The organism is Kitasatospora sp. NPDC028055 (genome assembly GCF_040637885.1).
Lineage (GTDB): Bacteria > Actinomycetota > Actinomycetes > Streptomycetales > Streptomycetaceae > Kitasatospora.
On sequence record NZ_JBEZXE010000050.1, the window covers coordinates 8,484 to 56,613 of the forward strand.

General features: G+C 73.4%; 39 protein-coding genes and 1 tRNA gene. 24 read left to right on the top strand and 16 right to left on the bottom strand.

From position 1 onward, the window contains the following. Positions 1-98: 98 nt before the first annotated feature. Both AB0F71_RS33285 and AB0F71_RS33290 read right to left on the bottom strand, forming a co-directional pair. Complete coding sequence (locus AB0F71_RS33285) at positions 99-614, bottom strand: DinB family protein (protein WP_360242583.1); 516 nt, start codon at positions 612-614, stop codon at positions 99-101. A 57-nt stretch (positions 615-671) separates the two neighbouring features. Further along, positions 672-1,247, bottom strand: a complete 576-nt coding sequence (locus AB0F71_RS33290) for a nucleosidase (RefSeq protein WP_360242586.1) — start codon at positions 1,245-1,247, stop codon at positions 672-674. A gap of 314 nt (positions 1,248-1,561) precedes the next feature. Between AB0F71_RS33290 and AB0F71_RS33295 the strand changes: the two genes are divergently transcribed. The 10 genes from AB0F71_RS33295 to AB0F71_RS33340 all read left to right on the top strand — a co-directional run bounded on the left by AB0F71_RS33295 (position 1,562) and on the right by AB0F71_RS33340 (position 14,980). Continuing rightward, entirely contained in the window at positions 1,562-3,091 is a 1,530-nt protein-coding gene (locus AB0F71_RS33295) for a hypothetical protein (RefSeq protein ID WP_360242589.1), read from the top strand. Between the two features lie 17 nt (positions 3,092-3,108). Further along, complete coding sequence (locus AB0F71_RS33300; protein ID WP_360242592.1) at positions 3,109-4,083, top strand: glutamate ABC transporter substrate-binding protein; 975 nt, start codon at positions 3,109-3,111, stop codon at positions 4,081-4,083. A 233-nt stretch (positions 4,084-4,316) separates the two neighbouring features. Then, the gene (locus tag AB0F71_RS33305; RefSeq protein ID WP_360242595.1) at positions 4,317-5,687 is read left to right on the top strand and encodes a hypothetical protein; all 1,371 of its coding nucleotides are present in this window, start codon (positions 4,317-4,319) and stop codon (positions 5,685-5,687) included. A gap of 5 nt (positions 5,688-5,692) precedes the next feature. Beyond that, entirely contained in the window at positions 5,693-8,251 is a 2,559-nt protein-coding gene (locus AB0F71_RS33310) for a tetratricopeptide repeat protein (protein WP_360242598.1), read from the top strand. A 3-nt stretch (positions 8,252-8,254) separates the two neighbouring features. Beyond that, positions 8,255-9,565, top strand: coding sequence for a PP2C family serine/threonine-protein phosphatase (locus tag AB0F71_RS33315; protein ID WP_360242601.1), 1,311 nt, complete (start codon positions 8,255-8,257; stop codon positions 9,563-9,565). A 94-nt stretch (positions 9,566-9,659) separates the two neighbouring features. Continuing rightward, the gene (locus AB0F71_RS33320; protein WP_360242604.1) at positions 9,660-11,012 is read left to right on the top strand and encodes a VWA domain-containing protein; all 1,353 of its coding nucleotides are present in this window, start codon (positions 9,660-9,662) and stop codon (positions 11,010-11,012) included. An 84-nt stretch (positions 11,013-11,096) separates the two neighbouring features. Then, positions 11,097-12,236: an FHA domain-containing protein gene (locus AB0F71_RS33325; RefSeq protein WP_360242607.1), complete on the top strand. Its 1,140-nt coding sequence runs from the start codon at positions 11,097-11,099 to the stop codon at positions 12,234-12,236. Between the two features lie 157 nt (positions 12,237-12,393). Then, on the top strand, positions 12,394-13,311 hold the full coding sequence (locus AB0F71_RS33330) for an ABC transporter ATP-binding protein (RefSeq protein WP_360242610.1): 918 nt from the start codon (positions 12,394-12,396) through the stop codon (positions 13,309-13,311). Beyond that, a complete protein-coding gene (locus tag AB0F71_RS33335; RefSeq protein ID WP_360242613.1) occupies positions 13,308-14,450 on the top strand; it encodes an ABC transporter permease in 1,143 nt (380 codons plus the stop codon). Before AB0F71_RS33330 ends, AB0F71_RS33335 begins: the two co-directional genes overlap by 4 nt. Before the next feature lie 125 nt (positions 14,451-14,575). Next, complete coding sequence (locus AB0F71_RS33340; RefSeq protein WP_360242616.1) at positions 14,576-14,980, top strand: globin; 405 nt, start codon at positions 14,576-14,578, stop codon at positions 14,978-14,980. 7 nt (positions 14,981-14,987) lie between these two features. On the opposite strand, the gene AB0F71_RS33345 is transcribed toward AB0F71_RS33340, so the two are convergent. From AB0F71_RS33345 to AB0F71_RS33365, 5 genes are all read right to left on the bottom strand, one after another. Next, positions 14,988-15,698 carry a hypothetical protein gene (locus AB0F71_RS33345; protein WP_360242619.1) on the bottom strand — a complete coding sequence of 237 codons (711 nt, stop codon included), beginning with the start codon at positions 15,696-15,698 and terminating at the stop codon, positions 14,988-14,990. A gap of 39 nt (positions 15,699-15,737) precedes the next feature. Then, positions 15,738-16,181 carry a thioesterase family protein gene (locus tag AB0F71_RS33350; protein WP_360242622.1) on the bottom strand — a complete coding sequence of 148 codons (444 nt, stop codon included), beginning with the start codon at positions 16,179-16,181 and terminating at the stop codon, positions 15,738-15,740. A gap of 109 nt (positions 16,182-16,290) precedes the next feature. Continuing rightward, entirely contained in the window at positions 16,291-17,955 is a 1,665-nt protein-coding gene (ettA, locus tag AB0F71_RS33355; protein ID WP_360242625.1) for an energy-dependent translational throttle protein EttA, read from the bottom strand. A 315-nt stretch (positions 17,956-18,270) separates the two neighbouring features. After that, positions 18,271-19,698, bottom strand: a complete 1,428-nt coding sequence (locus AB0F71_RS33360; RefSeq protein WP_360242628.1) for a Cys-Gln thioester bond-forming surface protein — start codon at positions 19,696-19,698, stop codon at positions 18,271-18,273. Between the two features lie 355 nt (positions 19,699-20,053). Beyond that, entirely contained in the window at positions 20,054-20,638 is a 585-nt protein-coding gene (locus tag AB0F71_RS33365; RefSeq protein ID WP_360242631.1) for a single-stranded DNA-binding protein, read from the bottom strand. 644 nt (positions 20,639-21,282) lie between these two features. Between AB0F71_RS33365 and AB0F71_RS33370 the strand changes: the two genes are divergently transcribed. Further along, positions 21,283-21,358 (top strand) — tRNA-Arg (locus AB0F71_RS33370). Between the two features lie 338 nt (positions 21,359-21,696). On the opposite strand, the gene AB0F71_RS33375 is transcribed toward AB0F71_RS33370, so the two are convergent. Next, positions 21,697-22,308: a TetR/AcrR family transcriptional regulator gene (locus tag AB0F71_RS33375; RefSeq protein ID WP_360242634.1), complete on the bottom strand. Its 612-nt coding sequence runs from the start codon at positions 22,306-22,308 to the stop codon at positions 21,697-21,699. Positions 22,309-22,440: 132 nt separating this feature from the next. Here AB0F71_RS33375 and AB0F71_RS33380 point away from each other — a divergent pair, with 132 nt between their 5' ends. Further along, on the top strand, positions 22,441-22,992 hold the full coding sequence (locus tag AB0F71_RS33380) for a GNAT family protein (protein WP_360242637.1): 552 nt from the start codon (positions 22,441-22,443) through the stop codon (positions 22,990-22,992). Positions 22,993-23,141: 149 nt separating this feature from the next. On the opposite strand, the gene AB0F71_RS33385 is transcribed toward AB0F71_RS33380, so the two are convergent. Beyond that, on the bottom strand, positions 23,142-24,707 hold the full coding sequence (locus AB0F71_RS33385; protein ID WP_360242640.1) for an MFS transporter: 1,566 nt from the start codon (positions 24,705-24,707) through the stop codon (positions 23,142-23,144). Between the two features lie 169 nt (positions 24,708-24,876). On the opposite strand from AB0F71_RS33385, the gene AB0F71_RS33390 reads away from it, so the two are divergent. From AB0F71_RS33390 to AB0F71_RS33400, 3 genes are all read left to right on the top strand, one after another. Next, positions 24,877-25,587, top strand: coding sequence for a TetR family transcriptional regulator (locus AB0F71_RS33390; protein ID WP_360242643.1), 711 nt, complete (start codon positions 24,877-24,879; stop codon positions 25,585-25,587). Between the two features lie 84 nt (positions 25,588-25,671). After that, entirely contained in the window at positions 25,672-26,481 is an 810-nt protein-coding gene (locus AB0F71_RS33395; RefSeq protein ID WP_360242646.1) for an enoyl-CoA hydratase/isomerase family protein, read from the top strand. A gap of 112 nt (positions 26,482-26,593) precedes the next feature. Then, positions 26,594-27,196: a hypothetical protein gene (locus AB0F71_RS33400; RefSeq protein ID WP_360242649.1), complete on the top strand. Its 603-nt coding sequence runs from the start codon at positions 26,594-26,596 to the stop codon at positions 27,194-27,196. A 57-nt stretch (positions 27,197-27,253) separates the two neighbouring features. On the opposite strand, the gene AB0F71_RS33405 is transcribed toward AB0F71_RS33400, so the two are convergent. After that, positions 27,254-28,480 carry an acyl-CoA dehydrogenase family protein gene (locus tag AB0F71_RS33405; RefSeq protein ID WP_360242652.1) on the bottom strand — a complete coding sequence of 409 codons (1,227 nt, stop codon included), beginning with the start codon at positions 28,478-28,480 and terminating at the stop codon, positions 27,254-27,256. A gap of 153 nt (positions 28,481-28,633) precedes the next feature. Here AB0F71_RS33405 and AB0F71_RS33410 point away from each other — a divergent pair, with 153 nt between their 5' ends. Both AB0F71_RS33410 and AB0F71_RS33415 read left to right on the top strand, forming a co-directional pair. Continuing rightward, positions 28,634-29,260, top strand: coding sequence for a TetR family transcriptional regulator (locus AB0F71_RS33410; RefSeq protein ID WP_360242655.1), 627 nt, complete (start codon positions 28,634-28,636; stop codon positions 29,258-29,260). A gap of 113 nt (positions 29,261-29,373) precedes the next feature. Beyond that, on the top strand, positions 29,374-30,834 hold the full coding sequence (locus AB0F71_RS33415; protein WP_360242658.1) for a cellulase family glycosylhydrolase: 1,461 nt from the start codon (positions 29,374-29,376) through the stop codon (positions 30,832-30,834). 54 nt (positions 30,835-30,888) lie between these two features. Here the strand turns inward: AB0F71_RS33415 and AB0F71_RS33420 are convergent, their stop codons facing one another. Next, complete coding sequence (locus AB0F71_RS33420) at positions 30,889-32,913, bottom strand: M3 family metallopeptidase (RefSeq protein WP_360242661.1); 2,025 nt, start codon at positions 32,911-32,913, stop codon at positions 30,889-30,891. 190 nt (positions 32,914-33,103) lie between these two features. Here AB0F71_RS33420 and AB0F71_RS33425 point away from each other — a divergent pair, with 190 nt between their 5' ends. Further along, positions 33,104-34,816, top strand: a complete 1,713-nt coding sequence (locus tag AB0F71_RS33425; protein WP_360242664.1) for a bifunctional 3'-5' exonuclease/DNA polymerase — start codon at positions 33,104-33,106, stop codon at positions 34,814-34,816. 6 nt (positions 34,817-34,822) lie between these two features. On the opposite strand, the gene dhaM is transcribed toward AB0F71_RS33425, so the two are convergent. Then, on the bottom strand, positions 34,823-35,215 hold the full coding sequence (gene dhaM / locus AB0F71_RS33430) for a dihydroxyacetone kinase phosphoryl donor subunit DhaM (protein ID WP_360242667.1): 393 nt from the start codon (positions 35,213-35,215) through the stop codon (positions 34,823-34,825). 141 nt (positions 35,216-35,356) lie between these two features. Between dhaM and dhaK the strand changes: the two genes are divergently transcribed. Both dhaK and dhaL read left to right on the top strand, forming a co-directional pair. Then, positions 35,357-36,352: a dihydroxyacetone kinase subunit DhaK gene (gene dhaK, locus AB0F71_RS33435; protein WP_360242670.1), complete on the top strand. Its 996-nt coding sequence runs from the start codon at positions 35,357-35,359 to the stop codon at positions 36,350-36,352. Positions 36,353-36,363: 11 nt separating this feature from the next. Continuing rightward, positions 36,364-36,993 (top strand): dihydroxyacetone kinase subunit DhaL, encoded by a 630-nt coding sequence (gene dhaL / locus AB0F71_RS33440; RefSeq protein ID WP_360242673.1) that lies wholly within the window; start codon positions 36,364-36,366, stop codon positions 36,991-36,993. A gap of 304 nt (positions 36,994-37,297) precedes the next feature. Here dhaL and AB0F71_RS33445 read toward each other — a convergent pair whose 3' ends face one another. Further along, positions 37,298-38,386 carry a PP2C family protein-serine/threonine phosphatase gene (locus AB0F71_RS33445; RefSeq protein ID WP_360242676.1) on the bottom strand — a complete coding sequence of 363 codons (1,089 nt, stop codon included), beginning with the start codon at positions 38,384-38,386 and terminating at the stop codon, positions 37,298-37,300. Positions 38,387-38,689: 303 nt separating this feature from the next. Here AB0F71_RS33445 and AB0F71_RS33450 point away from each other — a divergent pair, with 303 nt between their 5' ends. Together AB0F71_RS33450 and AB0F71_RS33455 are read left to right on the top strand one after the other, a co-directional pair. Next, entirely contained in the window at positions 38,690-38,908 is a 219-nt protein-coding gene (locus tag AB0F71_RS33450; protein WP_360242694.1) for a cation transporter, read from the top strand. 62 nt (positions 38,909-38,970) lie between these two features. Continuing rightward, positions 38,971-41,295: a heavy metal translocating P-type ATPase gene (locus tag AB0F71_RS33455; RefSeq protein ID WP_360242679.1), complete on the top strand. Its 2,325-nt coding sequence runs from the start codon at positions 38,971-38,973 to the stop codon at positions 41,293-41,295. Between the two features lie 129 nt (positions 41,296-41,424). Here the strand turns inward: AB0F71_RS33455 and AB0F71_RS33460 are convergent, their stop codons facing one another. The 3 genes from AB0F71_RS33460 to AB0F71_RS33470 all read right to left on the bottom strand — a co-directional run bounded on the left by AB0F71_RS33460 (position 41,425) and on the right by AB0F71_RS33470 (position 46,436). Then, entirely contained in the window at positions 41,425-42,144 is a 720-nt protein-coding gene (locus tag AB0F71_RS33460) for an SDR family oxidoreductase (protein ID WP_360242682.1), read from the bottom strand. 542 nt (positions 42,145-42,686) lie between these two features. Continuing rightward, the gene (locus tag AB0F71_RS33465; RefSeq protein WP_030289141.1) at positions 42,687-43,976 is read right to left on the bottom strand and encodes a citrate synthase; all 1,290 of its coding nucleotides are present in this window, start codon (positions 43,974-43,976) and stop codon (positions 42,687-42,689) included. A 225-nt stretch (positions 43,977-44,201) separates the two neighbouring features. Further along, positions 44,202-46,436 carry an ATP-dependent RecD-like DNA helicase gene (locus tag AB0F71_RS33470; RefSeq protein ID WP_360242685.1) on the bottom strand — a complete coding sequence of 745 codons (2,235 nt, stop codon included), beginning with the start codon at positions 46,434-46,436 and terminating at the stop codon, positions 44,202-44,204. A 211-nt stretch (positions 46,437-46,647) separates the two neighbouring features. Here AB0F71_RS33470 and AB0F71_RS33475 point away from each other — a divergent pair, with 211 nt between their 5' ends. Then, complete coding sequence (locus AB0F71_RS33475) at positions 46,648-47,439, top strand: VOC family protein (RefSeq protein WP_360242688.1); 792 nt, start codon at positions 46,648-46,650, stop codon at positions 47,437-47,439. A gap of 98 nt (positions 47,440-47,537) precedes the next feature. Further along, positions 47,538-47,999: a GNAT family N-acetyltransferase gene (locus tag AB0F71_RS33480; RefSeq protein WP_360242691.1), complete on the top strand. Its 462-nt coding sequence runs from the start codon at positions 47,538-47,540 to the stop codon at positions 47,997-47,999. Positions 48,000-48,130: the final 131 nt, after the last annotated feature.

A 48,130-nucleotide genomic window follows, 5' to 3' on the forward strand; every position in this document is an offset into this window, starting at 1 on the left:
GCCCGCCCCCCGCCCCCCCCGCCCCCCCCCCCCCGGGGCCCCGGGGGGGGGGGGGCGGGGGCCCCCCCCCCCCCCCCCCCGCCCTCCCACCCCCGGCCTCACCGCCCGACGGCACCGTCCAGCTGCTCCCGGATGATGTCCGCGTGCCCGGCGTGCCGCCCGGTCTCCTCGATCATGTGCACCAGCACCCAGCGCAGCGACGGCCCTTCGGCCGCGTCGGGCCGCAGCGAGCGCGCGCCCGGCCGGTCGAGGTCCGGGGCGGCCGCGACCACCGCGTTCGCCCGGGCGATCGCGTCCCGGTAGGCGGCGACTGCCGAGGCCGTGGAGACCTCCGCCAACGGGACGTCCGCCGTCTGGGCCGGCTCCCCGAGCCCGCCGTACGCGTACTCGAACCAGTTGTGCTCGACCACGGCCAGGTGCTGCACCAGCCACAGCAGGCTGGTGCCGGAGGCGACCCCTGGGCGCCGGGCGTCCTCGTCGGAGAGGCCCTCCACCTTGCCGATCACGGCCTCGCGCAGGTAGTCGAGGAAGGCCAGCAGGGTGGTCCGCTCATCGGCGTTCAGCGAGGGCGGACGGACGTCGGGGCGCGGGCTGGGCGCGGTGTTCTCGGTCACCGCGCCACCCTAGCCAGCCGGACCGACGCCCCGAGAGCCCCGCGACCCGACAGGCCGTCACCAGCCCTGCGCGCGCACCCAGTCCGCAAGGTGCCGGGCGCAGCCGTCGACCGACTGCTGCCAGCTGCGGGCCGCGCCGTCCCCGGCCTCGTCGCTGACGTACTTGACCAGCCGCACCGGCACCCCGGCCCGGTGGGCGACGGCCGCGACGGCGTAGCCCTCCATGTCGACCAGGTCGGCGTGCCCGGCGAGCCGCTCCTTGGCCTCCGGGGAGTCGACGAACAGGTCTCCGGTGGCCAGCACCGGGCCCTCGCCCTTGCCGACCATCAGCGGGGCGCCGTAGCTGCGGCCGGTGAGGTTCTGGAGGGCCGCGGTGTCCAGGTCGTGCTGGATCACCTGGACGACGTGGTGCATGCCCTCCCAGCCGGGGCGCAGCGCGCCGGCCGTGCCGAGGTTGATCACCTCGGACGGGAGCTCGCCCCGCGCCAGCACGGTGGCCAGGGCCGCGGTGGCGTTGACCTTCCCTATCCCGGTGAGCAGCACGGGCAGCCGGTCGTCGAGGTGGGCGGCCTCCTCGCGGACCGCGACGACGAGCAGCGGGCGGTCGGGCGAGATCGTTCCAAGCAGTCGCATGGGGCCCATGGTACGGAGCACGGGGGTGCCCGGCCCGGCGGCAGCGCGGCGCGGAACCGCGGGGGCCCCGGCGGGCGTCGCAGCGGGCGCCACCTCTCCGTCCGGCCGGTGCGATCGGCGCCAACCGGCGACAACCCGGGACAACCGGTGTCAACCGGCACAAGACGTGCGAAGGCGTACGGAGACGTGCGGAAACCGTGCACGACATGCTCAAGATCGGCGCAAGTCAGGTGTGGTCGGAGGGAGTCACGGCCATACTGCTGCCATCGGTCGGGCCCGGGGAGACGGGTCGGCCCCAGGGGAGGATGAGGCGGGTGGCGACACCAGTAGGCAACGGCGCACCGGGCGCCGCGTTCCCGGCACGACCGGGCACGCCGCCGGCCGCACCGGGGGCGGCGGCGTTCGGCGCACCGACGACGGCCCCGGGCGCACCGGCACCCCGGGGAGCGGCGTTCCCCGGCCCGACGGCGCCGAGACCGGGCGCCGCACCGCCCGCGCGGCGGCCCCGGGCCACCGCGCCGGAGCGCGGCGTGCGCGCCCGGCTGGCCCAGGCCACCCGCACGCCCCCGGGCCGGCTGCGGATCGCCGGGGTGGTGCTCGCGGTGCTGACCGTGGCCTTCGGCGGGCTCACCGCCTGGCAGTTGGAGACCAGGGCGCAGGCCGCCGACCGGGTGGTCTCGTACAGTCAGCCGCTCAGTCGGGACGCCGCCGAGATCCACCGCTCGCTGGCCGACGCCGCCACCACCGCGGCCTCCGGCTTCCTGCTGGCCGGCGCCGAGCCCAAGGACGTCCGGGCCCGCTACGAGCAGGACCTCGCCCAGGCCGCCAAGCTGATCTCCCAGGCCGCCGCCCGGACCACCTCGACCTCCCCGGCCCAGGACTCCCTCTCCCGGCTGAACCAGCAACTCCCGGTGTACGCCGGTCTGGTGGAATCCGCGCGGGCCGACAACCGGCAGGGCATCCCGCTCGGCGGCGCCTACCTGCGGTACGCCTCCGAGCAGATGCAGACCGTCCTGCTGCCGGCCGCCGCCGAGCTGAACACCATCGAGAACCACGAGCTGGTGACGGACTACGCCGCGGCCCGGTCGACCCCCTGGGCCGCGTACGGCCTGGCGGTGCTCACCCTGGCCGCGCTGGGCTGGGTGCAGCTGACCCTGTTCCGCCGCACCAACCGGGTGTTCAACGTCGGCCTGCTGGGCGCCACCGCCGCCGTCCTGGCCGGCACGCTCTGGCTCGCCGTGGCCGGGCTGACCACCGGCTCGGCGTTGAAGCAGAGCGACCACGAGGGGGCCTCCCCGCTGCAGGCCCTCAACTCGGCCCGGGTGGACGTGCTGACGGCGCGCCTGGCGGAGAACCTGAACCTGGTCGCGCGCGGCTCCACCGCCACCTACGCCACCCAGTACGACGACGTCACCAAGCGCCTGGCCGGGACGGCCGGCAAGGGCACCCCGATGCGCGACCGGGCGGGCACGCTCTCCAACGCGCTGATCCTCGCCCCCGCCGCCGCGGGCCCGTCGCTGGCCACCGCCGCCGACCAGTACGACGTCTGGCAGGACCGGTACCGCAAGGCGCGCTCGGCCGAGGTCGACAACGCCGACTACCAGGGCGCCCTGAACGCGACGGTGTCCGCCACCGACACCACCGAGACCGCCGACGCCGCCTTCAACGCCACCGACCGGGCCCTGGCCCAGGCCGCCGACGCCGAGCAGGCCCGCTTCACGGCCTACGCCGACGGCACCGCCGGGGACCTCCGGCTGGCGGCCGGCGCCGCCGCGGTGCTCGGCCTGGTGGGCGCGGCCGCCGCGCTGCGCGGCCTGGGCCGACGACTCGCCGAGTACCGGTAGAGGGGGAACGGACACTCATGCGCACCACGACCGTACCGACCAGGAGCGCCGCCGCACTGGCCGTGCTGGCCGCCTGCGCGGCCGTACTCGGCGGGGGCGGCCCCTCCGGCGCCGCACCGACCGGGGCCACCGCCGCGACCACCGCAAGCGCGCCGCAGGCCGTCCAGCAGAGCCAGGACCAGTCCGACTCCTGCGACATCTACGGCAGCGTGCCGCCGAGTTCGGCGGACGGCCCGGCGGTGAAGGCCATCAAGGCCAGGCGCAGCCTGGTGATCGGCGTCGACCAGAACAGCTACCGCTGGGGCGCCCGCAACCCGAACACCGGACAGATCGAGGGCTTCGACATCGACCTGGCCCGGGCGATCGGCACCGCCATCATGGGCGACCCGGACAAGGTGGTGCTCAAGCCGGTGGCCACCGCCGACCGGGTCGACGCGGTGCAGAAGGGCCGGGTCGACCTGATCGTCCGCACCATGACCGTCAACTGCAAGCGGATGGAGCAGGTCGCCTTCTCCAAGCCGTACTTCAGCATCTCCCAGCGGGTGCTGGTGCCGAAGACCTCCCCGGCGAAGAACCTGGACGAGGCGATCGGCGACAAGAACGTCTGCGTCGCCAAGGGCTCGACGGCCGCCGACGTGATGGACCCGGCCAAGGGCGCCAAGAAGGACGCCAAGGCCCGACTGACGGTGGTGGAGAACCAGTTGGACTGCCTGGTCCTGATGCAGCTCGGCAAGGTCGACGCCACCATGACGGACGACGGCCTGGCAGCCGGTCAGGCCGCGCAGGACCAGACCGTGCGGATCGTGGACGGCGACGTGCAGCCCGAGGTGGTCGGCGTCGCCATGCTCAAGAGCAGCCCGGACCTCACCGCGCGGGTCAACCAGGTGCTGGCCGACTACCACGCGAGCGGCGACTGGGGGCGCAGCTACGACCGCTGGTTGAAGCCGTACATGCTCAACGACGCCGAGCACTACTGGCCCGTCCCGCACTGAGCACCGCACCGGGCGCAGCGCTCGGTGCCGCACCAGGCACCGCAGCGCGCACGGAGCACCGCGGACGCGGGGCGTTGACGCCGTCTTGACGCCCCGCGCCCGCACCGCCCGAACGGCCACCGGCTAGGGTTCGGGACGATCACCACGGGGAGACCGGTGGTGGACACGGGGGTTGTCGTGGGATCGCACGTCGCACACGGCGGGATCGCACGCGAGGAAGGAAGGACACCGCGGTGGCGGCATCGGCTGGCCCGGTACTGAGCCGGGAGGAGGTGGACCGCGCGCTCGCGCGCCTCGGCGCGGAGCGGGACGCGGTCGAGTCGGCGCTGCTCGCCCTCCAGGACCACCCGGGCCTGCGGCTGCTGGACGGCGCCGAGCTGTCCGGCCGCACCCTGGAGCGCTGGTCCGTCGCCGGCAAGGGGCTGCCGCTGCTCTGGGCACTGTTCGACCGCTACTCCGAGGCGCTCGCCTCGGCCCGCGCCGTCCGGGCCCGCAAGGCCAAGCCCGGCGGGCCCGAACTCGCCGAACTGACCGAGCTGCTGACGGGCGACGCGGTGACCGTCCCGGGCGGCGCCGTGCCGGACGGGCCGCAACTGCTGGGCGCGCCCGCCAAACTGGTCGAGCGGATCAGCCTGGACGCGCTGATGGCCCGGATGAACTCCTGGTACGCCACCGTGCTGGAGGTGGTCAGCGCCGCCGACGCGGTCTGGTCGGCCCTGCCGGCCCGGATCGACCTGCTGCTGGCCGAACTGCACCGGGTGCACACCCTGGCCGCCTCGCTCGGCGTGCGCACCGGCGGCCACCCGCTGGGCGACGACCTGGCCGGGCTGGAACGGGATCTCACCGAGCTGCGCACCGAGGTCCGCGAGGACCCGCTGGCCCTGTGGCGCCCGGCCCGGGTGCCCGCCCAGCGCGGCACCGTCCCGGACGGCGAGGCCTTCGCCTCCCCCGCCGGGGTGGTGGACACCGAGCGCTTCGACCGGGCCGGGCGGGCGCTGGACGGCGTCCGGCTGGAGCTGGAGAACCTGCTGCGGCTGCGCGACGACGCCGAGGAGCGCCTCCAGGGCGTCGGCGACCTGCTCCAGCGGGCCGACGCCACCCTGGCCGAGGCTCGCCGGGCCCGCGGCGAGGTGCTGGCGAAGATAGCCTCCAGCGACGTCCCCGCGGTGCCCGGCCCGGCCTCGGCGCTGCGCGAACGGATCGTCACCGCCCTGGACCTGCGCCAGGCCGGGCAGTGGGGCCGGCTGGCGCCGCTGCTGGACGCGCTGGAGGACGCCGCCGCCAAGGAGCTGGCCCGGGCCCGGCAATCGCTGACCGAGGTGACCCAGCCGCTGGCCGTCCGGGCCGAGCTGCGCGGCCGGCTGGACGCCTACAAGGCGATGGCGGCCCGGATGCGGGTCGCCGAGGACCCGGAAGTGATCGAACGGTACGAGAAGGCGCGCTGGCTGCTCTGGAGCGCGCCGTGCGACCTGCGGGCGGCGGCCGCCGCGGTGGCCCGCTTCCAGCAGTCGCTGCGCCCGGCCCAGGCCGAGGCCTCCGAGGGCGCGCAGGCACACGGGACGGCCGGCCAGACGCCGGTCGACGGACAGGTACAGGGGGGCTGAGGTTGATGGGCGAGACGTGCGTGCGTCCGGAGTGCTCCGGCAACGGCACCATCGATGCGGACGGCTACTGCGACGAGTGCGGGCTGACCCCGGTGGGGGCCAGCACGGTCCCCGCGGCCGCGGCCGGCGCCGCCCCACCGACCGCCGCCGGGCCGACCGCCGGGCCGGGCTCGCCGTGCCCGCGGGACTGCTCGGGCACCATCGACCCGGACGGCTACTGCGACGAGTGCGGCCTGACCCCGCCCGGCGGCGACACCGGCGTCACCCAGCCCTACCTGCCGTCCGCCCGGGTCACCCCGGACTCCGCCCCCAGCGCCTCGATCCGCTCGCTGTCGGCCCGCACCGGCTCCGCCCGGTCGATGTCCGGCCGCTCCCGCTCGCACCGCTCGACCCGCACCGGCAGCAGCCGCTCGGTCTCGGTGCGCTCCACCCGCGGCAGCGTCAGCGCGGGCACCCGCAACCGGCTGGGCGCCGGCCTGGTCACCGTGCCGACGGTGGAGACGGCCGACCCGGCGCAGGCGGTGCTGGAGAACCCCGAGGTGCCGGAGCGCAAGCGGTACTGCTCCAAGTGCGAGGCCCCGGTGGGCCGGGAGAAGAACGGCCGGCCGGGCCGCCCGGACGGCTTCTGCACCAAGTGCGGCACGCCGTACTCCTTCACCCCCAAGCTGCGCCGCGGCGACCTGGTCGGCGGCCAGTACGAGGTGGTCGGCTGCCTGGCGCACGGCGGGCTCGGCTGGATCTACCTGGCGGTGGACCGGCGGGTCAACGACAAGTGGGTGGTGCTCAAGGGCCTGCTGGACACCGGGGACGAGGACGCGCTGGCCGCGGCCGTCGCCGAGCGGCGCTTCCTGGCCGAGGTGGACCACCCGAACATCGTCCGGATCATCAACTTCGCCGAGCACCCGGACCTGCGCACCGGCTCCACCGACGGCTACATCGTGATGGAGTTTGTCGGCGGCAAGTCGCTCAAGGACATCGCCAACGACCGCCGCACCCCGGACGGCCGGCGCGAGCCGCTGCCGGTCGAGCAGGCGATCGCGTACGCCCTGGAGGCGCTGCCGGCCCTGGGCTACCTGCACAGCCGGGGCCTGATCTACTGCGACTTCAAGATCGACAACGTGATCCAGAGCGGCGACACGCTCAAGATCATCGACATGGGCGCGGTCCGCCGCTTCGACGACGACGGCGCGATCTACGGCACCATCGGCTACCAGGCCCCCGAGATCGCCACCGACGGCCCCTCCCCCGCCTCCGACCTCTACACCGTGGCCCGCACCCTCGCGGTGCTCACCTTCGACTTCCAGGGCTACAGCACCACCTACCGCGATTCGCTGCCCGGCCCCGAGGACGTCGAGGTCTTCGCCAGGTACGAGTCCTACTACCGCTTCCTGGTCCGCGCCACCGACCCGGACCCGGCCCGCCGGTTCTCCTCCGCCGAGGAGATGGCCGACCAGCTCACCGGCGTGCTGCGGGAGGTCCTGGCCCTCCAGGACGAACGGCCCCGGCCCGCACTCTCCACCCTCTTCGGCCCCGAACTGCGCGTCGTGGACACCGAGTTGGTGCTGCCCACCGAGCAGCCCGGCCGGCTCCGGGTGGCCGCTCTCGACCCGGCCGCCGCCGCCCTCGCGCTGCCCGTCCCCCGGGTCGACCCGGCCGACCCCAACGCCGGCTTCCTCGCCACCCTGCTCGCCACCGACCCCGAGGAGGCGCTCGCCGCCCTCGGCGGCGCCCCCGCCGTCTCGGTCGAGAGCCGGCTGCGCGAACTGCGCGCCCTGCTCGAACTCGGGCGCCACGGCACGGCCGTGCAGGAGCTCGCGAAGCTGGAGCAGGACCACCCGGACGACTGGCGGGTGGTCTGGTACCGCGGCCTGGTCGCCCTGGTCGGGGCCGCACCCCGAGCCGAAGGGCGCGCCGAGGCCCCCGACGGGGCCGCCGCCGAGCCCGGCCTGCGGGCGGCTGCCGAGGCCTTCGACGCGGTCTACGACGCCTTCCCCGGCGAGGCCGCCCCCAAGCTCGCCCTCGGCATCTGCGCCGAACTGCTCGGCGACGGCGGCGACGCGGCCGAGTTCTACCGGCTCGTCTGGACCACCGACCAGGCCTACCTCAGCGCCGCCTTCGGCCTGGCCCGGGTCCGCCTCGCCGAGGACGACCGGCCCGGCGCCGTACGGGTGCTGGAGTCCGTCCCGGCCACCTCCAGCCAGTACACCGCCGCCCGGATCGCCGCCGTCCGCGCCCGGCTGCGCGAACGGGCCGCCACTGACCCGCTCGCCGTCGACCTCGCGGCCGGCTCCGACCAGCTGACGGCGCTGCGCCTGGACGACCGCCGCCGCGAGGAGCTCTCGGTCGAGGTGCTCGGCACGGCCCTCGACTGGGTCGGCGCCGGCTCGACCGGCGCTCCGCAGGGCGCCGGCCTGGTCGTCCTCGGACGTCCCGCCGTGGAGCGGGAACTGCGCTTCGCCCTGGAACAGTCCTATCGGGTACTCGCCCGGTTGGCCGACCGGGCCGAGACCAGGATCGAGATGGTGGAACGGGCCAACCGGGCCCGCCCCAGGACGTGGGTGTAGCCGATGCCGCAGCAGACCGAGTGCCCGAGCTGTTCCGAGCCGATGGACCTTGACGACGCCTACTGCGGGCGCTGCGGGGCCGGCCGGGACGGCCGGGCGGCCCCGGGCGCGATGCCCGCCAGCTGGGCCGCCGCCCGCGGCGAGGCCGTCCCGCCGCAGCGCGGGCCGGTCTGCGTCAACTGCGGGCAGGCGCAGGTCACCGAGGACGGTTACTGCGAGGGCTGCGGGAGCGCCCAGCCGCGCCCGCGCGACCACATGGAGAAGGCGCTCGCGGGCGTCGCCGGGGTCAGCGACCGCGGCGTGCGCCACCACCGCAACGAGGACTCCTTCACCGTCGCCGCCACCTCGCTGCCCGGCGGGGAGCCGGTCGTGGTCGCCGTGGTGTGCGACGGCGTCTCCTCCTCCGACCGCCCGGACGAGGCCTCGGAGACCGCCGTCGACGCCGCCTCCGAGTCGCTGCTGACCTCCCTGGAGGCCGGCCGCGACCCGGAGGGCGCGATGCGCACGGCGATCGCGGACGCCGCCAAGGCCGTCGCCGACCTCGCCACCGACGGCGCCGGCCCGACCAGGCCCGACGTCAACGCGCCCGCCTGCACCTACGTCAGCGCGATCGCGGCAGGCGGCCGGGTCACCATCGGCTGGGTGGGCGACACCCGGGCGTACTGGATCCCGGACGACCGGGCCGGTGCCGAACCCTTCCGGCTCACCCAGGACGACTCCTGGGCCGCCCGGATGGTCGAGGCCGGGCTGATGGGCGAGGCCGAGGCCTACGCCGACCCGCGCGCCCACGCGATCACCGGCTGGCTCGGCGCCGACGCCGAGGAGGTCGTGCCGCACACCCTCGACTTCACCCCGCACGTCCCCGGGGTGCTGCTGATCTGCACCGACGGGCTGTGGAACTACGCCGAGGCGGCCACCGACCTGGCCTACTTCGTCCGCCCGGACGCCCGCACCGAACCGCTGCTGGCGGCCCAGACCCTGGTCAAGTTCGCGGTCGCGGCCGGCGGGCACGACAACATCACGGTCGCCGTGCTGCCGATCGAGCCGTCCGCCGCCGCGCTGGCGGAGATCGTGGAGACGCCGACCGCGCTGGACCTCAAGGTCATCAGGCCGGCGGCCGCCGCCGGGAACGACGACGACTACGAGGACCACGAGCCGACCCTGCCGGACCTCCCGGTGATCGGCTCCGCCGCCGCCCCGCTGCCCCCGGCCCCGGCTCCGGCTCCGGCCGTCCCGCCGGCGCCGCCCGCGCCCCCCGTCGCCCCGCCCGTACCGCCCGTTCCGCCGCAGCCGCCGCACCCGCCGACGGCCTGACCGGTTCCGCGCGACCGGACCGACGGCGCCGTCCGCCGGCCCGCCCCACCGACCTGATCACATCCACCCCTCACCCGACGGGAGCCACCGCCCCATGGCAACACTGGCGAAGCCGAACCTGCCCAGGTTCGACGTGGAGATCTTCCAGAACGAGTACCTGGCCGACGGCGCCCGCGAGGTCAACGCCATCGTCACCGTCACCTCCACCGGCGGCGGCACCTCCGGCGGCCGCCCGCTCGGGCTCGCCGACGCCGGTCCGCAGGGCGGCGACGCCAACGCGGCCGTGGTGATCCTGGTCGACTGCTCGGGCTCGATGGACTATCCCAAGACCAAGATCAACGGCGCCCGCGAGGCCACCGCCGCCGCCATCGACGCCCTGCGCGACGGCACCGCCTTCGCCGTCGTCGCCGGCACCCACGAGGCCCGCGACATCTACCCCGGCGACGGCACCCTGGCCACCGCCTCGGCGGCCACCCGGGAGCAGGCCAAGGAGTCGCTGCGCCGCCTCACCGCGGCCGGCGGCACCGCCATGGGCACCTGGCTGGCCAAGGCCGACAAGCTCTTCCTCACCCGCCGCGACATCGCCATCCGGCACGCCATCCTGCTCACCGACGGCAACAACGAGCACGAGTCCGCCGAGGACCTCGCCCGCACCGTCGAGCGGGTCACCGGGCACTTCACCGCCGACTGCCGCGGCGTCGGCACCGACTGGCGGATCGACGAGCTGCGCAAGATCTCCTCGGCGCTGCTCGGCACCACCGACATCGTCGCCGAGCCCTCCGGCCTCGCCGAGGACTTCCGCTCGATGATGACCGGCGCGATGGGCAAGCAGGTCGCCGACGTCGCGCTGCGGATCTGGACCCCGGCCAACGCGGCCGTGAAGTTCGTCAAACAGGTCGCCCCCGCCGTCGAGGACCTCACCGGCCGCCGGGCCGAGGCCGGTCCGCGGGCGGGCGACTACCCCACCGGCTCCTGGGGCGACGAGAGCCGCGACTACCACGTCTGCGTCGAGGTCCCGGCCGCCTCGGTCGGCAACGAGATGCTCGCTGCCCGGATCAGCCTGGTGCTGCCCCCGCAGGTCGGCGGCACCCCCGAGGTGCTCAGCCAGGGCCTGGTGAAGGCGGTCTGGACGGACGACCTCGCCTCCTCCACCCGGATCAGCCCCCAGGTCGCCCACTACACCGGGCAGGCCGAGCTGGCCTCCTCCATCCAGGAGGGCCTGGAGGCCCACCGCTCCGGCGACGTCGACACCGCCACCGCCAAGCTCGGCGCCGCCGTCCGGATCGCCCACGCGACCGGCAACGAGGGCACCTTCAAGCTGCTGCAGAAGGTGGTGGACGTGGTGGACCCGAAGGAGGGTACGGTTCGGTTCCGTAAGAACGTGAGCGAGGCCGACTCGATGACCCTTGAGACCCGGTCGACCAAGACGGTACGTGTGAAGAAGTGACCGCGAAGTGACCGCTGTAGACGTGATCGGGCCGGCCGCCCGGCGCGAAGCCGCACCGCACCGGCCCGAAACGAGGGGGACCTGATGCCGATCTGCCCGAGGGGCCACGAGTCGCAGGCCGAGGACTGGTGCGACTTCTGCGGCTTCCCGATGACTCCACCGGTCCCGGCGCCCGGCGCCCACGGGGGCTACCCGGGCGCGCCCGGAGCGCCCGCCGGACACCCGCAGCACGGCGGTGCCGGCTTCGGCGCGCCGCCGCCCCCGCCGGCCCCGCCGGGGTCCGTCCCGCCGCCCCCGCCCGGGGCGTACCCGCCGCCCGGCGGCTACCCGCCGCCGGGCGCCCCCGGACTCACCGAGGGCCTGGCCGTCTGCCCGATCTGCCGCAGCCCGCAGACCGGACGGTTCTGCGAGGAGTGCGGCTACGACTACGAGCTGTCCACGCCCCCCGGCCGCCAGGCGCCGGCCGGCGGTGCGCCCGCGCCCGGCCCGGCCCAGCCCCCGCCGCTGAACATCCCGGCGGCCTACGGCGGCGCCCCGGCCCCACAGCCCCAGCCCCACCAGCCACACCAGCCACACCAGCAGCAGGCCCCGGAGTACCAGCAGCAGCCGGAGTACCCCCACACCTACGGCTACCCGCCGCCCGAAGGCGCCTTCCCGGAGGCCCCGGTCCGCGAGGACTCCGGCCCGGTGTACGCCCAGCCCGCCGGCCCCGGCCCGAACACCCGCGGCGGCGACTTCGGCACGTCCTTCCACCTGGCCCCGCCGCAGCCCCAGCCCGGCGCCCGGCCGGAGCCCGCCCCGGCCGAACCGGTGCGCGCCAACTGGATCGCGGTGGTCTCGGCCGACCGCGACTACTTCACCGACATGATGGCCCGCAGCGGCCCCGAGGCGGCCGGCCTGTTCTTCCCGCCGTACTGCCCCGAGCGCCGCATCCCGCTGACCGGCCGCGGCCAGCTGCGGATCGGCCGGCGCAGCCAGCACCGGGGCACCGTCCCGGAGATCGACCTGTCGGTGCCGCCGGAGGACCCGGGCGCCTCGCACCAGCACGCGCTGCTCGCCGAACAGGCGGACGGCAGCTGGGTTCTGGTGGACCAGGGATCGACCAACGGAACCACCGTGAACGGGGGCGAGGAACCGATCTCCCCGAACACCGCAGTCCCCCTGGGAGACGGCGACCGGATCCACATCGGCGCCTGGACGACGATCACGGTGCACCGCGCCTGACCTGCACCTTGAGCACCCGTCAGGGGCAACTCCGGCCGGGCCGGGCGGAATTCGTAATTTCGCCCGGCCCGGCTTTTTTCCTGCCTTCCTCTGAGAATCCACAAATTCCCGTCCACGGTGTGCACAAGACGCCCCGTGAGCCCTATTCTCTGGCTTCATGACTGCTGCTATATCCGCTGACGGCATCCGCCAGCGGTACGGGGATGTGCAGGCCGTCGACGGGGTGTCGCTCACCGTCGAGGCCGGCGAGTTCTACGGGATCCTCGGTCCCAACGGGGCCGGGAAGACCACCACCATGGAGATCCTGGAAGGGGTCCGCAAGCCCGACGAGGGCCGGGTCGAGCTGCTGGGGATGGCCCCCTGGCCGCGCAACCCGAAGCTGCTGCCGCGCATCGGCGTGCAGTTCCAGGCCTCCGCCTTCTTCCGGAAGCTGACCGCCCGGGAGACGATCCACACCTTCGCGTCGTTCTACGGGGTCGGCCCCAAGCGGGCCGATGCGATGCTGGAGCGGGTCGGACTCTCGGACAAGGCGGCGACCCTCACCGACCAGATGTCCGGCGGCCAGGCCCAGCGCCTGTCGATCGCCTGCGCCCTGGCCCACGACCCGGAGCTCGTCTTCCTGGACGAGCCCACCGCCGGCCTCGACCCGCAGGCCCGCCGCAACCTCTGGGACCTGCTGCGGGACATCAACGCCGAGGGCCGCACCGTCGTCCTGACCACCCACTACCTGGACGAGGCCGAGGTGCTCTGCGACCGGGTCTCGATCATGGACCACGGCAAGGTCCTGCACACCGGCGCCCCGGCGGCGCTGATCCGCGAGATCGACGACACCGTCCGGATCAGCGTGGCCTCCGGCCAGCTGCCGGTCGAGCGGGCCCGCGAGCTGCTGGCCGCGGCCGGCGCCGACATCGCCCAGCTGGAGGACGACACCGTCTCGCTCTCCGTCTCCACCCGCCTTCCCGCCCCGGTGCTCAGCGTCCTCGCCGAGCAGAACGCGCTGCGCGGCCTCGAAGTGCGCGGCGCCACCCTGGAGGACGTCTTCCTCCAGCTGACCGGACGGGAGTTCCGCGCATGACCAGCACCTCCACCGAGCCGAAGGTCCCCGCCCAGCGCGGCGGTTCGGCCGGCTCCGCCGACGGGCGGGAGCGGGTCAGCGCGTTCTGGAGCCTGTCCCGCGCGATGCTGCTCGGGATGAAGCGCGACCGCACCGCGACCTTCTTCATCCTGCTGTTCCCGCTGGTCTTCCTGGTCTTCTTCGGCTCCGTCTCCAAGGGCTCCTCCAGCCCGCACGCCAAGGTCGCCCAGGTCGGCGCGGTCAAGCTGTTCGACTCGATCCAGGGCGACCAGCGGGCCGGCCTGGACAAGGTCCTCAGCATCACCAGGACCGACGACGAGGCCGGCACGCTGGAGAAGGTCCGCAAGGGCGACTTCGACGCGATGATCGAGCAGGGCCCGGACGGCAAGGTGGAGCTGCGCTACACCGCCGCCGACCAGGTCAAGGCCGGCGCGGTCCAGGGCATCCTCAACTCGATCGTCCAGAGCGCCAACCAGGCCGCCACCCACCAGCCGGCCGCCTACGTGCTGGACTCCCAGCAGGTCGAGGACCAGTCGCTCAAGCCGATCCAGTTCCTCACCCCCGGCCTGCTCGGCTGGGCCGTCGCCACCGGCGCGGTCTTCGGCGCCTCGCTGACCCTGGTCGGCTGGCGCAAGTCCAAGGTGCTGCGGCGCCTGCGACTGGCCCCGGTCAGCGCCGGCGCGGTGGTCAGCTCCCGGATCGTGGTCTCGCTGGTGACCGCCTTCCTCCAGACCACCGCCTTCCTGATCGTCGCGACGAGCTTCTTCGGGCTCAAGCTCACCGGCAACTGGTGGCTGATCCTGCCGCTGGTGGGCTGCGCGACGCTCGCCTTCATGTCGATCGGCCTGCTGGCCGGTTCGGTCGCCAAGACCGAGGAGGCCGCGAACGGCATCTCGCAGCTCATCGTGCTGCCGATGTCCTTCCTGTCCGGCTCGTTCTTCCCGTTGGACGGCGCCCCGGGCTGGTTGAAGACCGTCTCCCAGGTCATGCCGCTCAAGCACCTGGTGTCGGCCGCCCAGTCGGTACTGACCCGCGGCGGCGGCGTCATGGACGCCCTGCCCGCCATGGGCGGACTGCTGCTCTTCGCGGCCGTGTTCACGGGCATCGCCTGGAAGCTGTTCAAGTGGGAGGACGCGTAGCCGTCGCCGGACGTCACTGAACGTCGTTGAACGCGTTGAACGTCGTTGAACGCGTTGAACCCCGACGGGGTCGTACGCCTTTGGTCCCGGTGTACGACCCCGTCGGCGTCTGCGACCATGGTCGGGTGACAGAGATCGGACGAGGCACGTTCAGCGAGGAGACCTTCTTCGAGCAGGTCGGTGGTGAGGCCACCTTCCGGCGCCTGACCCGCCGCTTCTACGAGGGCATCGCCGAGGACGAGTTGCTGCGGCCGATGTACCCCGAGGAGGACCTCGGCCCGGCCGAGGAGCGGATGGCGCTGTTCCTGATGCAGTACTGGGGCGGCCCGCGCACCTACAGCGACCGGCGCGGTCACCCGCGGCTGCGGATGCGGCACGCCCCGTTCAAGGTCGACAAGGCCGCCCACGACGCCTGGCTCACCCACATGCGGGCCGCCGTGGCGAGCCTGGAACTCCCCGCCGAGCACGAGCGGCAGCTGCTGGACTACCTCACCTACGCCGCCGCCTCGATGATCAACACCCCGGGCTGAGCGGTCGCTAGCGCAGCGGGCTGAGGCCCAGCCCCGCGCCCGGCGCGGCCGCGGTCCGCACCACCACCGAGCCCACCGGGGAGCTCAACCGCAGCCAGCCGCCCGCCCGGTGCACCGAGAGCGGCGCCTCGGGGCTCAGGAAACCGATCCGGTACGAGGCGTGCACGGCGCGCAGCGGAAGCTCCGGCAGCACCGAGACCGGGCGCGACCACACCTCGTCCGCCAGCCGGTCCAGCACCGCGCGGGTGCGGTGGTGCGCCGGGACGGCCTCACTGCGCTCGCGGAACTCCCGCACCGCCGCCATCAGTTCGCGGCACACCTCGGCCGCCGGCGGGGTCCCGACCGGCCGCCAGCCGACCCGCGGTGGCAGCAGCCCGGCCCAGGCCGGACCGGTCACCGGCGCGGGCAGTGCGACGGCGCCCGAGTCGGCGTCCACGCCGTCCAGCAACTGGCCCGCGGAGACGGTCAGGTCCACCGGCTCGTCCAGGCCGTCCAGCCGGGCGGTGCGGATCGCCAGCACCCCGGACTCGCCCAGCGGCAGCCGTCCGAAGACCGCCAGCACGCCGTCCGCCGACAGCACGCCGTCCGCCGCGGCCGGGTCGACCGCCTGCAGCCGCACGGCCGCCGCCTTGTCGAAGCGCAGCAGGCGCAGCAGGAAGGCGGAGAGGTCGGCGGCCTCACCGGTGTCGGTCAGGGCGAGGCGGGCGGTGACGGTCAACGCTGCTCAGCTCGAATCGGTTCGGAGGTCCAGGGACTTTCAGACTGCCGCGCCGACCGGGGCCTCGTCCATGAACCGGGAGAGGAACTCCCGCTCCACCGGCGAGATCCGGCGCGGCCGGCCCGCGGCCAGGTCGTAGGGCACCACCACGGTGGAGGCCCGGACGTACACCGTCTCGGAGCCGTCCTCGTGGACGTCCTTGATGTCGTAGGAGACGGTCAGCGAGGCGCTGCCGATGTGCGTCACCCGGGTCTCCACGGTGACCGGCTCCGGCCGGTGCACCAGCGGGCGCTTGTAGTCGATCTCGTGGCGGGCCACCACCGAGCCGCCCGCGAACTCCCCGGCGCCGGCCTCGGCGGCCTGGGTGAACATGAAGTCGATCCGGGCCTCCTCCAGGTAGCGCAGGAAGACCACGTTGTTGACGTGGCCGAAGGCGTCCATGTCGGACCAGCGCAGCGGGCAGGCGTAGATGTGGCGAGCCACGGGTGTTCTCCTCGGTGTCCGGTCGCCCGCCGCCGAACCTCGGTGACGGGCCGCGGCCCGGCAGGCCGCCCCGGGGGGCAGTCTGCCGGGCCGTTGTGACAGCTGGGTGTCAGCCTCGGGTCAGCTTCTTGTACGTGGCCCGGTGCGGACGGGCGGCGTCGGCGCCCAGTCGCTCGATCTTGTTCTTCTCGTACGACTCGAAGTTGCCCTCGAACCAGAACCACTTGCTCTCGCCCTCGTAGGCGAGGATGTGGGTGGCCACTCGGTCCAGGAACCAGCGGTCGTGGGAGATGACCACGGCGCAGCCGGGGAACTCCAGCAGGGCGTTCTCCAGCGAGGAGAGCGTCTCGACGTCGAGGTCGTTGGTGGGCTCGTCGAGGAGCAGCAGGTTGCCGCCCTGCTTGAGGGTGAGCGCCAGGTTCAGGCGGTTGCGCTCACCACCGGAGAGCACGCCGGCCGGCTTCTGCTGGTCCGGGCCCTTGAAGCCGAAGGCCGACACGTAGGCGCGGGACGGCATCTCGACCTGGCCGACGTTGATCCAGTCCAGACCGTCGGAGACGACCTCCCAGAGGGTCTTCTTCGGGTCGATGTTGGAGCGGGTCTGGTCGACGTAGCTGATCTTGACGGTGTCGCCGACCTTGACCGTGCCGCTGTCCGGGGTCTCCAGGTCCTGGAGCATCTTGAACAGGGTGGTCTTGCCGGCGCCGTTCGGGCCGATGATGCCGACGATGCCGTTGCGCGGCAGGGTGAAGCTGAGGTCGTCGATCAGGATCTTCTCGCCGAAGGCCTTGTTGAGGTTCTCGACCTCGATGACGACGTTGCCCAGGCGCGGGCCCGGCGGGATCTGGATCTCCTCGAAGTCCAGCTTCCGCATCTTGTCGGCCTCGGCCGCCATCTCCTCGTAACGGGCGAGGCGGGCCTTGGACTTGGCCTGGCGGCCCTTGGCGTTGGAGCGGACCCACTCCAGCTCTTCCTTGAGCCGCTTGGCGCGCTTGGCGTCCTTCTGGCCCTCGACCTTGAGACGGGACTGCTTGGTCTCCAGGTAGGTGGAGTAGTTGCCCTCGTACGGGTAGGCGCGGCCGCGGTCGAGCTCCAGGATCCACTGGGCGACGTTGTCCAGGAAGTACCGGTCGTGGGTGACGGCCACGACGGTGCCCTTGTACTTCTCCAGGTGCTGCTCCAGCCAGTTCACCGACTCGGCGTCCAGGTGGTTGGTGGGCTCGTCGAGCAGCAGCAGGTCGGGGGCCTCCAGCAGCAGCTTGCAGAGCGCCACGCGGCGCTTCTCGCCACCGGAGAGCTTGGTGACCGGCCAGTCGCCGGGCGGGCAGCCCAGGGCGTCCATGGCCTGCTCCAGCTGGGCGTCCAGGTCCCAGGCCTCGGCGTGGTCCAGCTCCTCCTGGAGCTTGCCCATCTCGTCGAGCAGCGCGTCCGAGTAGTCGGTCGCCATCAGCTCGGCGATCTCGTTGAAGCGGTCGAGCTTGCCCTTGATCTCCTTGACGCCGTCCTGGACGTTCTCCAGAACCGTCTTGGTCTCGTCGAGCGGGGGCTCCTGGAGGAGCATGCCGACGGTGTAGCCGGGCGAGAGGAAGGCGTCGCCGTTGGAGGGGTGCTCCAGGCCGGCCATCATCTTCAGCACGGTGGACTTACCGGCACCGTTGGGGCCCACGACGCCGATCTTCGCCCCGGGGAGGAAGCTGAGCGTCACGTCGTCAAGGATGACCTTGTCTCCGTGCGCCTTGCGCACCTTGCGCATCGTGTAGATGTATTCCGCCACGTGAGATCGCTCCGGCGTCGTCGGGAGTATTCGTCTTGCAGCGTTCCATTGTGCCGCACCCGGCCGGGAGCCCCGAACCGCCGGGGTGACCCCACCGGGGTATCCGCCGCGCCGGGAGGTGTCCGCGCCGGGGGCTGTCCGCCGCACCGGGGGTGTCCGCACCGGTGCGGCCGTACCGGGCCGGGGCCGGGAAGCGCGAAGGCCCGGCTCCCCGCAGCTGGTGCGGGGAGCCGGGCCGGGTTCCGCTCGCTCAGGGCTCCGGGAGGTCAGTACCTCCCGGAGCACCGCTCAGGCGGTTCGTACGGTTCAGTCGGTTCAGGCGGTGGTGCGACCGTGACGGCCACGGCGGCGCAGGACGAAGACCGCGGCGCCACCGGCCACGACCAGGCCACCGGCGACGGCGGCGAGGATCGGGGTGGAGTCATTGGCACCGGTCTGGGCCAGGCCACCGGTGCCCGGGGCGGCGCTGGTGGTCGACGGGGCCGGCTGGGCGGCACCGGAGCTCGGGGTGCTCGACGGGGTGGCGGTGGTGGTGCCGGTGGCGGCCGGAGTGGTCGGGGCGCCGGTCGGGGTCACGCCGGTCTTGCAGTCGAGGACACCGGAGAACTTCTTGGAGAAGCCGTTCGGGCCGGTGACGGTGATGTCGTACCTGGTCTTCTCGGCGACCTTGACCAGCACGGTCTCGGTCTTGCCGGGCTGCACGGTGATCTTCTGGCCCGGCTGCACGGTCACCTCGGCCGGCTGGTCACCGGTGTTGGTGACGGAGACGCGCACACCGCCGTTGGCGCACTCCTCCTTGGCGGAGCTGTCGACGATCGGGCCCTGGGCCTGCTTCCAGGTGGCCTGGCCCGCGGCCGCGGCGCTGAGCTTCTTGGAGCCGGCCAGGATCATGGTCTGGCTGTGCTTGCCCTGGTCGTCCAGGCCGCTCATGAAGACCCGGCCGCTGAGGACGGTGGTGTCGGCGGTGGCCTTGAGCACGGCCTTGCCGTCCGGGGTGCCGCCGGGGACGTCCAGGAACAGCTGGGTGTCCTTGGCGACCGGGCCGGCCAGCGTGCCGTTGACCTGCTTGCCGTCCTTGTCCAGCACCTTGATCTTGTCGGCGGCGTCGCCGGAGACCGCGAGCTTGACCTCGTTGGCGCTGGTGTTCAGCACGAACGGGCCGAGCTTGCTGCCGGACTTGCCGGAGACGGAGTCCGGGGTGAGGGTCAGCGAGGGCTTCGGCTCGGCCGCGACGCCCTTGTTGGCGTCGCCCGTCAGGTAGTCGCGCAGCTTCTTGGCGTGCTCGTTGCGCGGGGTCGCGGTCTTGTCGTCCGAGAACTTCCAGATCGCGGACTGAGTGCCCGCCGCGGCGTCCTTCTCCGAGAGCTCGTTGTCGCCGATCGCCTTGCGCAGGGCGTCGATCGGCACCTGCGGGTACGAGTTCTCCAGGATCCAACGGATCTTGGGGGCGTTCGCGTTGCCGTTGAGGGAGCTCGCGGACCAGTCGGCCTCGTGGTACTTGGCCTTGCTGTCCAGGTACACCGGGTTGTCGAAGTCGATGCAGTAGGTCTGCAGCAGCTCGCCGGAGGTCGTCTTGAGGGTGAACAGGCCAGCGTCGACGCTCTCCTTGCCCTTGACGTCGACCCGCTCGCCGAACATCTCCGGCTGGACGATCGCGGTCACGCCCGAGGCCGGGGTGTCGGCCGCGACCGCCGCACCGGCCGCGAACAGGCCTCCGCCCAGTGCAACGCTGGTCGTGAGCATGACAGTGGTTATGCGGGACAGACTCCGCCCCTGCCGCTTGAACATCTGGGATCCCTCCGGAGCGGGCTTGCACCGAGTGGGCAGCCCGCCGACTTGCCGTGCCGCGCGTGCCCCCTGTGGCACTGCTGCGGGTGTGAACCAAGTGAATCCTATTGAGCCCCGGAGGCCCCGAAACCCCCATGCGAAATCAGGACGATTCCGTATCTGGATCGTTATCAACCCCCTCAGGTTCCACACAAGCTGACGCAGCGACAGAATCTCCGCGCGACTTTCCGTTATCCGGACGAGATTGCGCGTGCGGGCGCAACGACGTTCTCGATCAACATATTTGTCGACAGGGAAGGTCACCGACCCGTCAGCCCAGCAGCGCCCGGTCTTCACCTCCCCGCTCCCCCTCGGACACCTCGCCCTGCTGCCCCGTCAGCACCCGCGCACCCGGCGGCGGCTCCGGCCGGGCGGGCGCCGCGGCCACCGCCGAAGCCCGGCGCGACTCCAGCGCGTCGGCGATCCACCCGGGCACCGACTCGCCCGCGGGCTTCGCGCCGGGCGGCCCCGCCGCGCCCGCCGGCTGCCCGCGCACGCCCGCCGCCCAACGGAACGCCGTGGTACCCCGGGTGAGGTCGTGTCCGATCGACCGGGCGTCGATCTCGGCCCGGCTGCGCTTCACCTCCCCTTCCGTCCACTCCCGCACCCGCAGCCGACCCGTCACCAGCACCGGCTCGCCCTTGGCCAGCGAGCCGATCAGGTTCACCGCGAGCGCCCGCCAGGCCGTCACCCTCAGCCACTGCGTCTCGCCGTCCGCCCAGCAGGCCCGCTCGCGGTCGTACCGCCGCTCGGTGCAGCCGAGGAGGAAGTTCGCCATCGGCACCCCGCCGGCGGTTTCCCCGTAGCTCACCTCGGTCGCGACATTGCCCACCACCGTCACCTGAACCTCGTTCACAGCGCACTCTCCGTTCTCGCCGACGCACCGTACGGAATCGAGCGGTGCGAGTTCAGAGTGCGTCCCGGAAGAAATCACGACCACCCGGTTCGGAAATCCTGTGGACAACTAGTAGGCCGATCGGCAGGGTGAAAAACGGCCGTCACTCACAGGGGTGAATTTCGGCCTTCGTACACCGCTCGGGTAGCATCTCTTCGCGCTCATGACAACAAACGGGCAGATCGCGGCCGCCTCCGCGACGCGGCGGAACACCCGGGCCGGGCCGTCCGCGCACGTCATCACGCCGGAGCGAGCCGAATAGGAGCCCCCACCCGCACCGGCGGCGGGACATTCTCCGTGTCGAATCCATAACGGGTGGGGAGGCAGCCCCGTAACGACTGCACAACGTCCGGCCCGGAACAGCGCCAGACCGCTGCACACACGGTCTCCACCTGCGATTATCGGACCGCTCCACCGAACCGACACACCAACGACGGTGTCGTCACACCGGCCGAGGAACTGGACACCCTTATCCTGTCCCCGACAGGGCGAGGGCCCACCAACCCCCACCCCCACCCTCAGGTACGGGGCCGGACAACGCGCGCGCCCAGCGCTCGTCGCCCGATCCCGGCCACGGTCACGCCCGCCAGGGCGCCGTCCGTCCCGCCCCCATAGCTCAGCGGATAGAGCACCCGCCTTCTAAGCGGTAGGTCGCAGGTTCGAATCCTGCTGGGGGCGCCACCTGCGAATTTCCGCAGGCCATCGCGCCCGTGCGTACTTTCCGTGGCCGTTTATCACCTCCGGGTAATCCAGCACCCACCGCGCATAACCCGTGACAATGCGTGTCATGGCCGCCACGAAAGCCGGGCGGGCGGAAAACCGGAATTCCGGGCGAATCCCCCACCCTTGAACGAAACAGCCGCCCGAACGGCCGACCGGCGAAATCCGACAAAAGCCGGACAGAGACGCCCGGGACGCCGCTGTGCGCGCGGCCGGAACCCGGCCCACGGCCGAACTGCGGCGGACCTCAGGCCGAACTGCCGCGGGCCTCCGCCCGAACTTCCGCCGGCCAGGACGGACTAACCGGCCAACCCCGCCAGATAGGCGTCGAGCAGCGCGATCTGCCGTTCCGCCGGGAACTCCGCCGGGGCGAACAGCGACTGCACCACCAGCCCCAGCACGAAGGCCTGCGCACCCGCCGCGAGACCGGCGGGATCGGCGCCGGCCGGGAGCTCGCCGAGCCGCTGGGCGTCCGCCACGTGCGCCGTGAGCGCCACCCGCGACCGGGCGTAGCGCCCGGCGTGCGCAGCCGCCAGCTCCGGGTCCGCCAGGGCGACGTCCCAGGAGCTGACCCAGATCCGGTTGCCGGACTCGGTGGCCTCGTCCAGGGGCAGCACGTCGAGCAGCGCGGCCCGCAGTCGGGCCAGCCCCTCGGGCGGCGGCGGGGTGCCGTCGGCGGGGGCCAGCCGCCGGGGCCGGGCGGCGGAGCGGCGGTCGAGCTCCTCCAGGGCGTGGCTCAGCAGCGCCCGCTTGTTCGGGAAGTAGTGCGTCAGCAGCCCGGTGGAGGCGCCCAGTTCGGCCGCCACCGCGCGCAGCGTCAGCCCCTCGAAACCCTTGGCGGAGAGCACCCGCCACACCCCCTCGGAGACTTCCGAGCGGCGGGCGTCATGGTCTCCACGGGCTGGCGTCATGGGGGCTATCGTACATACCAAACGTTTGTTATGAATGATCCGAACAGCCCACCGCACAGCCACCACACGCCCACCGCACACCCGTCGCACATCCGCCCCCACACCCGCCGCACCACCCCGAGAGGCCCGCCCGTGTTTTCCGTCCCGCTCGCCGAGAACGCCGAACTGCGCCCGCTGGAGCCCTGGCAGGCCCCCGAGTTCCTGGCCCACATCGACCGCGCCCGCGCCCACACCGACCCGTGGATCCCGTGGGCCACCCGCACCACCGACCTGGACTCGGCCCGCGCCACCCTGCAGCGCTACGCCGACGGCCAGGCCGCCGACTCCAGCCGGATCTACGGCATCTGGCGCGACGGCACGCTGGTCGGCGGCGTGATGTTCGTGCACTTCGACACCAGGAGCGGCAACTGCGAGATCGGCGCCTGGACCGAACCGGCCGGCGAGGGCGGCGGGCTGATCACCGCCGCCGTCCGCCGGCTGCTCGACTACGCCTTCACCACCCGCGGCCTGCACCGCGCCGAATGGTGGTGCTCGGCCGCCAACGCCCGCAGCCGGGCGGTGGCCCAGCGGGTCGGGATGCAGCGGGAGGGCGTGCTGCGGGAGTGGTTCCTGCACAACGGCGTCCGCCACGACAAGGAGATCTGGGCGATCCTGGCCTCGGAGCACACCGCCACCGAGGCCTGACGGCCGCGGGGCCCTCCTCTCGACGCCCGTACGGGAAAGCCGCAGCGGGGCCCGGTGGACACCCCCGTGGGTCCACCGAGCCCCGCTCCGCCGTCCGCCCCCGCCGGAATCCCCGCGCCGGGCTCCCCCGCCGGGCCTCAGTGGCTGGCTCAGGCCGCCAGCACCGGGCCGTCGGCCGCCGCGGACGCCTCCGTGGTCGCCGTGGCCTCCCCGGCCTCGGTGGCCGCAGCCCGCTCCGCCGTGCGCAGCCGCAGCGCCAGCAGCAGCACCAGGACCATCACCCCGCCCGCCGACAGGAAGACCACGTCCACGGCGTCCGTGAAGCTCCGCAGCGCGTGCTCCCGGGCCGCACCGGTCAGCGTGCGCACCGTGGAGAGGGAGCGTCCGGGCTCAGCGGCCTCGAACACCCGGGTCAGCACCGTGCCGAAGAGCGCCGCGCCGAGCGCGTTGCCGAGGGTCTGGAAGAACCGGACGCCGGTCGTGGCGACGCCGAGCTGCTCGCGCGGGGCGGTGTCCTGCACCATGGTGATCAGCTGCCCGATCAGCTGCCCGAACCCGGCGCCGAGCAGGGCGAGTTCGGCGCCCACCGCCCACAGCGGGGTGTCCGGGCCGCTGAGCCCGAGCAGGGCCAGGGCGAGCACCGAGACGCCCGAGCCGACGATCAGGAAGGTGCGCGGCCGGTGGCCGCAGGCGATCAGCCGGGTGGCGAGCAGGCCGACGCCGGTCATCCCGGCGGCCATCGGCATCAGGAAGAGGCTGGCCGTGGTCGCGGCGACCCCCCGGGCGATCTGCAGGTAGAGCATCACGTAGACGATCGCGCCCACCATGCCCGTCCCGACCAGGCCCTGGACCGCGAAGCCGATCCGCACCACCGGGATCCGGAACAGCGAGAGCGGGAGCACCGGCTCGGCGGCGGTGGCCTGGCGCCACAGGAAGAGCCCGAGCGAGGCCAGGGTGGCGGCGCAGAGCCCGAGGATCACCGGGGACGTCCAGGCGTAGTCCTTGCCGCCCCACTCGGTGACCAGCAGCAGCCCGGTGGCGAAGGCGCCGGCCAGGGTGGCGCCGAGGAAGTCCAGGCCGCGCCGGCCGAGGTTGCGCGGCAGCTTGACCACCAGGGCGAAGCCGGCCAGGACGAGCAGGCCGAGCGGCACGTTGACGTAGAAGATCCAGCGCCAGCCGAGGTGGTCGGTGAACAGCGCGCCGACCAGCGGGCCGACCGCCATGCCGAGCCCGGCGACGATGCCGCCCATCGCACCGCCCTTGCCGCCCCTGCGCTCCTCCGGATCCTGGAGCTGGGCCATCACCACCATGGTCACGCTCATCAGCCCGCCGCCGCCGATGCCCTGGACGGCCCGGAAGGCGATCAGTTCGCCCATCGACTGCGCGGCCCCGCAGAGCACCGAGCCGAACAGGAAGGTGCCGACCGCGCCCAGCAGCACCCGCTTGGCGCCGTACACGTCGCAGAGCTTGCCGTAGAGCGGGAGCAGCGCGGTGGCCGCCAGCGAGAAGGCGCTGACCATCCAGGGCAGCCGGTCGACGCCGTGGACCGGGTCGAGGTCGCGGACGATCGGCACGGTGGCCGCCGAGACGATGTTGGAGTCGAGCACGGCCAGCACGATCGTCACCAGGCAGAGCAGCATGGCGAGTTGGCGCTGGGCGGTGGTCATCAGGGTGGATCCGGCCGGGCCGGGTGTGAGCGGGGCAGCGGTTGCCATCGGGAAGTCCCCCCGGGTGTGTGGAGTCGGCCCCGACCGGTGCGGTCCGGCGGGCTCGGCACCAACCATGGCAGCAACTTTGGACCGGGTCAATTCTTCATCTGGACCAATCTTTCAGCCAGGCACATCTTTCTGCTCGGTCTAGCTTTGATCCTGGTACAGTCTTCGCATGGCGACCCACCACGGCTTGGACCTCGGCCCCGACCGCGACCTCGACGCCCTGCCGCTGCGCGAGCGCAAGAAGATCCAGACCGGCAGCCGGATCTTCCGCACGGCCATCGGCCTGTTCGTCGAACGGGGCTTCGACCAGGTCTCGGTGGCCGAGATCGCGGCCGCCGCCGAGGTCTCCAAGATGACCGTGTTCAACTACTTCCCGACCAAGGAGGACCTGGTCCTCGGGCCGGTGGAGCAGCACCTCGACGAGCCCGCCCGGGTGGTGCGCGACCGCGCCCCGGGCACCTCGGCGGTGACGGCGCTGCGCGAGCACTTCCTGGCCGCCCTGGAGCGCCGGGACCCGGCCACCGGCCTGAACGACGACGCGGTGGTGCTGGACGTGATCCGGCTGATCCACGCCACCCCGTCGCTGGCCCTGCGCGCCACCTCGGCCTTCGACCGGCGCGCCCAGAGCCTGCTCGCCGACGAACTGCGCCGGCAGGACCCGGCCCATGACGAGCTGACCGCCCGGGTCGCGGCCGCCCAGCTGCTCGCCGTCCGGCTCACCCTGATCGCCGGCAACCACCTGCGGATGCTGGCCGGTGAGCGCGCCGCGGACGCCCTGCCCGGCGCCCTCGACGAGGCCCGGCGCGCCTTCGCCGTGGTCGAACACGGCCTCGGCACGTACTGCGCGGGCCCGGCCCGACCGGGCGCAGGCGCCGCCTGACCGAGGACCGGACCGGCCCGGCCCGAAAGAGCGCCGGACCGGCCTGAGAGAGTGGGCGCACCACGACCGACGCCGGAGGTGCGCATGGACCAGCCACTGCTCACGCGGGACCGCTCCGCCCTGCCCACCCGGGCCGAGGGCCTGAACGCGTACGTCGGCGAGGACGGCGTCGCCGTCCTGGAGTTCGCCCGCCCGCACCGCCGCAACGCGGTGACCCTGGCGATCTGGCGGGCGCTGCCCGAGGTGCTGGACCGGCTCGCCGAGCGGCCGGGCGTACGGGCCCTGCTGCTGACCGGCGCCGGGAACACCTTCAGCGCGGGCGCGGACATCACCGAACTCGCCGAGGTGTACAGCAATCCGCAGCGCGCGGACGCGTACCACGCGGTCAACGTGGCCGCCGAGGAGGCGCTCGCGGCCTTCCCGCACCCGACCCTCGCCGTGGTGCACGGCGCCTGCGTGGGCGGCGGCTGCCAGCTGGCCGTCGCCTGCGACCTGCGCTTCGTCGCCGAGGACGCCCGGCTGGGGATCACCCCGGCCAAGCTCGGTGTGGTCTACCCGGCGGTGCCGACCCTGCGGCTGGCCCGGCTGGTGGGTCCGGCCCGGGCCAAGTACCTGCTGTTCTCCGGCGAGTTGGTGCGCGGCCGGGACGCGCTGCCGCTGGGCCTCGCCGAGCGGGTCCTGCCGGACGCCGAACTGGACGCCGCCGCCTTGGAGTTCGCCCGGCTGCTGACCACCCGCTCGACCCAGACGATCGGCGCGGTGAAGGCCGCGCTGGCCGTCCCGGCGGAGCGGGCGGCCGAGGCGCTGGAGCCCTGGGAGCGGCGCTCGCGGGAGGCCTCGGACGTGCACGAGGGGCTGGCCGCGTTCCTGGCGGGCCGCCCGGCGCGGTTCTGAGCCGCAAGCCGGCGGGCCCTCCGCACGGACGGCAGCACCGCCCACTCACGTACGATCATCGGACCGACGCCGAGCCGTCGACCGCCCTTCCCCACCCGGAGCACCCACCCCGATGACCACCGAGGCCACGACCGCCCCCACCAGCCGGACGACCTGGGCCCGCCGGGTCACCGACGGCGTCGAGCCGAAGAACGTGATCATCGCGGTCTGCCTGCTGATCGGCGGCCTGCGCTACGGCTGGTCCGGCCTCGGCTGGGCCGCCTTCGCCGCACTGTTCGCGGCCGTCATCCCGACCCTGTTCATCCAGCGCGGCATCCGCAAGGGCACCCTGGAGGACCGCCACGTCGGCCACCGCCAGCGCCGGCTGACCGTCATCCCGTTCATCATGGGCTCGGTCGCCGTCAGCTTCGCGGTGATGATCCTGGCGCACGCCCCGCGCGACCTCACCGCGATGGTGGCGGCGATGTTCGCCTCGCTGGTGCCGATCCTGGCGATCACCGTCTGGTGGAAGGTCTCCGTGCACACCGCCGTGGCGGCCGGCGCGGTGGCCTGCCTCGGCATCGCGCTCGGCCCGCTGTGGCTGCTGCTCTACCCGCTGGTCGCGGTGATCGGCTGGTCCCGGGTGGTGCTGCGGGACCACACCACCGCGCAGACGATCGTCGGCGCGGTGGTCGGCTCCCTCTCCGCCGGGCTGACCTTCTGGCTGGCCCGATAGCCAGGCCCGGCAGTCCCGTCTAGGCCGTCAGGCTCGGCAGTCCCGGCCCGTCCCCCGCTAGCGGATCGGCATCCCCGAGACCGCCCGGGCGATCACCAGCCGCTGGATCTCGCTGGTCCCCTCGAAGATCGAGTAGATCGCGCTGTCCCGGTGCATCCGCTCCACCGGGTACTCCCGGGTGAAGCCGTTGCCGCCGAGGATCTGCATCGCCTGCGCGGTGACGAACTTGGCCGTCTCGCCCGCGTACAGCTTGGACATCGAGCCCTCGGCCGCGGTGAACGGCTGGTTGTTGGCGGCCATCCAGGACGCCCGCCAGACCAGCAGCCGGGCCGCGTCGATCCGGGTCCGCATGTCGGCGAGCTGGAAGGCCACGCCCTGGTTGTCGATGATCGGGCGGCCGAACTGCTCCCGGGTCTTCGCGTAGTCCAGCGCGACCTCGTACGCGGCCCGGGCGATGCCGATCGCCTGCGCCCCGACGGCCGGGCGGGAGGCCTCGAAGGTGGCCATCGCCGCATTGCCCCGGCCGCCCGCCCGCTTGACGCCCTCCCGGGCCCGGGCCAGCCGCTCGTCCAGCTTCTCCTTGCCGCCGAGCAGGCAGCTGCCGGGCACCCGGACGCCGTCCAGCACCACCTCGGCGGTGTGCGAGGCGCGGATGCCGTGCTTCTTGAACTTCTGGCCCTGGCTCAGCCCGGGGGTGCCCGGCGGGACGACGAAGGAGGCGTGCCCGCGGGTGCCCAGCTCCGGGTCCACGCTGGCCACCACGACGTGCACGGCGGCGATCCCGCCGTTGGTGGCCCAGGTCTTGGTGCCGTTGAGCACCCACTCGTCCTTGGCCTCGTCGTACACGGCCCGGGTGCGCAGCGCGCCCACGTCGGAGCCGGCGTCCGGCTCGGAGGAGCAGAAGGCGGCCACCTTGACGTCGTCGGGGGTGCCGAACATCTGCGGGGTCCAGGTGCCGATCTGCTCGTCGGTGCCGTTGGCGAGCACCGCGACGGCGGCCAGCGTGGTGCCGACGATGGCCAGCCCGATGCCCGCGTCGCCCCAGAACAGCTCCTCCATGGCGATCGGGATGCCGACGCCGGAGGGGTCGAAGTACTGCTGGGCGTAGAAGTCCAGCGAGTAGATGCCCAGCTTGGCGGCCTCCTGGATGACCGGCCAGGGGGTCTCCTCCCGCTCGTCCCACTCGGCCGCGGCGGGGCGGATCACGTCGGCGGCGAAGCCGTGCAGCCAGTCGCGTACGGCGAGCTGGTCCGCGCCCGGGTCCAGCGAGAACGTGCTGCTCATGGGGGAGCCTCCGCAGAAGGGGTGACGACGCAGGGTTCACGGCCGCCCGATGCGACCCACCGGGGTGTTACCCCGGGTAACATGGTCGGAGTCTGCTACTGATTGGTAACCGGTGTCAACGCCCAGGCCACCCAGAATCCCGAGGAGCAGCGCATGTCCCGAGAGCCCCGCCGCGAGCAGCTGCTCAACGCCGCCGACCGGGTCATCCAGCGCGAGGGGCCGAGCGCCAGCATGAACGCCATCGCCGCCGAGGCCGGCATCACCAAGCCGATCCTCTACCGCCACTTCGGCGACCGGACCGGCCTGATCAGGGCACTGACCGAGCGCCACACCAGCGGCCTGCTGGCCGCCGTCCGGGCCGCCCTGGCCGAACCGCTGGAACGCCGCGACCGGGTCGAACACGTCCTGGACACCTACCTCGCCGGGATCGAGGCCCGCCCCCAGGTCTACCGGCTGCTCACCCACCCCGAGCCCGGCGACCCCAGCGGCGCGGGCAACGCCCTCGCCCCCGCGCTGCGGCAAATCGCCGAGGAGATCACCCGCGCCGTGCAGAACCAGGTCGACCTCGGCGCCGACCGCGACCTGCTCGCCGAGGCCTGGGGCCGGGGCATCACCGGCATGGTGCTGGCCGCCGGCGACTGGTGGCTGGAGACCAGACCCTGCACGCGCACCCGCATGGTGCAGGCCCTGGCCGACCTGCTGTGGGGCCGGCTCGCCGCCGCCGCGGACCTGCCCACCGCCATCCTGCCGCCCACCCCCGCCGAACCGAACGGCGACTGAACCCGACGTCCTCCCAGGGCAGTTGCACCGACCCCGGCCGCGCACGACCCTTGTGCCGGCCCGGCGGCCACGGGCATCATCGGGCCCCCACCCCCCGCCGTGCGAGGTCCCCGATGCGCCTGTGCCGCACCGCCGTCGCCCTGCTGCTCGCCGCCACCGCCGCCCTCGGCGGCGCCGCCCCGGCCGCCGCCCACGGCGGCCACCCGGCCCGCTTCCCCACCGGCACGGCCACCGGCCCGGACGGCCGTACCGCCCTCACCGACGACCAGGGCCGCCGCCTCCAACTGCGCGGCTTCAACCTCGACAAGTACGCCGAGGCCACCTCGGCCGACCTCGACTCCGTCGCCGCCCAGGGGTTCACCCTGGTCCGGCTGCCGGTCTCCTGGACCAGGCTGGAGCCCGAACGCGGCCGCCTCGACCCCGCCGAACTGCACCGGATCCAGGCGCTCCTCGACCGGGCCGACCGCCTCGGCCTGCTCGTCCTGGTCGACTTCCACCAGGACGTCTACGGGCCGCAGTTCGGCGGCGGCACCAACGGCATCCCGCGCTGGGCCACCCGCGACGACGGCCTGCCGTTCACCCCCGACCCGAAGGACTGGTTCGCCGGCTACTTCCAGCCCGCCGTCCAGGCCGCCTTCCGCCACCTCTACGACGACCCCGACCTGCGCGCCTGGCAGGCCGACTTCTACACCCGGCTCGCCCGCGAACTGTGCGGCCACCGCTCCCTGTTGGGCTACGACCTGTTCAACGAGCCGTTCGGCCCGGTGGACGGCGACCCGACCGACCCGGCCGTGCTCGCCGCCGCCTCCGCCGCCCTGGAACAGGGCCGGCTCGCCGACATGTACCGCCGCCTGATCGCGGCCGTCCGCCAGGCCGACTCCCGCGCCTGGCTGTTCGTCGAACCGACCGTGCTGGTCGGCCAGGGCGTGCCCACCGCCCTCCCCGGCTTCACCGACCCCCGCCCCGGCGCGCCCCGGCTCGGCTACGCCCCGCACTTCTACGACACCGCGGTGGAGAACGGCGCCGACTGGAACCCCGCCGACGGCTTCGTCGAGCAGTACACCGCCGCGATCACCGGCTACCCGGCCGCCCACCACCTGCCCGTACTGGTCGGCGAGTGGGGGCCGCCCGACTCCCGCACCCCCGGCAACACCCTGCTGGTCCGCCGGCAGGTCGCCGCGATGGACGGCTTCGCCGAGGGCTGGACGATGTGGTACTGGTGCCGGGGCACCGGCGGCTACTGCGCCCTCGACCCCGTCGGCCACCCGGCCCCCGGCGACGGCCCCGCCTTCGGCCCGTACCCGGCGGCCGTCCCCGGCACCGACGTCCGGACCACCCCCGGGGGCGCCGCGGGCGCCACCACCGTGCGCTGGACGGCCGACGGCAGCGGCCGCACCGGCGAACTCGTCCTGCCGCCCGCCGCGTTCCCGCACGGCACCCGGGTCGCCGTCTCCCCCGCCGACGCCCGGGCCGAGGTCGAGCAGCCCGCGGACGGCCGCGCGGGAACCGTACGGATCCGGCTCCCGCACGCCCGCCCGGGCACACCGGTGACGGTGACGCTCACCCCACGCTGACCGGCCCGGACCGCGCAACCGGCCCGGACCGCGTGACTGGCCCAACCCGCGTGACTAGCCCAGACCGCGGCGCTCCAGCAGCGGCGCGGTCTCCGGCGCCCGCCCGACCACCGCGCGGAAGGACTCCAGCGGGTCCCGGCCGAACCCGCGCGCCAGCAGCTCGCGCCGGAACAGCTCGCCGCTGTCCCGCACCGACCGCCCGTTGGTCTCGAACCACCGCACGGTGTCCGCGTCCAGCACCTCCGACCAGATGTACGCGTAGTACCCGGCGCTGTAGCCGCTGGAGAAGATGTGCTGGAAGTACGGCGTGCGGTAGCGCGGCGGGATCGCCGGCACGGCGAGACCGGCCTCCGCCAGCACCCGCGCCTCGAACTCCTCGGCGTCCTCGACCCGGTGGCCCTGCGGCAGGGTGTGCCAGGCCCAGTCCAGCAGCGTCGCCGCGAGGTACTCCACCGTCCGGAAGCCCTCCCCGAACCGCTCGGCCGCGGTCATCCGCTCGACCAGCTCGGCCGGCAGCGGCTCCCCGGTGACGTGGTGGCGGGCGTAGTTGGCCAGCACCTCGGGCCGGACCATCCACATCTCGTTGACCTGCGAGGGGAACTCCACGAAGTCCCGCGGCACGGCGGTGCCCGCGAACAGCGGGTAGCGCACGTCCGAGAACAGCCCGTGCAGCGCGTGCCCGAACTCGTGGAACAGGGTGCGCACCTCGTCCCAGCTCAGCAGCGCCGGCTCGCCCGGCGCCGGGCGCGGGATGTTGAGGGTGTTGAGCACCACCGGCCGCCGCCCGGTCAGCCCGGACTGGCCCACCAGCTCGTCCATCCAGGCGCCGCCGCGCTTGGACGCCCGGGCGTGGAAGTCCCCGATGAACAGGCCCAGCGCGGTGCCGTCCTCCTCGAACACCTCGAAGACCCGGGCGTCCGGGTGGTGCGCCGTCAGCTCCGGCCGCTCGGTGAAGGTGATCCCGTACGCGAGCCCGGCGGCGAAGAACACGCCGTCCACCAGCACCCGCTCCAGCTCGAAGTACGGGCGCAGCGCGGCGGTGTCCACCTGGTAGGAGGCCTGGCGCACCTTCTCCGAGTAGTACGCCCAGTCGTGCGCGGCGAGCTCCTCGACGCCGTCCGCGGCCGCCACCGCGGCCAGCTCGGCGGCCTCCCGGCGGGCGTTCGCCACGGCCGGCTCCACCAGCCGGGAGAGCAGCCCGGAGACCGCCTCGACCGTCCCGGCGGTCTCGTCCGCGACGACGTAGGCGGCGTGGTTCGGGAAGCCCAGCAGCGCGGCCCGCTCGGCGCGCAGCCCCGCCATCCGGATCGCCAGCGGGCCGTTCTCCGCGCCGGCCCGGCCGAGCGAGGCGGCCAGCAGCCGCTCGCGCACCGAGCGGTCGGCCAGCTGGGCCAGCTCGGGCTGGCCGGAGGTGCTCTTGAGGCTGAGCACGTACCGGCCCTCGTGGCCGAGCACCCGGGCGTTCTCGGCCGCACCGGCGATCGCGCCCTCGGACAGCCCGGCCAGCTCCTCGGCGGTGTCCACGACCAGCGCGGCGGCACGGGTGGCGGCGTTCACGTTCTGCTGGAACGTCGTTCCCAGCGCGGCGAGTTCGGCGTTCAGCTCGCGCAGCCGGTCCTGCTCGGCCGCGCCCAGCCGGGCACCGGAGCGGACGAACGCGGTGTACCAGCGCTCCAGCAGCCGCAGCGACTCCGGGTCCAGCCCCAGGGCGGCCCGGTCCCCGTACAGCGCCTCGATCCGGGCGAACAGCCGCCGGTCCAGGTGGATCGCGTCGTGGTGGGCCGCGAGCAGCGGGCTGACCTTCGCCTCCACCTCGTCCAGCAGCTCGGTGGTGTCGGAGGAGGACTGGTTGCGGAACACCGCGTCCACCCGGCGCAGCAGCTCACCGGAGCGCTCCAGGGCCACCAGGGTGTTCTCGAAGGTCGGCTCGGACCGGTCGTCGGTGATCGCCGCGATCTCGGCCAGCTGCTCGGCCGTTCCGCGCTCGTACGCGGGCAGGTAGTGCTCCTCCCGGATCTCGGCGTAGGGAGGCAGTTCGTAGACCAGGGGGCTGGCCGCGAAGAACGGGTTCTCGGTCATTCCGCCGACCCTACGCGGTGTCCTCCCGCGTGCCCATACACCCCAGGTCATCGTTGTCAGACCCACCCGTTAACGTCGACCGCGCGGACCCCCGGTCCGCACACCCGCGCCCCACCCGCACACCCGACCCGCACCCCCGGCCCACCGCAGCACCGCCAGGACGCGCCCCAGGAGAGAGGAGACACCCGCCGTGGCCCCCAGAACCGCCCTCGTGCCCGACCAGCACGGCCCCGGCGGCCGCCTCCAGCCGCTCGACGACGCCGGCCGGCCGCTCGGCCCGCCGGAGGCCGTCCGCGACCTCGCCGCAGCCGTCGCCGCCCTGGAGTCCGCCACCCGCCCGCGCTGGGTCTGGGCCGCCGCGGACTCCGGGTACGCCCCGCTGCTGCCCCGGCTGCCCGACCGGCTCGCCCGCTGCCACGACCTCCGGCTGGTCGAGGCGCTACTGCTGGGCCACGAGGGCCGCTTCGGCGCGCCGCGCTCACTCGGCGCCGCCTGGTCCCGGCTGCACGGCCGGCCCGTCCCGGAGGACCTGCCCGAACCCGGCCTGTCCGACGCGGACGACGGCCAGGACACCCTGTTCGCCCCCGACCGGCTGCAACTGCCGCCCGGTGCCGATCCACTGGCCGCCGTGGTGGAAGTGCACGCCGAGCAGCAGCGGCGGATCGCCGCCATCGCCGACCCAGCGGCCCGGCAGCGCTTCCGACTGCTGGCCGCCGCCGAGTCGGCCGGCGCCCTGGTGGCCGCCGAGATCGCCCACGACGGCCTGCCCTGGCGCTCCGACGTCCACGACCGGCTGCTCACCGACCTGCTCGGCCCCCGTCCGGCCGTCCCCGGCACCCAGCCCCGGGTGCTCGCCGACCTCGCCGTCGAACTCCAACAGGCCCTCGGCGCCAAGCCGTTCAACCCCGACTCGCACACCCAGGTGCTGCGCGCCTTCGCCGAGGCCGGCATCCAGCTCGGCTCCACCCGCTCCTGGGAGCTCAAGGAGATCGACCACCCGGCCGCCCGGCTGCTGGTCCGCTACAAGGAGCTGGCCCGGATCCACGTCGCCCACGGCTGGGCCTGGCAGGACGCCTGGGCCCGCGGCGGCCGCTTCCGGCCCGAGTACGTGGTCGGCGGCGTGGTCTCCGGCCGCTGGGCCAGCCGCGGCGGCGGCGCCCTGCAGATCCCGCGCATCCTGCGCCGCGCCGTGGTCGCCGACCCGGGCTGGCTGCTGGTGGTCGCCGACGCCGCCCAGCTGGAGCCGCGGGTGCTCGCCGCGCTCTCCCAGGACGCCGGGCTGGCCCGCACCGCGGCCGGCGGCGACCTCTACGAGTCGCTGGCCGCCCAGGCCTTCCAGGGCGACCGCGACAAGGCCAAGCTCGGCCTGCTCGGTGCCATGTACGGGCAGACCAGCGGCGACATCGGCCCGCTGCTGAACACCCTGCGCCGGCGCTACCCGGCCGCGATGGGCTACGTCGAGGCGGCCGCCCGCACCGGTGAGGACGGCGGCGTGGTCACCTCCCGGCTGGGCCGGGTCTGCCCGCCGGCCTCCGCCGCCTTCCTGGACCTCACCGAGGCCGACGCCGGCGGCGAGACCGGCGGCCGCACCGCCCGCGCCCGCGGCCGGTTCACCCGCAACTTCGTCATCCAGGCCAGCGCCGCGGACTGGGCGCTCGCCCTGCTGGCAGCGCTGCGCCGACGGCTGGGCGAACTGCCCGTGCCCGGCCCGGCGGACCGCCCGCACCTGGTGTTCTTCCAGCACGACGAGGTGATCGTGCACACCCCGGCCAACCTGGCCGAGCAGGTGGCCGCCGCCGTCGCCGAGTCCGCCGACGAGGCCCGGCGGCTGGTCTTCGGCGACACCCCGGTGCGCTTCCCGCTCAGCACCGCGGTGGTGGACTGCTACGCCGACGCCAAGTGACCGCCGCTACAGCTTGCGGAAGGAACGCGCCTCCTCCGCCGCCGCGACCACCTCGGCCAGCCCCGCCCCGGTCGAGGCGGTGACGACGGCGGCCACCGCACCCTCCACGAACGGCGCGTCCACCAGCCGCACCCCCGGCCTGGGCTCGTCCTCCAGCACGGTCACCGCGGTCAGCACCGAACTGCCGAGGTCCGGCAGCACCACCACCCCGGCCCCGCCGTCCGCCTCCGCGACCGCCCCGGCGATCAGCTCGTAGCTGGTGCCGAGCCCGCCGTCCTCCGTCCCGGCCGCGACCACCACCCGCACACCGTCCGGGGCGAGTTCGCCGAGCAGCTCACGCAGCCCCTCGGCCAGCTTGGCACTGTGCGAAACCAGAACGACGCCCACCCGTCCACTCATGCGCCCGACCCTACGGCCCGCCCCACTGCTCCGGAAGGGTGAGCGGAACCGCGCGTGTCGCACCCCGTGCCCCCACCCCCCGTCTGGCGTAGCGTCGGCCCCAGGCTGTTGCGTCCACCCGCGGTCACCCAAGGGAGCGAAGTGAAGAAGCTGATCAACACCCCGGAGAGCGTCCTGGCGGACGCCCTGGCCGGAGTCGCCGCCGCCCACCCCGAGCTGGCGGTGGACATCCCCAACCGGGTGATCACCCGAGCCGCCCGCCCGGCCGGCCCCAAGGTCGCGTTGATCTCCGGCGGCGGCTCCGGCCACGAGCCGTTGCACGGCGGCTTCGTCGGCCCCGGCATGCTCGACGCCGCCTGCCCGGGCGAGGTGTTCACCTCCCCCGTCCCGGACCAGATGCTGGCCGCCGCGAAGGCCGTGGAGAACGGCTCCGGCGTCGTCTTCATCGTCAAGAACTACACCGGCGACGTGCTGAACTTCGAGCTCGCCGCCGAACTCGCCGCCGAGGAGGGCCTGGAGGTCCGCACCGTCCTGGTCAACGACGACGTCGCGGTCGAGGACTCCACCTGGACGGCCGGCCGCCGGGGCACCGGCGCGACCGTCCTGGTCGAGAAGACGGCCGGGGCGCTCGCCGAACGTGGCGCCGCCCTGGACGAGGTCGCCGCCCTCGGCGAGCGGGTCAACGCCGCCTCCCGCTCCTTCGCGATCGCGCTCACCGCCGCCACCGTCCCGGCCGCCGGCAAGCCCGGCTTCGACCTGCCCGAGGACGAGATCGAGGTCGGCGTCGGCATCCACGGCGAGCCCGGCCGCCGCCGCGAGAAGCTCCGCCCCGCCCGCGAACTGGCCGCCGAGGTGGTCGAGACCATCCTCGCCGACCACCACCTGACCCCGGGCGACGAGGTGATCGCCCTGCTCAACGGCATGGGCGCGACCCCACTGCTGGAGCTGTACGTGGTCTACGGCGAGGTCGCCGCCCGGCTCGCCGAGCACGGCATCACGGTGGCCCGCAGCCTGGTCGGCAACTACGTCACCAGCCTCGACATGGCGGGCTTCTCGCTCACCCTCACCAAGGCCGACCCCCAACTGCTGGACCTCTGGGACGCCCCGGTCGACACCCCCGCCCTCAAGCGCGCCTGAACGGAGCCGGCATGGACTTCGACACCACCCTCGCCGAGGCCTGGATCCGCGCGATCGCCGCGGCCGTCGAGCAGGAGGAGGCCCGACTCACCGACCTGGACTCGGCAATCGGCGACGGCGACCACGGCAGCAACCTCCACCGCGGCTTCACCGCCGCCCTCACCGCCCTGGACGGCCTCCGGCCCGACAGCCCCGGCGCCGTCCTCACCAAGACCGGCACCACCCTCATCTCCAAGGTCGGCGGCGCCTCCGGCCCCCTCTACGGCAAGGCCTTCCGCGCCATCGGCGCCGCCCTCCCCGGCCCCGCCGACCCCACCACCCTCGCCGAGGCCCTCGCCGCCGGCCTGGACGCGATCCGCATCCTCGGCAAAGCCACCCCCGGCGACAAAACCATCGTGGACGCCTGGACCCCCGCCGTAACCGCCCTCCGCACCGCCGCCGCCACCGGCGCCGACCTCCCCGAAGCCACCGCAGCCGCCGCCGAAGCCGCCGAACAAGGCGCCCTCGCCACCATCCCCCTCCGCGCCCGCAAGGGCCGCGCCTCCTACCTGGGCGACCGCAGCACCGGCCACCAGGACCCCGGCGCCACCTCCACCGCCCTCCTCTTCCGCACCCTCGCCCAAACCACCACCACCCACTAACCACCCCCACGGGCGCCAAAACCCCACCCCACCCGCACCAACCCACCCACCCCCACCACCCCCTCCCCCTCACCCGCCCAAGGCGAGAGGGACGCGCTGCGGGAGGGGGCGGTGGAGGGGGTGGGTGCGGAAGGGGGCGTGACGGGTGATTTTCAGACCGCCAACGGCGAGCACCCCGCACCATGAGGGTCGGCGGTCGGAAAATCATCCAGCCCCCGGAGCGCCCACCCCCGGAACCGCCCCCGGCGTCACCCACCCTCCCGAAAGCCCACCCCCCAACCAAAGCCCCGCGCAGCGGCCCCCTTCAGTCCGTCCACGCAATCAGCAACAACAACGCGTCATCCCGCAACTCCCCACCCGCATGCGCCAGCAGATCCGCATACACCCGCCCCACCGCCGCCTCCAACTCCCCCGCCGAGCGCCCAGCTCCCCGCACCAGCGGCCCGACCCGCTCCGCCAACGGATAGAACTCCCCGCTCCTGCGGTGCCGCGCCTCGATCACCCCGTCCGTGTACAGCACCAGCACGTCCTCCGCCCCGAACGGCTGCCCCCAGGTGGTCGGCTCCCCCGCCGCCAGCCGCCCGAGGCCCAGCGGCACCCACGGATCCGGCGCGTCGAGCACGTGCGCGTGCCCGTCACCGTCGACCCGGATCGGCGCCACGTGCCCGTACTGGAGCAGCTCCATCTCCCCAGGCCGCCGGAACTCGGCGAACAGCGCCGTGGTGAACTCCCCGTCCGGCACGTGCCGCTCGACACTGGCCTCGATCCGCGAGGCGACCCCCCGCAGCCCGGCCTCGTCGTACGCGGCCTCTCGGAACGCGCCGAGCACCACCGCCGCGGTCTGGACGGCGGCCAGCCCCTTGCCGCGGACGTCCCCGACCGCGACCCGGGTGCCGTGCGGCGTCTCCAGCACCGAGTAGAGGTCCCCGCCGATCCGTGAGGCGTCCGCCGCGGACACGTACCGCACGGCGAGCCGCAGCGGCCCGACGGCCGGCCCGGGCAGCCGCAGCAGGGCCCGCTGGGCGGCTTCGGCGACGGAGCTGACCGCCGCGAAGGCGGCCGCCCGCCGCATCCGGATCTTGGCGACCCAGGCCGAGAACAGCGTCAGAACCAGATAGCTGACCATCGCACCGTAGAGGAAGCGGGCGTCGTTGATGTTGTCGACCTGGTCGTAGTGGCTGAGCCCGAAGACGGCGAGCAGCCCGACCGCGCAGACGGCGAGCAGTTCGCCGGGCTTGAGGGTGAGCGCGGCGACGGCCGGGACGACGGTCATCAGCGGTGCGAGGTACCGGTCCTTGCCGGAGAGGAGGTCCGCGAGTGCGACCAGCAGGACGGCGAGCAGCGCCGGGGCGGCCCGCCACCGGAACGGCACGTCCTGGAGGTCGGCGGCCATCAGGGCACCGCGCCGCCGGTCCGGTGACAGCCCGGCGTCAGAGGGGGCCGAGGGCGACTGGGCACGGCGGATCGGGAACACATATCGAACATAAGGGACGATCACGGCCCCGAACCACCCACCACCCCCACCCCCACCCACCTCACTCCCCTCACTCCCATCCGTCCCCATTGCCCGATTTGTCATAAAGTTCAATGCGATCCGCGTCACCCACCCCGCCGGGAAATACCCCAGAGGGGTATGGTGTTCGAAGAGCTGGAGAGCAGGAGATCCAGCACCCGCACCGACCTCCAGGAGGCCCCGATGTCCAGCACCATCACCTACACCGTGTCCGGCATGAGCTGCGGCCACTGCGAGAAGGCGATCAGCGAGGAGCTGTCCGCGCTGACCGGTGTCACCGAGGTCGCCGCCGACGCCCAGGCCGGTACCGTAACGGTCTCCTCCGCCGTCCCGCTGGCGGAGGAGCAGGTCCGCGCCGCGATCGACGAGGCCGGCTACGAGCTGGTCGGTCCCGCCGCCTGAGCCACCCCGGTACGGCGGGGGCCCGCCCAGGCCCCCGCCACCACGTCCAAGGAGCCCTCCGCATGACCACCTCCGCCCCCGGCATCGGGGCACCGGGCCGGGTCGAGCTGTCGATCGGCGGGATGACCTGTGCCTCCTGCGCCGCCCGGATCGAGAAGAAGCTCAACCGGATGGACGGCGTCGAGGCCACGGTCAACTTCGCCACCGAGAAGGCCCGGGTCGACTTCGGCCCCGGCGTCACGGTCGAGGAGCTGATCGAGACCGTCGAGCGGACCGGCTACACCGCCGAGCTCCCACCGCCCCCGGCCCCCGCCACCCCCGATCCCGGCTCCGACCCCGCACACGGCGACCACCACGCCCAAGGCGGCCACCCCGCCCACCGCGACCGCCCCGGCCCGGCCGGCCACCCCGGCGCCGACCCGCTGCGCGAACGCCTGCTGATCAGCGCCCTGCTCGGCATCCCCGTGGTGCTGCTCTCGATGGTCCCCGCCCTGCAGTTCACCGACTGGCAGTGGCTGGCCTTCGCCCTCACCGGCCCGGTCGTCTGCTACGGCGGCCTGCCCTTCCACCGCGCCGCCTGGACCAACCTCAAGCACGGCGCCGCGACCATGGACACCCTGGTCTCGCTCGGCACCCTGGCCGCCTTCGGCTGGTCCTGCTGGTCCCTCTTCCTGGGCCACGCCGGCCTGCCCGGCATGCACCACGCGTTCTCGCTCACGGTCGGCGACACCGACCCCGCCGCCAGCCTCTACCTGGAGACCGCGGCCGCCGTCACCGTGCTGATCCTGCTCGGCCGCCACCTCGAGGCCCGCGCCAAGCGCCGGGCCGGCGCGGCCCTGCGCGCCCTGCTGGACCTCGGCGCCAAGGACGTGACCGTGCTCCGGGGCGGGCGCGAGGTCCGGCTGCCGGTGGAGCAACTGGCCGTCGGCACCCGCTTCGTGGTCCGCCCCGGCGAGAAGGTCGCCACCGACGGCACGGTGGTCGAGGGCAGTTCCGCGGTGGACGCCTCGATGCTGACCGGCGAGTCCGTCCCGGTCGAGGTCGGGGTCGGGGACGCCGTCACCGGTGCGACCGTCAACGCGGGCGGCCGGCTGGTGGTCGAGGCGACCAAGGTCGGCGCGGACACCCGGCTGGCCCGGATGGCCAAGCTGGTCGAGGAGGCCCAGAACGGCAAGGCCGCCGCCCAGCGCCTGGCCGACCGGATCTCCGCGGTCTTCGTCCCGGTGGTCATCCTGATCGCCCTGGCCACCCTGGTCGGCCGGCTGCTGGCCACCGACAGCCCCACCGCGGCGTTCACCTCCGCCGTGGCCGTGCTGATCATCGCCTGCCCGTGCGCCCTGGGCCTGGCCACCCCGACCGCCCTGCTGGTCGGCACCGGCCGCGGTGCCCAGCTCGGCATCCTGATCAAGGGCCCGGAGGTGCTGGAGACCACCCGCAGGGTCGACACCGTCGTCCTGGACAAGACCGGCACCGTCACCACCGGCCGGATGACCCTGCTCGCCGTGCACACCGCCGAGGAGGTCACCGAGGCCGAGGCGCTGCGCCTGGCCGGCGCCCTGGAGCACGCCTCCGAGCACCCGATCGCCCGGGCGATCGCCACCACCGCCGCCGACCGCCTCGGCGGGCTGCCGCCGGTCCGGGACTTCCGCAACCTGCCCGGCCGGGGCGTGCGGGGCGTCGTGGACGGCCGTACGGTCACGGCCGGGCGCGCGGCCGTGCTGGCCGACCTCGCCCAGCCCCTGCCGCCCGTCCTGGCCCGCGCCGTGGCCGCCGCCGAGTCGGCCGGCCGCACCGCGGTCGCGGTCGGCTGGGACGGCAGGGCCCGGGCCGTCCTGGAGGTGGCGGACTCGCTCAGGCCGACCAGCGTCGAGGCCGTCACGAAGCTACGGGCCCTGGGCCTGACCCCGGTGCTGCTGACCGGCGACAACCGCACGGTGGCGGAGGCGGTGGCCGCCGAGCTCGGCATCGCACCGCAGGACGTCATCGCCGAGGTGCTGCCCGAGGACAAGGTGGCGACGGTCCGCCGACTCCAGGCCGAGGGCAGGGTCGTGGCGATGGTCGGCGACGGCGTCAACGACGCGGCCGCGCTCGCCCAGGCCGACCTGGGCCTGGCGATGGGCACCGGCACCGACGCCGCGATCGAGGCCGGCGACCTCACCCTGGTCCGCGGCGACCTGCGCGCCGCCGCCGACGCCGTCCGGCTCAGCCGCAGGACCCTCGCCACCATCCGGGGCAACCTCTGCTGGGCCTTCGGCTACAACGTCGCGGCGATCCCGCTGGCCGCCGCCGGACTGCTGAACCCGATGATCGCCGGGGCCGCGATGGCCTGCTCCTCGCTCTTCGTGGTCGGCAACAGCCTCCGGCTGCGCCGCTTCCGGGCCGCCTGAGCCCGGCCGGACGCCGGCCACCGGACGCCAGCCACTGGACACCGGACGACGCGACGCGGGGCCCGGACCGTCCTCGGTCCGGGCCCCGCGTCACATCTCAACGCCTCGACGCATCAGCGTCTCAGCACCTCAACGCCCCAGCAGTTCCCCGCCGTTGCAGTGCAGGATCTCGCCGGTGATGAACCCGGCCTCCGGCGAGGCGAGGAAGGTGACCGCAGCCGCCACCTCCCCGGTCTCGCCGATCCGGCCGAGCAGGGTGCGCCCCGCCCGGCGGGCCACCTCGGCCTCGTCCAGCCGCGGCCCGAAGAACTCGGTGCCGGCCACCGTGCCCGGCGCGACGATGTTGGCGGTGATCCCCGAGGTGCCCAACTGCGCGGCCAGGAAGTGGTTCCAGGCGTGCAGCGAGGCCTTCGCCGCACCGTACGAGCCGGCCCCGCGCAGGGCGGCGATGGAGCTGATGGTGACGACCCGGCCGGAGCCCGGGGTGAGCCGGTCCCGGATCGACTCGGTGAGCAGCACCACGGTCAGCACGTTGCGCTCGAAGTCGCCGCGCCAGCGCGCCAGCAGGGCGTGCGGCCCGCCGCCGACCACGGTCTCCCGGCTGCCGGCGTTGTTCACCAGCACGTCGATCCGCTCGGGCAGTTCCGCCAGCACGGCCTCCACGGCGTCCGGGTCGGCGAGGTCGCACACCAGCGGGGTGACGTTCGGCCCGAGGTCGATCGCGGCCTTCTCCAGGACGGCCCGGCGCCGACCGACGATCACCACGTGCTCGCCCGCCTCGGCGAACCGCCGCGCGACTTCGTACCCGATTCCCGTGCCACCGCCGGTGACGACGACGTTCCTGGACATCTGCGCACTCCCTCCCCAGTTCCGCCGTCGCGCGACGAGGGGGCGCGACGGTCCGTACCGGAATGCCACGATTCCTATCACGCTCGGTTGCCGTGACTGCGGGGAGGGTGACGTCTCGCCCGAGGGAAGGTGTGATATGGGCGCGGTACGAGGCGCCTACGGAGCGTGGCGAGAGGCAGCTCACACCCCCCGGGCGTAACTTCTCGCACCCTGATACGTCTTAGGTTGGTAGTGCGGCAGTTTTTCCGCTGGGCGGGGCACGATCAACGGCAATGTGTCCCCGCGCCGCCGGCGGGCTGTCGCCGACGGGGCTCCGGCGGGCCCCGGGAACGGTCGTCGAACTCTCGACGGCCTTCGCGCACGGCGCCGGGGTTGTGGCGGGCCAGGGACGCTTTGAGCGGCCGTCCCCGGTCGCGGCCGGCCCCGGAGTCGTGCGCCGTACGGTTCCGTCCCCGCCCGCAGGCCTTCCGGGCCTGCGGGTGAGGACGCGAAGGGGCCCGGCCGCTCAGCAGCGGCCGGGCCCCTTTCGGTGCGGTGCGACGTCAGCGCTGGTCGAGCTCGACGTAGTCGCGGATCGCGGTGCCGGTGTAGATCTGGCGCGGGCGGCCGATCCGGCTGGTCGGGTCGTTGATCATCTCGTGCCAGTGGGCGATCCAGCCCGGCAGCCGGCCGAGGGCGAACAGCACGGTGAACATGCTGGTCGGGAAGCCCATGGCGCGGTAGATCAGGCCGGTGTAGAAGTCCACGTTCGGGTACAGCTTGCGCGAGATGAAGAAGTCGTCCTTGAGGGCGTGCTCCTCCAGCTTGAGCGCGATCTCCAGCAGCTCGTCGCTCTTGCCGAGCTGGCCGAGGACCTCGTGCGCCAGCAGCTTGACCTGCGCGGCGCGCGGGTCGAAGGCCTTGTAGACGCGGTGGCCGAAGCCCATCAGCTTGACGCCGGCTTCCTTGTTCTTCACCTTCGTGATGAACGCGTCGACGTCGCCGCCGTCCTTCTGGATGCTCTCCAGCATCTCCAGGACGGCCTGGTTGGCGCCGCCGTGCAGCGGGCCCCACAGCGCCGAGATGCCCGCCGAGATCGAGGCGAACAGGTTGGCGTGGCTGGAGCCGACCAGGCGCACGGTGGAGGTGGAGCAGTTCTGCTCGTGGTCCGCGTGCAGGATGAGCAGCTTGTCCAGGGCGTTGACGACGACCGGGTTGAGCTCGTAGTCCTCGGCGGGGACGGCGAAGGTCATCCGCAGGAAGTTCTCGACGTAGCTCAGGTCGTTGCGCGGGTAGACGAAGGGCTGGCCCATCGCCTTCTTGTACGCGTACGCGGCGATCGTCGGCAGCTTGGCCAGCAGGCGGACGGTCGACAGGTGGCGCTGGGCCGCGTCGAACGGGTTGTGGCTCTCCGGGTAGAACGTGGAGAGCGCACCGACCACCGAGGACAGCATGGCCATCGGGTGGGCGTCCCGCGGGAAGCCCTGGAAGAAGCGCTTGACGTCCTCGTGCAGCAGCGTGTGCTGGGTGATCTCGCGGTTGAACTCCGCCAGCTGGTCCGCGTTGGGCAGCTCGCCGTTGATCAGGAGGTACGCGGTCTCGATGAAGCCGCCCTGTGCTGCGAGCTGCTCGATCGGGTAGCCGCGGTACCGCAGGATGCCGTTGTCGCCGTCCACGAAGGTGATCGCGGACTTGTACGCGGCGGTGTTACCGAAGCCGTTGTCCAGGGTGACCAGGCCGGTCTGCGGGAGCAGCTTCGAGATGTCGAAGCCGGAGTTGCCCGCAGTGCTCTCGACGACGGGGTACTCGTACTCGCCGTCCTGGTACCGCAGTACTACCGAGTTGTCGCTCACGTCTTCCTCACCGACGAAATGAATCCTCTTCCAAGGTGCCCTGACTGTCTCTACCATCCCCCATCCGGAGGACAGCCGCGCACCCGGGGTGGCCCGGAAGGGCCCGCCCCTACAAAACCTTCTGCCCCTGCCGGTACGAACCGGACAAGATCGGCACCACCCTAGGCTCTTCCGTAAATCTCTTCACGTCAAGAGAACATTAGAGGCAACCATCCTGTTGGATAATCATCCAGAAGCAAGTCGATGATCCAGCGCGGCGTGCCGCCGACCTGCACTGACGGCCCTCACAGCCTGCGCGATCGCCTTCCGTGACCCGACCAGCACCACGAGTTTCCTCGCCCTGGTCACAGCGGTGTAGAGCAGATTCCGCTGGAGCATCGTCCAAGCGGACATAGTGACCGGAATCACCACCACCGGGTACTCGCTGCCCTGCGAGCGGTGGATGGTCACCGCGTAGGCGTGGGCCAGCTCGTCCAGCTCGTCGAAGTCGTACGACACCTCCTCGTCCTCGTCGGTGAGCACCGTCAACCGCTGGTCGTCCACGCTGAGGGCGGTCACCACTCCCACTGTGCCGTTGAAGACCCCGTTCCGCCCCTTGTCGTAGTTGTTGCGGATCTGGGTGACCTTGTCCCCCACCCGGAAGGTCCGCCCGCCGAAACGCCGCTCCGCCAGACCCTCCCGGGCCGGCGTCACCGCCCCCTGCAACAGGGTGTTCAGGTTCCCCGCCCCCGCCGGGCCCCGGTGCATCGGCGCCAGCACCTGGACGTCCCGGCGCGGGTCGTAGCCGAACTTCTGCGGGATCCGACGGGCCACCACGTCCACCGTCAGACCGGCCGCCCGCTCGGTGTCGTCCTCCACGAACAGGAAGAAGTCCGCCAGACCCTCCGTCAACGGCGGCTTCCCCTCGTTGATCCGGTGCGCGTTGGTCACCACGCCCGACTGCTGCGCCTGCCGGAAGATCCGGGTCAGCCGCACCGAGGGGATCGGCCCGTCCTCGGCCAGCAGATCCCGCAGCACCTCGCCGGCCCCCACCGAGGGCAGCTGGTCCACGTCCCCCACGAACAGCAGGTGGGCGCCCGGCGGCACCGCCTTGACCAGCTTGTTCGCCAGGATCAGATCCAGCATCGAGGCCTCGTCCACCACCACCAGGTCCGCGTCCAACGGCCGGTCCCGGTCGTACGCGGCGTCACCGCCCGGCTTCAACTCCAGCAGCCGGTGCACCGTCGAGGCCTCCGCCCCGGTCAGCTCCGCCAGCCGCTTGGCCGCCCGCCCGGTCGGCGCCGCCAGCACCACCTTCGCCCGCTTGGCCAGCGCCATCGTCACGATCGACTTCACCGTGAACGACTTGCCGCAGCCCGGACCACCCGTCAGCACCGCGACCTTCTCGGTCAGCGCCAGCCGCACCGACTGCTCCTGCTCCGGCGCCAGCGCCGCCCCGGTCCGCCGGGCCAGCCACTCCAGCGCCACCGGCCAGTCCACGTCCGCCGACCACGGCAGCCGGTCGGAGTCCGAACGCAGCAGCCGCAACAGCTGGTTGGCCAGCGAGATCTCCGCCCGGTGGAACGGCACCAGGTACACCGCGGTGATCGGCTCGCCCGCCTCCCCCGGCACCGTCTCGCGCACCACCCCCTCCGCCGCGACCAGCTCCGCCAGGCAGTCGATCACCAGCCCCACGTCCACCTGCAACAGCTTCACGCCGTCCGCGATCAGCCGCTCCTCCGGCAGGTAGCAGTGCCCCTGGTCGGTGCTCTGCGACAGCGCGTACTGCAGGCCCGCCTTCACCCGCTCCGGACTGTCGTGCGGGATGCCCACCGCCTGGGCGACCCGGTCCGCCGTCAGGAAGCCGATCCCCCAGACGTCCGAGGCCAGCTTGTACGGCTCGTTGCGGACCACCCCGATCGAGGCGTCCCCGTACTGCTTGTAGATCCGCACCGCCAGCGAGGTCGACACCCCGACCCCCTGGAGGAAGACCATCACCTCCTTGATGGCCTTCTGCTCCTCCCAGGCCGCGGCGATCTTCTTGGTGCGCTTCGGCCCCAGCCCCGGCACCTCGATCAGCCGGCCCGGCTCGTTCTCGATCACCTCCAGGGTGTCCACCCCGAAGCGCTCGACGATCCGCTCGGCGAACCGCGGCCCGATCCCCTTGATCAGCCCCGACCCCAGGTATCGCTGGATGCCCTGGACCGTCGCGGGCAGCACCGTGGTGTAGTTCTCCACCGTGAACTGCCGCCCGTACTGCGGGTGCGAGCCCCAGCGCCCGTGCAGCCGCAGCGACTCCCCGACCTGCGCCCCGAGCAGCGCGCCCACCACCGTCAGCAGGTCGTTCCCGCCCCGGCCGGTGTCCACCCGGGCGACCGTGTAGCCGGTCTCCTCATTGGCGTAGGTGATCCGCTCCAGCACGCCCTCGACCTGCGCGAGCTGGCGGGGCACCTCCTGCCCCGACTGCGCCTGCTTGCCCACCGGAGCCCCCTTCGACCGGTACGGGTGGACCATTCCGTTACGCACCGTACCGCCCCGCGCGGACAGCTCCGGACCGCCCACCGGACCCACCGTGCACCGCCCGCCGGACCCACCGTGCACCGCCCCGACCGAGGTGCCAGGCTGAAAGGGTCCAGGGGGTCGTCGACCGCGCCCGCGCCCGTACGGGACCCGTCCGAGGAGCAGTGCCGCCATGCTCAACACCGACTTCCGCCCCGGTGCCCCCAACTGGCTCGACCTGAGCAGCCCCGACACCCGGGCCTCCGTCGACTTCTACACCGCCCTGTTCGGCTGGACCTTCGACTCGGCCGGCCCCGAAGCCGGCGGCTACGGCTTCTTCCAGCTCGACGGCCGCACCGTCGCCGCCCTCGGCCCGCTCACCGAGGAGGGCGCACTCCCCGCCTGGACCCTCTACTTCGCCACCGAGGACGCCGACCGCACCACCGACCTGGTCCAACAGGCGGGCGGCCGCGTCCGGTTCACCCCCTTCGACGTCTTCACCGCGGGCCGGATGGCCGGCTACACCGACCCGACCGGCGCCGACTTCGCGGTCTGGCAGCCGCACCACACCCGCGGCCTGGACGTCGTCAACGAGCAGGTCAGCCTCTGCTGGGCCGAGTGCTACAGCGTCGACGCGGAACGGGCCAAGGCCTTCTACCGCACGGTCTTCGGCTGGCAGGAACAGGACGTCCCGCTCGGCGAGGCGCTCTACACCGTGCTCACCCCGGTCGGCGGCGGCACCGACGACGCACACGGCGGGATCCTCCAACTCAGCCCCGAGCACACCGCCCGCGGCACCGGCTCGCACTGGCTCCCCTACTTCGAGGTCCCCAACGTGGACGCCAGCCTCGCCATCGCCGACCGGCTCGGCGCGAAGGTCCGGATCCCGGCCATGGACCTCCACGGGGTCGGCCGGCTCGCCCAGCTGCTGGACCCGCACGGCGCCGTCTTCGCCGTCATCACCAGCGCCGGGCCCGGGGAGTGACCCGGCATCGGACCGTGGTGGGTCGTAGCGGGCCCTGGAGGCACGCTACGGGCGTAGATCGGACCCGCCGGATTCTGGAGCCTCCTTATCCTCTGATCATGACTGAAACGGCTGTTCTGACGATCCGACGGGCCGGCGAGGGCGATCTGCCGGCGATCGTGGCCATGCTCGCGGACGACCCGCTGGGCGCCACCCGCGAGAGCCCCGACGACCTGACCCCCTACCGCACTGCCTTCACCCGCATCGACCGCGACCCGCACCAGCACCTGGTCGTCGCCGAACGCGCCGGCCGCGTCGTCGGCACCCTCCAGCTCACGGTGGTCCCGGGCCTCTCCCGGGCCGGCTCCACCCGCACGATCATCGAGGCCGTCCGCATCCACGCCGAGGAACGCGGCAGCGGACTCGGCACCGAGCTGATCGAGTGGGCCGTCGAGCGCTCCCGCGAACTCGGCGCCGACCTCGTCCAACTCACCTCGGACGCGACCCGCACGGATGCGCACCGGTTCTACGAGCGACTCGGCTTCACGGCCTCGCACATCGGATTCAAGCGGAAGCTCTGAAATCCTCCCGGAAATGCGAAAAGCCCCCGCCGGTGAACCCGGCGGGGGCTTTTCTGAATGATTGTTCGGCGGCGTCCTACTCTCCCACAGGGTCCCCCCTGCAGTACCATCGGCGCTGTGAGGCTTAGCTT

What these genes read in the sequence shown, in the direction of transcription:
- AB0F71_RS33290 (WP_360242586.1), bottom strand. Translation starts at nt 1,247, where the DNA reads ATGCGACTGCTTGGAACGATCTCGCCCGACCGCCCGCTGCTCGTCGTC.
- AB0F71_RS33300 (WP_360242592.1), top strand. Translation starts at nt 3,109, where the DNA reads ATGCGCACCACGACCGTACCGACCAGGAGCGCCGCCGCACTGGCCGTG.
- AB0F71_RS33310 (WP_360242598.1), top strand. Translation starts at nt 5,693, where the DNA reads ATGGGCGAGACGTGCGTGCGTCCGGAGTGCTCCGGCAACGGCACCATC.
- AB0F71_RS33315 (WP_360242601.1), top strand. Translation starts at nt 8,255, where the DNA reads ATGCCGCAGCAGACCGAGTGCCCGAGCTGTTCCGAGCCGATGGACCTT.
- AB0F71_RS33320 (WP_360242604.1), top strand. Translation starts at nt 9,660, where the DNA reads ATGGCAACACTGGCGAAGCCGAACCTGCCCAGGTTCGACGTGGAGATC.
- AB0F71_RS33325 (WP_360242607.1), top strand. Translation starts at nt 11,097, where the DNA reads ATGCCGATCTGCCCGAGGGGCCACGAGTCGCAGGCCGAGGACTGGTGC.
- AB0F71_RS33330 (WP_360242610.1), top strand. Translation starts at nt 12,394, where the DNA reads ATGACTGCTGCTATATCCGCTGACGGCATCCGCCAGCGGTACGGGGAT.
- AB0F71_RS33335 (WP_360242613.1), top strand. Translation starts at nt 13,308, where the DNA reads ATGACCAGCACCTCCACCGAGCCGAAGGTCCCCGCCCAGCGCGGCGGT.
- AB0F71_RS33360 (WP_360242628.1), bottom strand. Translation starts at nt 19,698, where the DNA reads ATGCTCACGACCAGCGTTGCACTGGGCGGAGGCCTGTTCGCGGCCGGT.
- AB0F71_RS33375 (WP_360242634.1), bottom strand. Translation starts at nt 22,308, where the DNA reads ATGACGCCAGCCCGTGGAGACCATGACGCCCGCCGCTCGGAAGTCTCC.
- AB0F71_RS33385 (WP_360242640.1), bottom strand. Translation starts at nt 24,707, where the DNA reads ATGGCAACCGCTGCCCCGCTCACACCCGGCCCGGCCGGATCCACCCTG.
- AB0F71_RS33390 (WP_360242643.1), top strand. Translation starts at nt 24,877, where the DNA reads ATGGCGACCCACCACGGCTTGGACCTCGGCCCCGACCGCGACCTCGAC.
- AB0F71_RS33395 (WP_360242646.1), top strand. Translation starts at nt 25,672, where the DNA reads ATGGACCAGCCACTGCTCACGCGGGACCGCTCCGCCCTGCCCACCCGG.
- AB0F71_RS33400 (WP_360242649.1), top strand. Translation starts at nt 26,594, where the DNA reads ATGACCACCGAGGCCACGACCGCCCCCACCAGCCGGACGACCTGGGCC.
- AB0F71_RS33405 (WP_360242652.1), bottom strand. Translation starts at nt 28,480, where the DNA reads ATGAGCAGCACGTTCTCGCTGGACCCGGGCGCGGACCAGCTCGCCGTA.
- AB0F71_RS33410 (WP_360242655.1), top strand. Translation starts at nt 28,634, where the DNA reads ATGTCCCGAGAGCCCCGCCGCGAGCAGCTGCTCAACGCCGCCGACCGG.
- AB0F71_RS33415 (WP_360242658.1), top strand. Translation starts at nt 29,374, where the DNA reads ATGCGCCTGTGCCGCACCGCCGTCGCCCTGCTGCTCGCCGCCACCGCC.
- AB0F71_RS33420 (WP_360242661.1), bottom strand. Translation starts at nt 32,913, where the DNA reads ATGACCGAGAACCCGTTCTTCGCGGCCAGCCCCCTGGTCTACGAACTG.
- dhaM (WP_360242667.1), bottom strand. Translation starts at nt 35,215, where the DNA reads ATGAGTGGACGGGTGGGCGTCGTTCTGGTTTCGCACAGTGCCAAGCTG.
- dhaL (WP_360242673.1), top strand. Translation starts at nt 36,364, where the DNA reads ATGGACTTCGACACCACCCTCGCCGAGGCCTGGATCCGCGCGATCGCC.
- AB0F71_RS33445 (WP_360242676.1), bottom strand. Translation starts at nt 38,386, where the DNA reads ATGGCCGCCGACCTCCAGGACGTGCCGTTCCGGTGGCGGGCCGCCCCG.
- AB0F71_RS33450 (WP_360242694.1), top strand. Translation starts at nt 38,690, where the DNA reads ATGTCCAGCACCATCACCTACACCGTGTCCGGCATGAGCTGCGGCCAC.
- AB0F71_RS33455 (WP_360242679.1), top strand. Translation starts at nt 38,971, where the DNA reads ATGACCACCTCCGCCCCCGGCATCGGGGCACCGGGCCGGGTCGAGCTG.
- AB0F71_RS33460 (WP_360242682.1), bottom strand. Translation starts at nt 42,144, where the DNA reads ATGTCCAGGAACGTCGTCGTCACCGGCGGTGGCACGGGAATCGGGTAC.
- AB0F71_RS33475 (WP_360242688.1), top strand. Translation starts at nt 46,648, where the DNA reads ATGCTCAACACCGACTTCCGCCCCGGTGCCCCCAACTGGCTCGACCTG.
- AB0F71_RS33480 (WP_360242691.1), top strand. Translation starts at nt 47,538, where the DNA reads ATGACTGAAACGGCTGTTCTGACGATCCGACGGGCCGGCGAGGGCGAT.